Source organism: Mixta mediterraneensis (assembly GCF_030283135.1).
Classification (GTDB): Bacteria; Pseudomonadota; Gammaproteobacteria; order Enterobacterales; family Enterobacteriaceae; genus Pantoea; species Pantoea mediterraneensis.
On the sequence record NZ_JASUAZ010000012.1, the window covers coordinates 55,102 to 98,635 of the forward strand.

45 protein-coding genes and 1 pseudogene (1 of these 46 cut by a window edge) are annotated in these 43,534 nt (G+C 53.1%); 9 read left to right on the forward strand and 37 right to left on the reverse strand.

The features are described 5' to 3' along the window. Both lolD and lolC read right to left on the reverse strand, forming a co-directional pair. A protein-coding gene (gene lolD, locus QRY16_RS09995) for a lipoprotein-releasing ABC transporter ATP-binding protein LolD (protein ID WP_289776469.1) crosses the window boundary here: on the reverse strand, window positions 1–427 show its 5' portion. The gene continues 278 nt to the left of window position 1, outside the view; the window shows 427 of its 705 coding nt (coding positions 1–427); the start codon lies at window positions 425–427; the stop codon falls past the left edge of the window. Next, a complete protein-coding gene (lolC, locus tag QRY16_RS10000; protein WP_289776470.1) occupies window positions 420–1,619 on the reverse strand; it encodes a lipoprotein-releasing ABC transporter permease subunit LolC in 1,200 nt (399 codons plus the stop codon). Before lolC ends, lolD begins: the two co-directional genes overlap by 8 nt. A 248-nt stretch (window positions 1,620–1,867) precedes the next feature. On the opposite strand from lolC, the gene QRY16_RS10005 reads away from it, so the two are divergent. Next, window positions 1,868–2,077 (forward strand): hypothetical protein, encoded by a 210-nt coding sequence (locus QRY16_RS10005; protein ID WP_193405437.1) that lies wholly within the window; start codon window positions 1,868–1,870, stop codon window positions 2,075–2,077. 109 nt (window positions 2,078–2,186) lie between these two features. Continuing rightward, a complete protein-coding gene (mfd, locus tag QRY16_RS10010; RefSeq protein ID WP_289776471.1) occupies window positions 2,187–5,630 on the forward strand; it encodes a transcription-repair coupling factor in 3,444 nt (1,147 codons plus the stop codon). A gap of 88 nt (window positions 5,631–5,718) precedes the next feature. On the opposite strand, the gene QRY16_RS10015 is transcribed toward mfd, so the two are convergent. The 22 genes and pseudogenes from QRY16_RS10015 to yceD form a co-directional block, all read right to left on the reverse strand. Then, on the reverse strand, window positions 5,719–6,261 hold the full coding sequence (locus QRY16_RS10015) for a glycine zipper 2TM domain-containing protein (protein ID WP_289776472.1): 543 nt from the start codon (window positions 6,259–6,261) through the stop codon (window positions 5,719–5,721). Window positions 6,262–6,555: 294 nt separating this feature from the next. After that, a complete protein-coding gene (locus tag QRY16_RS10020; protein WP_289776473.1) occupies window positions 6,556–7,860 on the reverse strand; it encodes an NAD(P)/FAD-dependent oxidoreductase in 1,305 nt (434 codons plus the stop codon). Between the two features lie 211 nt (window positions 7,861–8,071). Beyond that, window positions 8,072–8,612, reverse strand: a pseudogene (gene ycfP, locus QRY16_RS10025) (alpha/beta hydrolase YcfP). Between the two features lie 40 nt (window positions 8,613–8,652). Beyond that, window positions 8,653–9,696 (reverse strand): beta-N-acetylhexosaminidase, encoded by a 1,044-nt coding sequence (gene nagZ, locus QRY16_RS10030; RefSeq protein WP_289776474.1) that lies wholly within the window; start codon window positions 9,694–9,696, stop codon window positions 8,653–8,655. Window positions 9,697–9,736: 40 nt separating this feature from the next. Continuing rightward, window positions 9,737–10,528: a thiamine kinase gene (gene thiK, locus QRY16_RS10035; protein WP_289776475.1), complete on the reverse strand. Its 792-nt coding sequence runs from the start codon at window positions 10,526–10,528 to the stop codon at window positions 9,737–9,739. 7 nt (window positions 10,529–10,535) lie between these two features. Next, entirely contained in the window at window positions 10,536–11,135 is a 600-nt protein-coding gene (lpoB, locus tag QRY16_RS10040; RefSeq protein ID WP_289776476.1) for a penicillin-binding protein activator LpoB, read from the reverse strand. Between the two features lie 10 nt (window positions 11,136–11,145). Further along, a complete protein-coding gene (locus QRY16_RS10045; protein ID WP_193405442.1) occupies window positions 11,146–11,514 on the reverse strand; it encodes a YcfL family putative periplasmic lipoprotein in 369 nt (122 codons plus the stop codon). Between the two features lie 21 nt (window positions 11,515–11,535). Continuing rightward, a complete protein-coding gene (gene hinT / locus QRY16_RS10050) occupies window positions 11,536–11,886 on the reverse strand; it encodes a purine nucleoside phosphoramidase (RefSeq protein WP_289776477.1) in 351 nt (116 codons plus the stop codon). A gap of 288 nt (window positions 11,887–12,174) precedes the next feature. Then, window positions 12,175–13,608 (reverse strand): PTS glucose transporter subunit IIBC, encoded by a 1,434-nt coding sequence (ptsG, locus tag QRY16_RS10055; RefSeq protein ID WP_289776478.1) that lies wholly within the window; start codon window positions 13,606–13,608, stop codon window positions 12,175–12,177. Between the two features lie 284 nt (window positions 13,609–13,892). Further along, a complete protein-coding gene (locus tag QRY16_RS10060; RefSeq protein ID WP_289776479.1) occupies window positions 13,893–14,684 on the reverse strand; it encodes a metal-dependent hydrolase in 792 nt (263 codons plus the stop codon). A gap of 17 nt (window positions 14,685–14,701) precedes the next feature. Beyond that, window positions 14,702–15,691: a DNA polymerase III subunit delta' gene (gene holB / locus QRY16_RS10065; protein ID WP_289776480.1), complete on the reverse strand. Its 990-nt coding sequence runs from the start codon at window positions 15,689–15,691 to the stop codon at window positions 14,702–14,704. After that, window positions 15,688–16,323: a dTMP kinase gene (gene tmk, locus QRY16_RS10070; protein WP_289776481.1), complete on the reverse strand. Its 636-nt coding sequence runs from the start codon at window positions 16,321–16,323 to the stop codon at window positions 15,688–15,690. Before tmk ends, holB begins: the two co-directional genes overlap by 4 nt. After that, window positions 16,313–17,332 (reverse strand): endolytic transglycosylase MltG, encoded by a 1,020-nt coding sequence (mltG, locus tag QRY16_RS10075; protein WP_289776482.1) that lies wholly within the window; start codon window positions 17,330–17,332, stop codon window positions 16,313–16,315. The genes tmk and mltG overlap by 11 nt, the downstream gene beginning before the upstream one ends. After that, a complete protein-coding gene (gene pabC / locus QRY16_RS10080; protein ID WP_289776483.1) occupies window positions 17,329–18,141 on the reverse strand; it encodes an aminodeoxychorismate lyase in 813 nt (270 codons plus the stop codon). The genes mltG and pabC overlap by 4 nt, the downstream gene beginning before the upstream one ends. 116 nt (window positions 18,142–18,257) lie before the next feature. Beyond that, window positions 18,258–19,499, reverse strand: coding sequence for a beta-ketoacyl-ACP synthase II (gene fabF, locus QRY16_RS10085; protein WP_193405450.1), 1,242 nt, complete (start codon window positions 19,497–19,499; stop codon window positions 18,258–18,260). An 84-nt stretch (window positions 19,500–19,583) separates the two neighbouring features. Then, window positions 19,584–19,820, reverse strand: a complete 237-nt coding sequence (gene acpP / locus QRY16_RS10090; RefSeq protein ID WP_193405451.1) for an acyl carrier protein — start codon at window positions 19,818–19,820, stop codon at window positions 19,584–19,586. A 153-nt stretch (window positions 19,821–19,973) separates the two neighbouring features. Continuing rightward, entirely contained in the window at window positions 19,974–20,708 is a 735-nt protein-coding gene (gene fabG, locus QRY16_RS10095; RefSeq protein WP_289776484.1) for a 3-oxoacyl-ACP reductase FabG, read from the reverse strand. A 10-nt stretch (window positions 20,709–20,718) separates the two neighbouring features. Continuing rightward, entirely contained in the window at window positions 20,719–21,651 is a 933-nt protein-coding gene (gene fabD, locus QRY16_RS10100; protein ID WP_289776485.1) for an ACP S-malonyltransferase, read from the reverse strand. A 17-nt stretch (window positions 21,652–21,668) separates the two neighbouring features. Beyond that, window positions 21,669–22,622 (reverse strand): beta-ketoacyl-ACP synthase III, encoded by a 954-nt coding sequence (locus tag QRY16_RS10105; protein ID WP_193405454.1) that lies wholly within the window; start codon window positions 22,620–22,622, stop codon window positions 21,669–21,671. Then, window positions 22,623–23,663 (reverse strand): phosphate acyltransferase PlsX, encoded by a 1,041-nt coding sequence (gene plsX / locus QRY16_RS10110; RefSeq protein ID WP_193405455.1) that lies wholly within the window; start codon window positions 23,661–23,663, stop codon window positions 22,623–22,625. It lies immediately after the preceding gene. A gap of 25 nt (window positions 23,664–23,688) precedes the next feature. Continuing rightward, window positions 23,689–23,859, reverse strand: a complete 171-nt coding sequence (gene rpmF / locus QRY16_RS10115) for a 50S ribosomal protein L32 (protein ID WP_034939285.1) — start codon at window positions 23,857–23,859, stop codon at window positions 23,689–23,691. A 14-nt stretch (window positions 23,860–23,873) separates the two neighbouring features. Beyond that, window positions 23,874–24,395 carry a 23S rRNA accumulation protein YceD gene (gene yceD / locus QRY16_RS10120; RefSeq protein ID WP_289776486.1) on the reverse strand — a complete coding sequence of 174 codons (522 nt, stop codon included), beginning with the start codon at window positions 24,393–24,395 and terminating at the stop codon, window positions 23,874–23,876. Between the two features lie 140 nt (window positions 24,396–24,535). Between yceD and QRY16_RS10125 the strand changes: the two genes are divergently transcribed. Further along, window positions 24,536–25,123: a Maf family protein gene (locus QRY16_RS10125; RefSeq protein ID WP_289776487.1), complete on the forward strand. Its 588-nt coding sequence runs from the start codon at window positions 24,536–24,538 to the stop codon at window positions 25,121–25,123. 11 nt (window positions 25,124–25,134) lie between these two features. On the opposite strand, the gene rluC is transcribed toward QRY16_RS10125, so the two are convergent. Further along, a complete protein-coding gene (gene rluC / locus QRY16_RS10130; RefSeq protein WP_289776488.1) occupies window positions 25,135–26,091 on the reverse strand; it encodes a 23S rRNA pseudouridine(955/2504/2580) synthase RluC in 957 nt (318 codons plus the stop codon). Window positions 26,092–26,391: 300 nt separating this feature from the next. Between rluC and QRY16_RS10135 the strand changes: the two genes are divergently transcribed. Further along, on the forward strand, window positions 26,392–26,598 hold the full coding sequence (locus tag QRY16_RS10135) for a hypothetical protein (RefSeq protein WP_289776489.1): 207 nt from the start codon (window positions 26,392–26,394) through the stop codon (window positions 26,596–26,598). Window positions 26,599–26,663: 65 nt separating this feature from the next. Continuing rightward, the gene (rne, locus tag QRY16_RS10140; RefSeq protein ID WP_289776490.1) at window positions 26,664–30,020 is read left to right on the forward strand and encodes a ribonuclease E; all 3,357 of its coding nucleotides are present in this window, start codon (window positions 26,664–26,666) and stop codon (window positions 30,018–30,020) included. Between the two features lie 150 nt (window positions 30,021–30,170). Here rne and flgL read toward each other — a convergent pair whose 3' ends face one another. Beyond that, a complete protein-coding gene (flgL, locus tag QRY16_RS10145; protein ID WP_289776491.1) occupies window positions 30,171–31,136 on the reverse strand; it encodes a flagellar hook-associated protein FlgL in 966 nt (321 codons plus the stop codon). 14 nt (window positions 31,137–31,150) lie between these two features. After that, window positions 31,151–32,797 carry a flagellar hook-associated protein FlgK gene (gene flgK, locus QRY16_RS10150; protein WP_289776492.1) on the reverse strand — a complete coding sequence of 549 codons (1,647 nt, stop codon included), beginning with the start codon at window positions 32,795–32,797 and terminating at the stop codon, window positions 31,151–31,153. On the opposite strand from flgK, the gene QRY16_RS10155 reads away from it, so the two are divergent. Further along, window positions 32,787–32,909: a hypothetical protein gene (locus QRY16_RS10155; RefSeq protein WP_289776493.1), complete on the forward strand. Its 123-nt coding sequence runs from the start codon at window positions 32,787–32,789 to the stop codon at window positions 32,907–32,909. The genes flgK and QRY16_RS10155 overlap by 11 nt on opposite strands. 15 nt (window positions 32,910–32,924) lie before the next feature. On the opposite strand, the gene flgJ is transcribed toward QRY16_RS10155, so the two are convergent. The 9 genes from flgJ to flgB all read right to left on the reverse strand — a co-directional run bounded on the left by flgJ (window position 32,925) and on the right by flgB (window position 40,125). Then, window positions 32,925–33,869 (reverse strand): flagellar assembly peptidoglycan hydrolase FlgJ, encoded by a 945-nt coding sequence (flgJ, locus tag QRY16_RS10160; protein WP_193405463.1) that lies wholly within the window; start codon window positions 33,867–33,869, stop codon window positions 32,925–32,927. Continuing rightward, complete coding sequence (locus QRY16_RS10165; protein ID WP_289776494.1) at window positions 33,869–34,978, reverse strand: flagellar basal body P-ring protein FlgI; 1,110 nt, start codon at window positions 34,976–34,978, stop codon at window positions 33,869–33,871. Before QRY16_RS10165 ends, flgJ begins: the two co-directional genes overlap by 1 nt. 9 nt (window positions 34,979–34,987) lie before the next feature. Further along, window positions 34,988–35,698 carry a flagellar basal body L-ring protein FlgH gene (locus QRY16_RS10170; protein ID WP_289776495.1) on the reverse strand — a complete coding sequence of 237 codons (711 nt, stop codon included), beginning with the start codon at window positions 35,696–35,698 and terminating at the stop codon, window positions 34,988–34,990. Between the two features lie 63 nt (window positions 35,699–35,761). Then, window positions 35,762–36,544, reverse strand: a complete 783-nt coding sequence (gene flgG / locus QRY16_RS10175; RefSeq protein ID WP_193405466.1) for a flagellar basal-body rod protein FlgG — start codon at window positions 36,542–36,544, stop codon at window positions 35,762–35,764. A 17-nt stretch (window positions 36,545–36,561) separates the two neighbouring features. After that, window positions 36,562–37,320, reverse strand: a complete 759-nt coding sequence (locus QRY16_RS10180) for a flagellar basal body rod protein FlgF (protein ID WP_289776496.1) — start codon at window positions 37,318–37,320, stop codon at window positions 36,562–36,564. 20 nt (window positions 37,321–37,340) lie between these two features. Next, window positions 37,341–38,597 (reverse strand): flagellar hook protein FlgE, encoded by a 1,257-nt coding sequence (flgE, locus tag QRY16_RS10185; RefSeq protein WP_289776497.1) that lies wholly within the window; start codon window positions 38,595–38,597, stop codon window positions 37,341–37,343. A 26-nt stretch (window positions 38,598–38,623) separates the two neighbouring features. Then, window positions 38,624–39,295 carry a flagellar hook assembly protein FlgD gene (gene flgD / locus QRY16_RS10190; RefSeq protein WP_289776498.1) on the reverse strand — a complete coding sequence of 224 codons (672 nt, stop codon included), beginning with the start codon at window positions 39,293–39,295 and terminating at the stop codon, window positions 38,624–38,626. A 12-nt stretch (window positions 39,296–39,307) separates the two neighbouring features. After that, window positions 39,308–39,712: a flagellar basal body rod protein FlgC gene (gene flgC, locus QRY16_RS10195; protein ID WP_193405470.1), complete on the reverse strand. Its 405-nt coding sequence runs from the start codon at window positions 39,710–39,712 to the stop codon at window positions 39,308–39,310. A gap of 2 nt (window positions 39,713–39,714) precedes the next feature. Then, window positions 39,715–40,125: a flagellar basal body rod protein FlgB gene (gene flgB / locus QRY16_RS10200; protein WP_193405471.1), complete on the reverse strand. Its 411-nt coding sequence runs from the start codon at window positions 40,123–40,125 to the stop codon at window positions 39,715–39,717. Between the two features lie 154 nt (window positions 40,126–40,279). Between flgB and flgA the strand changes: the two genes are divergently transcribed. From flgA to QRY16_RS10215, 3 genes are all read left to right on the forward strand, one after another. Then, complete coding sequence (flgA, locus tag QRY16_RS10205; RefSeq protein ID WP_289776499.1) at window positions 40,280–40,939, forward strand: flagellar basal body P-ring formation chaperone FlgA; 660 nt, start codon at window positions 40,280–40,282, stop codon at window positions 40,937–40,939. Window positions 40,940–41,041: 102 nt separating this feature from the next. After that, on the forward strand, window positions 41,042–41,344 hold the full coding sequence (gene flgM / locus QRY16_RS10210) for a flagellar biosynthesis anti-sigma factor FlgM (protein WP_289776500.1): 303 nt from the start codon (window positions 41,042–41,044) through the stop codon (window positions 41,342–41,344). A gap of 5 nt (window positions 41,345–41,349) precedes the next feature. Beyond that, a complete protein-coding gene (locus QRY16_RS10215) occupies window positions 41,350–41,781 on the forward strand; it encodes a flagella synthesis protein FlgN (RefSeq protein WP_289776501.1) in 432 nt (143 codons plus the stop codon). 63 nt (window positions 41,782–41,844) lie between these two features. Here QRY16_RS10215 and murJ read toward each other — a convergent pair whose 3' ends face one another. After that, window positions 41,845–43,383: a murein biosynthesis integral membrane protein MurJ gene (gene murJ, locus QRY16_RS10220; RefSeq protein WP_289776502.1), complete on the reverse strand. Its 1,539-nt coding sequence runs from the start codon at window positions 43,381–43,383 to the stop codon at window positions 41,845–41,847. Between the last annotated feature and the right edge of the window lie 151 nt (window positions 43,384–43,534).

Consider the following 43,534-nt stretch of genomic DNA (forward strand, 5'->3'; position numbering starts at 1 on the left):
GATGCGTAGCCCGATGTTCAAGCCCGACGGCTTGCAGTATCTCACGCGCCCGATCCTGCGCTTCCGCTTTGCCGCTTTTACCAATTAGCAGCGGCATGGCGACGTTTTCCAGCGCGCTAAAGTCCGGCAATAAATGGTGGAACTGATAAATAAAGCCCAGCTCGCGATTGCGCAATTCGGCCTTCGCCGATGAGGACATGGCGTTTAGTGATTTCCCATCAAAGACCACATCGCCTGAAGTAGGCGCATCCAGTCCGCCCAGCAGATGCAGCAAAGTACTTTTACCGGAACCGGAACTGCCGACAATCGCCATCAATTCGCCCGGTTGCAGGCTAAAAGCCACATTGCGCAGCACCTCCGTCTGCACGCTGCCTTCCTGATAGCGCTTACACAAATCGCGACACTGCAACAAAGGAGAGTTACTCATAACGTAAAGCCTCGGCGGGTTGAACGGCGGCAGCGCGCCACGAAGGATAAAGCGTAGAAAGCAGTGCGACGACCATTGCGCTGAAGGCAATAGCCACCACTTGCCACAGATTAATATCAACCGGCAATGCTGCACCATCAAGGAACAGGCCAATCACCGGCATCAGGTTATTCAGCTGGCTGGCGAGCAACACGCCAAGCAGCGTTCCCAACAGCGTCCCGATTATCCCGGCACTGGCTCCCTGCACCATGAAGACTGCGACAATTTGACGCCGGGTTAAGCCCTGCGTTTGCAGTATCGCCACTTCGCCCTGCTTCTCCATGATCAGCAACCCCAGCGAAGTGATGATATTAAACGCGGCGACGGCGATGATCAGGCTCAGCAGCAAGCCCATCATATTTTTTTCCATGCGCACCGCCTGGAACAGGTCCCCTTTGCGCTCGCGCCAGTCTTTCCATACCATGCCGTCCGGCAACGTTTGCTGGCTAAGGCTGTCAACGTCCAGAGGCTTATCCAGCCAGAGTCGCCAGCCGGTGACATTTCCCGCCGGGTAGCGCATCACACGCGACGCGTCCTGTTGATTGACCAAAATTTGGTAGCCATCGACTTCGCTGTTTGCGGCATACGTCCCGGCAACGGTAAACAAACGCTGGCTCGGCACCCGCCCCATCGGTGTAAACTGGCTCACCGACGGCACCATCAAACGCAGCCGGTCGCCACGCTTCACGCCCAGCTGGTTTGCCAGCTGTTCACCGAGAATGACGTTGTACTGGCCCGATTGCAGTACGCGTTGCTGGGTATTAACCAGATACGGGGTCAGGGGATCGTTTTCATCTGGCATAATACCCAACATTACACCAACAGAAACGCTGTGCGCGCTCTGCAACACCACATCTGCAGTGGTCAGCGACGCAACGCGGTTAATGCCTTGTAGTTTGAGGCTGGAAGCGGGCTGTTGCTGTGGATTGATACTGCCCTTTTCGCTGGTGACCAGCGCCTGAGGCATCAGCCCAAGGATGTTGCCTTCCAGCTCGCGTTCAAAGCCGTTCATCACGGATAGCACCGTGACCAGCGCCAACACCCCTAACGTGATGCCAATGGTTGACAGCCAGGAAACAAAGCGACCGAAGCGATCCGATGCTTGCCCGCGCATGTAGCGCAGACCGATAAATAGCGCGACAGGTTGATACATGGAATCCAATGTGCAGTTGCCTGAAAATAAGTAGTGGGATGATAAAGGAGCCGCCTGCTTTATGAAACCTCTAACTCGCTGAGTGTGCAGCAAAGTTACGTCAGAATGCGTCAATGACAGCACCCATTCACAGAAATGCGATAAAAAGAGGCGGTTAATCGTACGATTATCCGTCAACCACGGCGCTAAACTACACTTAATCAGACGACAAGAGGTTAAATATTGCACAGACGTAAGAGGTAGCGACCATGTTCAAATTTCCCAAAGGCAGTATTGTCAAACACAAATCAGGGGAGATCAGAGGCGAAGTCGTTAACGTCTTTGAACAGGGAGAAGCACCCACCGGCTACTACGTGAAGTGGGACGACGGCAATCACAGTTATCACCTTGAGCGTGACCTGTGCTGGGCCAACGTTGACCGCCCGCGTATGCACTACACACAGCAAGCTATAAAATAACGCCCGTCCAGTGGCGAAGCGGCAGTAAAATTCTGCCGCAGAGGTGATCCCCAGGGCGTAATATGAAATGATTACGCCCTGGCAAAAAATGGAGAAACCTCGAGATCCCATGTCCGAACAGACTCGCTATACCCTGCCCGTAAAATCCGGCGATACCCGCCAGCTCGGTCAGCTGATCGGTGCCGCGCACGCCGTCGAATGTGCCAGCATCGCCGAGCGCCATACCGGTCCGGTGTTAATGATTACGCCTGACACACAAACCGCCTTACGCTTGCTGGACGAAATCCGACAGTTTACCGATCTACCGGTTAGCCATCTCGCCGACTGGGAAACGCTGCCTTACGACAGCTTCTCGCCACATCAGGACATTATCTCCGCCCGCCTTTCAACGTTATATCAATTGCCCACGATGCAGCGCGGTATGCTGATTTTGCCGGTCAATACGCTGATGCAGCGTGTATGTCCGCACAGCTTCCTGCATGGTCATGCATTGGTAATGAAGCAGGGGCAAAAACTGTCGCGCGATCGCCTGCGCGATCAGCTGGAGCAGGCTGGCTATCGTCATGTCGATCAGGTGATGGAGCACGGTGAATACGCCACGCGTGGCGCATTACTTGATCTGTTTCCAATGGGCAGTGAACAACCTTATCGCATCGACTTTTTCGATGATGAAATTGACAGCCTGCGTCTTTTTGACGTTGACAGCCAACGAACGCTGGAAGCCGTGCCAGAAATCAATCTGCTGCCCGCTCACGAATTTCCCAGCGACAAAGCCGCCATTGAACTTTTTCGCAGCCGCTGGCGCGAGCTGTTTGAAGTGCGGCGTGAAGCGGAGCACATCTATCAACAGGTCAGCAAAGGCACCTTGCCCGCCGGTATTGAATACTGGCAACCGCTGTTTTTTGACCAGCCGCTGCCAGCCTTATTTAGCTATTTACCCGGCAATACGCTGCTGGTGAATTATGGCGATCTGGAAGGCAGCGCTACACGGTTTTGGCAAGATGCCAATGCACGCTATGAAAACCGACGTGTCGATCCCATGCGGCCCTTAATTGAACCGGTTACGCTGTGGCTACGCCCGGATGCACTGATGGGTGAGCTGAAAAGCTGGCCGCGCGTGCAAATGTCCCACGATACGCTGCCTGAAAAAGCGGCGAATACCAACCTCGGCTATCAGCCATTGCCTGATCTGACTGTACAGGCACAGGCCAAAGCGCCGCTTGACCACCTGCGTCAGTTCCTTGAACAATTCGACGGTGCGGTGACCTTCTCGGTAGAAAGTGAAGGACGTCGTGAAAGCCTGCAAGAGCTGCTGGCGCGTATTAAGTTGCGTCCACAACCGGCGCACAGGCTTTATGAAGCCCGTGCTGCGCGTTTTACGCTGATGATTGGTGCCAGCGAGCGCGGCTTTATTGATACCCAGGGCAACCGCGCCCTGATTTGCGAAAGTGATCTGCTTGGTGAACGCGTCAGTCGCCGTCGTCAGGATACCCGCCGGACTATTAATCCCGACATCCTGATTCGTAACCTGGCGGAGTTGCACCCCGGTCAGCCTGTGGTGCATCTGGAGCACGGTGTCGGTCGTTATATCGGCCTGACGACGCTTGCGGCGGGGGGTATCCAGGCTGAATATCTGATGCTCTCCTACGCTAATGACGCCAAATTATATGTGCCGGTATCATCGTTACATCTGATCAGCCGCTATGCTGGCGGCGCGGATGAAAATGCGCCGTTGCATAAGCTGGGCAGCGATGCCTGGTCACGTGCGCGGCAGAAAGCGGCAGAAAAAGTGCGCGATGTGGCAGCGGAGTTGCTGGATATTTATGCCCAGCGCGCCGCCAAAACCGGCTTCGCCTTTAAGCACGATCGCGAACAATATCAACTGTTCTGCGAAGGCTTCCCGTTCGATACCACGCCCGATCAGGCGCAAGCCATTAATGCGGTATTGAGCGATATGTGTCAGCCGCTGGCGATGGATCGTCTGGTTTGTGGCGACGTTGGCTTTGGCAAAACCGAAGTGGCGATGCGTGCCGCTTTTTTAGCGGTTGAGAACAACAAACAGGTCGCGGTACTGGTGCCAACTACCCTGCTGGCACAGCAGCATTATGATAACTTCCGCGATCGCTTTGCTAACTGGCCGGTACGCATTGAGATGCTGTCGCGCTTCCGTACCGCTAAAGAGCAAACGCAGGTGTTGGAACAGGCCAGCGAAGGCAAAATCGATATTCTGATCGGTACGCATAAGTTGCTGATGAGCGATTTAAAGTGGCGCGATCTGGGACTGCTGATTGTGGATGAAGAACACCGATTTGGCGTTCGTCATAAAGAGCGGATTAAGGCAATGCGGGCCGATGTTGATATTCTGACGCTTACCGCCACGCCGATCCCACGCACGCTGAATATGGCGATGAGCGGTATGCGCGATCTGTCGATCATCGCTACCCCACCCGCGCGTCGTCTGGCGGTCAAAACGTTTGTGCGCGAGTTTGATAATCTGGTGATCCGTGAAGCCATTCTGCGTGAAGTGCTACGTGGTGGCCAGGTTTATTACCTGTACAATGACGTCGAGAATATCGAGAAAGCCGCACAGCGCCTGGCAGAACTGGTGCCGGAAGCCCGCATCGCCATTGGTCATGGCCAAATGCGCGAGCGCGATCTGGAACGGGTGATGAATGATTTCCACCATCAACGCTTTAATGTGCTGGTGTGTACCACCATTATTGAAACCGGTATCGATATCCCGACCGCAAACACCATTATCATCGAACGCGCTGACCATTTTGGTCTGGCGCAGCTGCATCAGTTACGGGGTCGCGTGGGTCGTTCACATCATCAGGCGTATGCCTGGTTGCTGACGCCGCATCCCAAAGCGATGACCAGCGATGCGCAAAAGCGTCTTGAAGCAATTGCGTCGCTGGAAGATTTAGGCGCTGGCTTTGCACTGGCAACGCACGATCTTGAAATTCGTGGTGCCGGCGAGTTGCTGGGGGAAGAACAGAGCGGACAGATGGAAACCCTGGGTTTCTCGCTGTATATGGAGCTGTTAGAGAACGCGGTGGATGCGTTAAAAGCCGGTCGCGAGCCATCGCTTGAGGACCTGACCAACAATCAAACCGAAGTAGAGTTGCGTATGCCTGCCCTGCTGCCGGAAGATTTTATTCCCGATGTGAATACACGCTTATCGCTATACAAGCGGATCGCCAGCGCCGGTAACGAAACTGAATTGCAGGAATTAAAAGTCGAGATGATTGATCGCTTTGGCCTGTTGCCGGATCCAGCACGCAACCTGCTGGATATTGCTGCATTACGGTTGCAAGCACAGGCCCTGGGGGTGCGTAAAATCGAAGCCAGCGATAAAGGCGTCTTCTTTGATTTTGCGCCGCAGAACAGCGTTGATCCGGCCTGGCTGATTGGCCTGCTACAGAAAGATCCCAAACAGTGGAAGCTGGATGGTCCAGCGCGCCTGCGCTTTACCCGTGAACTGACGGAGCGTAAGGTTCGCATGGAATGGGTGCAGGGATTTGTCGCACAACTGGCAGAAAATCGGGTGTAAAAAAACAGATAAAAAAGCGCATCTTCCCTGATGCGCTTTCTGGTTTTTGTCTGCTGTGTGGCCGCTAACGCGGCAAAGCTTTGCCCGGTTAAGCCTGATCGCTGTTAAGGATAAGCTGACCATTGCGGTCGAGTGGAATACGCGTGCCAGGATCATTTTCCGTGCGGATTTTGCCCTGTTGGTTGCCTATTTTATAGGTCACATCGTATCCCAACATTTTTTCTTGTTTGTCGTAAACGGTTTTGCAGCGCTGCTCCGTCGTCGTGTATGTATCACGGTTTTGCATCCCGGCCTGGACCTGATTACCTGCGTAACCCCCAGCAACCGCGCCTGCCACAGTCGCAACATCTTTGCCGCGCCCGCCGCCAAACTGATGACCCAGCACGCCACCCGCCACGGCGCCTAATACTGAACCCGCGATACGGTTGTCATCCTGCACGGCACGGCGATGGGTCAGCGTGACGTTGCGGCATTCCTGACGCGGCTGTTTGATACTTTCTTTAATCGGGGTAGCTGACAGTACCTGTGCGTATTGCGGCCCGCGGTCAAACACGTTCATGCCCGCCACGGCGGCAACGCCCAGCGCCGCTGCCACACCAACACCGATACCCGCTAACATTGACTTATTCACAGGACGTTCCTCCTGAAAGTGTTACCGCGCATTCCTGCCGCTGTTACATCCTCAACAGTTGGGGCCTAACCCGGCGTGCGCGACCCGCCGTGTTTGTTGAAAGAAGTTTTACAGATGGACCGAAATTGCAACATCAGATAAATGGAGGAAATCTGAACGACAGCCGTCAGGGCCAGCTTTTAGGAGAGTTCTGAGCGACACGGGAAGGCGCTGACTTCCCTTCTCAGTACGACTCTTTTTTCGCTGAAAATCAACAAGACAGAAGGATAAAAGGCGGAAACCCGCCTTATCAGATTAATGCAGTTTGAGGCGTGGGCGGATGACGCGGTTGATGCTGCCCACCAGCATCATCAGACCGGTTTTAAAATATCCATGGAGCGCAATCTGATGCATACGATACAGAGAGATGTAAACGAAACGCGCAATGCGCCCTTCTACCATCATCGAGCCACGCATCAGATTACCCATCAGACTGCCAACCGTACTGAAGCGCGACAGTGACACCAGCGAACCATGATCTTTATACACATACGCTTTCAATGGCTTGCCACTGCGCTGCGCCAGAATATTTTCCATCGCGCGTGAGGCCATCTGGTGCGCCGACTGTGCCCGAGGCGGCACAAAACCGCCAGAAGGCAGGGCGCAGGAGGCGCAATCACCGATGGCGTAAATATCATCATCCAGCGTGGTTTGCAGCGTCTCTTTGACCACCAGCTGATTAATGCGGTTAGTGTCAAGTCCGCCAATTCCTTTCATAAAGTCAGGCGCTTTGATACCTGCGGCCCACACCATTAAATCGGCTTCAATATACTCGCCGCCTTTGGTATGCAGACCTTTTTTATCCGCGCTGGTTACCATCGTTTGCGTAAGTACGCGCACGCCCAGTTTGGTCAGTTCCTGTTGCGCCGCCGACGAAATACGCGGTGGCAAGGCCGGCAGAATACGTTCACCCGCTTCAACTAACGTAACGTTCAGCGCTTCACTGCCCAGACCTTTATAACCGTAACTATGCAGCTGTTTTACCGCATTATGCAGCTCCGCAGAAAGCTCAACGCCGGTCGCCCCCCCGCCAACGATCGCGATATTCACCTTTTCAGTCTGCCCTTCACTGGCGGAGAACTTCAGGAAAAGATTAAGCATTTCGTTGTGGAAACGACGCGCCTGATGCGGATTATCAAGGAAGATACAGTGATCTTTAACGCCCGATGTGCCGAAATCATTGGAGGTGCTGCCCAGCGCCATTACCAGCGTGTCGTAGGCAAGCTCGCGCTGTGGCACCAGCACTTCGCCATGCGCATCCAGCACTTCCGCCAGTGAAATAACTTTCTTCTCGCGATTAATGTCAGTCAAGGATCCAAGCTGGAACTGAAAACCATGGTTGCGCGCATGAGCCAGATAACTCAGCGCATCAATACCTTCATCCATTGAGCCGGTTGCGACTTCATGTAGCAGCGGTTTCCACAAATGGCTGTGGTTGCGGTCAACCAAAATAATCTCAGCTCTCTTTTTACGGCCCAGTTTATGGCCTAACTGTGTCGCCATTTCCAGGCCACCGGCACCGCCTCCGACAATAACGATTTTCTGAATAGATGTAGTCAACAAGAACCCCCTCAAATTGTGAACCAACAGTTAATCAATAGTTAAATTAAACCTTAATAAACATAGGGTTGGCGAAGTTAAAATCGCGATCTGAGGGCAGAATAGCATGGTGTGAAGTGTTGGGCATAAGAAAATTGATTGACATCAAATTTCTTAGCGCAAACTCAGAATATCACCCATGAAAACAGGCACCTTTTAGATGCTTGTAGAATTAACATGCTGTTTTGAAAGATTTTATTGCTGAAGATATGGCGCAATATTCCTGAATTTATGCCCTTCCTTATCGTCCCATATGATTTCATAAAAAGGGTGAAGTCGCTGGGCACTCCGCTGACTGTCGAGAACGTCATCCTGACGCGACAAAATGGCCAAACAGTAATGGCGGTTTCTCTCGCGAAAGTCACTCACACATTTAGTCGCGATGTCTTTATACTCTTCAGGCCGGTCTGTTTTCCTGTCATATTTTCAAATGGAAACAGGTTGGGATTAAAAATCACCTGGCGAATACCGCATAAAAACCCAATGCGTTCCGGCCAGTAACCTCCAGGGCCCACGCCGCAAATCAGTGAGCTACGGTCATCACATAGCGCCAGCATTTTGTCGGTTTCTTTCAGCAGAAATTGCACATCATGTCTGGGATGGCGGGTACTGTAGCTAATCAGCCTAACGTCAGGGTCGATGAATTGCAGTTGCAGCACTTTTTCATGGTTGCCCGGACTCGTAGAATCAAAACCGTGTAGATAGATAATCATGATTTTCCTCAACGATGACTACGCCGGGCAGCCCGTTCAGTTATGACCGCGACGCTTTATGAGCCAGCCAGCGCGCCTGTAACGCACTTAGCTGTTGAGCGTTACTTTTCCAACGCGAACTCGCCTGCAAACTTTGGCGGCTGAAGGTTCCCTGATGGTACAGCTGCGAAACACGTTCAGCCCCGATGACAGTCAGACTATCCAGCACGCTAATTGCCTCCTGACGCTGATTACACACCAGGATCATATCGCAACCGGCATCGAGCGACTGCTGCGCGCGTTCGGCATAGCTTCCCATCACGGCAGCCCCTTCCATCGATAAATCGTCCGAGAAAATGACCCCCGTAAAACCCAGCTCTTTGCGCAATACGGTTTTCAGCCAATAGGGTGAACCACTGGCGGGTAACGCGTCGATTTCAGTATAGATAACGTGGGCAGGCATAATGGCATCCAGCGCCTGAGCGGCAATCAGGGTGCGGAAAATCGCCATATCGTGCTGGCGCAGCGTCGCTTCATCGCGCGGATCGCGCGGTGTCTCTTTATGCGAGTCAGCGCTCACCGCGCCATGCCCTGGAAAATGCTTACCGGTGGTTTTCATGCCTGCTTCATGCATTCCGTCGATAAAGCGGCGCGCAACGGCCAGCGCAATGTCCGGATCGGCATGGAAAGATCGATCACCAATTGCCGCGCTGATATGGCCAATATCCAGTACCGGCGCGAAGCTAATATCAATATCCATGGCGATCATCTCGGCTGCCATTTGCCAGCCTGCCTGCTGTGCCAGTTCACCTGCTGTATGCCTGTCATGCAGCGCAGCGAAGGACTGCATCGCGGGCAAGCTGGTGAAGCCATCACGGAAACGCTGCACGCGGCCGCCTTCCTGATCAACCGCGACCACCAGACGCGTATGTGAGGCCGCACGGATTTGCCGCACCAGCTCCGCAAGTTGCGCCGGATCGTGATAATTGCGGGCAAACAATATCACCCCTCCAACTAAAGGGTGTTTGAGTATTTCGCGCTCTTCCGCATCTAACTCGTAACCTTCAACGTCCAGCATCAGCGGGCCGGGTAAATGTGTTGTCATGACCAAAATCCTGTGACTTTATGCAGCCTGCATAAAGTAATTAAACCTGTTCCCAGCTCTGTTGAGCCAACTGTTGCAAGGCTTTTTCGCCGCTCTGCTCGGCGCGTAACTGATACCAACTGGCCATTAATAAACGTAGCCACGGCTGCCAGCGTTGTACCTGGCGCTGCAATGACGAAAACGATAATTGTGCGGCCTGCGCGTAATGCGCTAACCAGCGCTGCTGATGGGCCGGATCGGCGACGCAGACTGTCGCCAGCTCCAGCGCCACATCGCCATCCGCTGCATATTCCCAGTCGATAAGGTGCAAGCCATCCTCTGACATGACGATATTACCTGCGTGAACATCCATATGTAACGGTGCTAACCGCAGCGGCAGCGGTTCACCAATCCGTGATAAACGCTGAAGTTCTCGTAGCCACTTCAGGTTCCGGTGGCGGCAACGCTGCCAGTATTGCCATAACAGCGGCAACAGCGTGAGCCGATAGCCGGTTAGCGGCTGCCGATGCAGAAAGCACAGCAAACTGATGATGCGTGGCAGTTGCTGGGTAAACGCCTCAGCAGACAGCACCTTGCCTGGTTGCCACGGCAACAAGAGCCCCTGTCGATACCCAGCCAAAGGCGCGGGTGTTAATCGCGCCGCGTGCAGTTTCTTCAAAATGCGGTATTCACGCTGACGATCAACAAACGGGATGGCGGGATGCGGCGCAGGACGCGCAATAAATCTGCCCCGCTCACTCTCAATAGCCTGACTTTGTCCGGTCAAACCGGCAAGCGGCGTCAGGCTGGCAAGCGCGCTTTCGCCGAGGCTGCGCGCAATCATCCGCTGCATCGCTAAGTTAATTCTGTGCCGTCCCGGTGCCTGACCAGACAATTTCGCCAGTCTGCACCAGCATCAATTGCATTTGCAGCGTGGGGGTTTTCACGTCGCCCTGAGCGTTGCTGTACAGCACATATTGTGCGTTCAGATAACGCGCCAGGCCAATCGCTTTACTGCGCGAATTGAGGCTGTCATCGGCCGGTAAACCCAGAGTCTGTTTCGCTTGCGTAATTTGATCGGCGGAAACCAGCGTATATTTCCCATTGTTTTTCAATGCGTTTTGCAGCGCATCGGTGGCTTTTTCACTTTGCAGCGCGCCGTTGGTACTGTTTTTGATGCGGTCTACCAGCAGCACGTTACCTGCATCGGTGTTGGCGTTAGTGGCCTGTAGCATCTGTGCCACCAGCGGCTGCACGCCGGCATCCCAGTTAATGGTTTTCAGCTTCGGCGGCTGCGGAATCGGCTCCGGCTGAGGAACGGGTTCCGGTTGTGGAACGGGTTTGGTGGGTTCAACCGGCTGTGTGGGTTCAACCGGTGCGGGCGGTTGCTGTTTCAGCACACAACCCGAAAGAATGAGTGCCATCAACAGCACTCCAGTACGATTTACACTGCGAATCACGTAACAGTCCTCAGAGATAAAGATAGAGACGAACCTTACTGGCGGTCAGGTTACCGAGTTGGGACGTGACAGCAACGCTGCCCAGCGGCGGAACCGCAACAGTTTGTGGCGGTTCACGCGGCGTGATTTCCAGTCCTTTATCGTCATACCAATAATAACGATAGTGTACAACCACCGGCGTTTCGCGTTGGTTGTAGAGCATGCTACTGGCCCGTTTCTGCCCATCCTCTTCATCCAGCGCAGGCTCATCGGTGATAATACCTGCCGACAGCACCGATGATTCCATTACCAGCGATTGCGAAGTGTTGATCATCGGCTTGTCGCTGCGACAGCCCGCCAGGCTGAGCAACAACAGCAGACCGATTAGCCATTGGCGCATGACATGTTCCTGTTCCAGCGATCAGTTAGACAGCATCGGACCAAGCGGTGCGCCACCCAGCAGATGCATATGTATATGATAAACCTCCTGTCCGCCGTGCTGATTGCAGTTAACAATCAGACGATAACCGTTTTTATCAATTCCTTCTGCCCGGGCGATTTTGGCCGCAGCGGTAAACATGCGCCCCAACGCTTGTTCATGCGCTTCAATGACATCATTAGCCGTGGGGATAAACACATTAGGAACGATAAGAATATGGGTAGGTGCTTTAGGAGAAATATCGCGGAACGCAGTAACCAGGTCATCCTGATAAACCACATCTGCGGGGATTTCGCGACGGATAATTTTACTGAAAATCGTTTCTTCAGCCATGATGCAATTCCTTTAGCCTGAGTCTCAATCAATCAGTATGCGGGACAAATTTGTTTTCTTTCAACCTCAGGACCACTTTTCTTAGATTAATTGCCTGCCTTTAGAGCAGATTTTCGGTCCAGCTTCCAGCTTGTGTTAACGACCGTCATTTTATTGCATGGCACCTCATAAAAAATGAAGCGGCGTTTTATAAATAAAAAGCGACAGCGGCCGCCCCAGCCATCTACGTTTTCGGCTGGGGCCATACAACCCACGATAAACCCCGCTCCGATGGGGCTGTTAGGGTTCTTAGCTATTGCGGAGATAGTCATCCATATCGGTTTTCAGATTATCGGATTTAGTGCCGAAGATAGCCTGCACACCAGAACCTGCAATCACTACGCCGCGCGCGCCGAGGCTTTTTAATTCCGTCTGGTTCACTTTCGCCACGTCCGTCACGCTAACACGTAAACGGGTAATACACGCATCAAGATTGGTGATGTTCTCTTTACCACCAAATGCCGTGACCAGTTTACCCGCCATTTCGCTGTCCGTAGCGAAAGATTGCTCATTCGCTGTCTCTTCGCGGCCAGGCGTTTTTAGATTCAGCTTAACGATCAATACGCGAAACACGGTGTAGTAAATCAAACCGTAGATAACCCCAATAACCGGGAACAACCAGATTTTGCTGCTGTTGCCGCTCAGTACGATAAAGTCGATCAGACCGTGGGAAAAGCTTGTGCCGTCACGCATACCCAGCAGAATACAAACCGGAAATGCCAGTCCCGCCAGAATAGCGTGAATGCCATACAGAATCGGCGCCACGAACATGAATGAGAACTCGATCGGCTCGGTGATGCCGGTCAGGAACGAGGTCAGCGCGGCGGAGATCATGATGCCACCCACTTTGGCACGATTTTCCGGTTTGGCTGAATGCCAAATCGCAATGGCTGCCGCTGGCAAACCATACATTTTGAACAGGAAGCCGCCAGACAGCTTACCTGCCGTTGGGTCACCCGCCATATAACGCGGGATGTCGCCATGGAATACCTGACCCGCCGCGTTGGTAAATTCACCAATTTGCATCTGGAAAGGCACGTTCCAGATATGGTGCAAACCAAATGGCACCAGTGAACGTTCAACTACGCCGTAAATACCAAAAGCCACTACCGGGTTCTGGTATGCCGCCCATTGCGAGAAGGTCTGAATTGCAGCGCCTACCGGCGGCCAGATAAAGGAAAGCACTACGCCCAGCACGATGGCCGTTAAACCGGAGATTATCGGTACAAAACGTTTACCGGCGAAGAAACCCAGATATTCTGGCAGTTTAATACGGTAAAAACGGTTGAACATATATGCGGCGATTGAACCAGCGATGATGCCGCCTAATACGCCAGTATCTGCAAGATGTTTGGCTGCTATTTCTGTCGCAGGTAAATGCAGGACTAGCGGAGCGACCACCGCCAGGGTTTTTACCATAATACCGTAGGCGACCACAGCTGCTAACGCCGCAACGCCGTCATTATTGGTGAAGCCAAGCGCAACGCCGATAGCAAAAATCAGCGGCATATTGGCGAACACCGATCCACCCGCTTCTGCCATCACATGCGAAACAACGACCGGTAACCAGCTGAAATTCGCCGAACCGACACCTAATAAAATACCGGCAATCGGCAGTACCGATACCGGAAGCATGAGCGATTTACCGACCTTTTGAAGGTTGGCAAAAGCATTTTTGAACATAGCGTAAAGCTCCTGAGTATAAGTGCATGTCGCGCGGTGCGCGTGGTAAAGAGGAGGATTCTTTACCCGTCGGCGGTATCCGCCTTGTTATTTATTACGAAACGTAAAATAAACCAGCAATGCGTACTTTGATAGTTCTCACGCTTCCGGAAGGGGGAGCGGTGACTTAGGGCACTTCTGACTGATTTGCGCGGGATTATAAGCGAAAAAAAGCTGGCCTTGTCATCATATTCAAGGCCAGCATGGCTACTCTGCGATTAACGGCAGAATTTGAAATAAACTATTCAGAAACCTAAGCGATTCAGTGGAATATGAAACAGGTCGGAAAAGTTTTTCGTGGTGGTTTCCGCCAGCGTTTCAATATCCACACCTTTCAATACCGCAAGATAATCCGCTACGTCACGGGTATAAGCAGGCTGATTCTCTTTGCCACGAAACGGCACCGGGGCAAGGTACGGCGAATCTGTCTCGACCAGCATGCGATCAAGGGGCACATAGCGCGCCGCTTCGCGTAGCTGTTCAGCGTTACGAAAGGTCACGATACCGGAAAAGGAGATATAGAATCCCATATCCAGTAACTTTGCCGCCGTGGCTTGATCTTCAGTAAAGCAGTGTAATACACCGCCACAGCGCTCAACATGCTCTTCACGCAGAATCGCTAAGGTGTCATCCCGGGCATCACGCGTATGAACGATAACAGGTTTGTTCAGCGTAATACCGGTGCGGATGTGTTCGCGAAATGAAAGCTGCTGCTGTGCTTTAGTTTCTTGCTGGTAATAATAATCTAACCCGGTTTCGCCTAATGCCACCACACGCGGATCGGCAGCCAGACGACGAAACTCGTCAACGTCGTAAGCCTCTTCCTGATTCAGTGGGTGTACGCCACAGGAAAGTGCAATGTTTTCACGATCGCCAACCAGCTCTTTGAGTGTATAAAAGCCAGGTAATGTCGTGGCGATGGCCAGCATAAACTTCACGTCCCGCGCCGCGGCTTTAGCGATCACCTCATCCAGGTCGCGATGATTTTTTTCATAATCCAGGCCATCAAGATGGCAGTGGGAATCCACAATAAACATATTTTTTCTCTTTCGGTTTAGCCGACCAACGCAGGCTTAAGTTTATCAGCCCAGCTCAGTAAACGATCGGTTAACAATAATTCACGGTTAACCGCGGCTACATGTAACAGCTGCTCCCGACATTGCATCCAGTCGTGGGCGCTGGCATTTAGCGCACTGGCAGAAAAATGTTGCGCTAACAGTGCAACCCCATCCTGGTGGTCAACATTGCTTAACCATTGCGTTGCGCCTTGCTGCCATTTCATTGCGTCTAACAATAATGACAGCAACCATCCAATGCGTGCGGCCGCATCGTCGGCATTCAGTATTGGCAGTAATTGCAACATATCCTGTTGCAGCGCGCCGGGTAGCGTCTCGAATAATTTTTGACGTGCCTGCAAACTGGCTGGCTCAAGTAAAGTCAACGCGGCTGCAGGCGCCCCCGCGCTCAGACGTAGCACGGCTAATAATAAATCGTCGCCTTGCGCTGTCTGCTTTTTCAACCATTGTAAACTTTGACGTTCATCTGGCGGCGTCAAATGTAAGGTCATACAGCGGCTGCGTAAGGTGGCCAGTAAGCGCGAAGGTTCACGACTTGTCAGAAAGAACCAGCTATTTGCAGGCGGCTCTTCCAGTGTTTTCAGTAAGGCGTTGGCTGCGGCTTCGCTTAATTGCGCGGCATCAGGCAGCCAGACAACTTTGGCGCCTCCCTGCTGACCAAAATGATAAATTTTTTCGGTTACCTGCCGCACGGCATCGATGCCCAGCGTGCTTTTACCTTTTTCCGCTTCCAGCCGATACCAGTCGGGATGCGTATTGGCCTGCATCAGCTGGCATCCATGACAATGACCACAGCTTTTTAAACCGTCCCGCTGCTGGCACATCAGCCAGCGGCTGAGCCCCCAGACCAGCGCGTCGTCTCCCAGCCCACTCATTGCCTGAATTAACAGTGCATGATGACCGCGCCCGTCCTGGTGCTGGGTAATGATCTGACGATAGGGCTGACTGAGCCAGGGATACCAGTTCATACTGACTTTTCCGCCAGCCAGGCGGACAACACGGCTTTTAGTGACATTGTCACATCAGCGAGTGGTTGTGTGGCGTCCACTGTAAGAATATTCGCGTCTTCAGCCGCTAACGTCAGGTAGCGTTCGCGAGTGCGTTCAAAGAATCGCAGCGATTCTTGTTCGATGCGATCCAGCTCTCCACGGGCGCGGGCTCGTTGCAAACCGATTTCCGGCGTAACGTCTAAATATAAGGTGAGATCGGGGCGAAAATCTCCCAGTACGGCATCACGCAAGGTACGCAACAGTTGCGTATTCAGACCGCGGCCACCGCCTTGATAAGCCTGTGAAGAGAGGTCGTGACGATCGCCAATTACCCAGGCACCACGCGCTAATGCAGGCTTTATTATGGTTTCAACCAGCTGCACGCGGGCTGCATAGAGCATCAGGAGTTCTGCTTTATCCGTGACCTGTTCACCTTCAATACCTTGCTTAACCAACACACGCAGCTGCTCCGCCAGTGGGGTCCCGCCCGGCTCGCGTGTAAAGACAATATCTGTGATGCCCCTTTCACGCAGCGTTTCGACAATGGCGTTGCGTGCGGTGGTCTTGCCTGCGCCTTCAAGCCCTTCGATGACGATAAATTTACTTTTCATTTTTTTCCTTCAGCGCTAACCGGTAAGCCTGAACGGCGCGATTATGACTCGCGAGATTGGTGGTGAAAGTGTGTCCACCTTTGCCATCTGCAACAAAGTACAGATAATTGGTTTTTTCGGGATGCGCCGCAGCCACTAATGACGCTTTGCCTGGCATCGCAATCGGACCCGGCGGCAAACCGCTAATGATATAGGTATTGTAATCGGTCGGCGTTTCGAGATCTTTACGTGTCAGCGTACCCGTATAATTATCACCCATACCATAAATGACTGTGGGGTCGGTTTGCAGTCGCATGCCAGTGCGTAAGCGATTAATGAATACCGATGCTACGCGGGCGCGTTCTTCGCTGACGCCGGTCTCTTTTTCAATCATTGAGGCCATAGTGACTAAAGCCTGTTCGTTCTTATAAGGCAGATTATCTGCCCGCTCTTTCCAGACTGCATCAACCGTTGTGCTCATCCGCTGATGGGCTCGTTCAAGCAACGTTATATCGGCCGTGTTTGCGGTATATAAATACGTATCCGGGAAGAAACTGCCTTCCAGCTGGTTCGGTTCAAGCTTGAGGCTGGCGGCGACAGTGGCGAATTGATCGTCTTTTAACGTGTGCCTGATATAAGGCGCCTTGCGTAACTCACTCAGCCACTCTTTGAGCCGCTGGGCTTCAACGAATCGTAAAGGGAATTGCGCTTCTTTACCGCTTGCCAGCAATTGCAGCAAGCTGCGCACAGTCATGCCCTGCTCCAGACGATAAGTGCCTGCTTTGAAGGACGCCAGCTCCGGCTCAACTTTAAGCAACGGGCCAAACCAGATGCTGCGAGGAATAAGATGCTGACTTTCAAGTTGTGCTTCCAGCGCGACGCGTCCAGTTCCCGCAGGAAGCGTGTAGATGGTTTCCTGATTTATGATTAAAGGGGCCGACGCGAGTTCTTTTATCTGCCAGTAACTGAAGGCAGCGGCGAGGCCCAAAATCGCCACTGTTCCGACGAAAAATTTTTTACTTCGGCTCATTTTGCTTCCAATTTTTTACAGCTCATCTGCAACTGATTAAACAATTTCCGCCCGGTAAAGTTCACCGCATCGATCTGTCGAACCGGTAAAACCGGCATCAGTGCGTTACATATAACCACTTCATCGGCAGCGAATATTTCTGCGGGTTCGCTTTGCACTACCTGACAGGCCAAACCTGCTGCCTCCAGCTGCATCATCAGGTAGCGACGCATAATTCCATTAACGCCTGACATTGATAAATCTGGCGTCAATATGGTGTCACCTTTGCGCCAGAACAGATTGGCTGCACAGCATTCTACCACCTGGCCTTGCGTGTCGAGTACCAGCGCCTCATCTGCATCAGTCTGATCAAGATGGGCGCGGATCATGACCTGCTCAAGTCGGTTCAGGTGTTTAAGTCCGGCAAACTGTGCGTTTTGCGCTAAACGAATCGGGCTGGTAGCAAGCGTTACACCCTGCTGTTGTAAGCGAAGATAGTGCTGGGGCCATGGCGATAGCGAGATAATCCGTGTGGATTCGCCGCAACCGGTACGGCTATAGCCTCGTCCACCAGTGCCAGCGGTAATCACCACTTTTAATACCGCTTGTTGCTGATTTTGTGCAGCTCTGCGCATCTCTTTTTCGAGCAGTGACCAGTCAACCTCAGGAAGCCATAGCTGCTCACACGTGTCCTTTAAGCGCTGCAAATGTTGTTCGATTAACAGAATTTTCCCGTTTTGTACGGCTGCCGTGGTAAAACAGCCATCACCAAACTGCACAGCGCGATCGTTGGCAGGAAGCTGTTTTTGTTCAATACCGTTAATCCACATTTATCGACCTGCTGTATTGCTGCTCTGAATTAATCCCTGGATGTGATGATTAATGCCAGAACGTGTTTAATATAAAAAAGGCCCGCATTGCGGGCCTTTTAAGCAAATCACATCGGTTATACTTTACGGAAAATCAGCGAACCGTTAGTGCCACCAAAACCGAAGGAGTTACACAACGTGTATTCCAGGCCACTCACCTGTCGTGCGGTATGCGGGATGAAATCGAGATCACAGCCTTCATCCGGACTATCAAGGTTGATGGTCGGGGGGACAGCCTGGTCGCGTAATGCCAGAATCGAATAAATCGACTCAACGGCGCCTGCGGCTCCCAGCAAATGACCCGTCATTGACTTGGTTGAGCTAACCATCACCGTTTTGGCTGCATCGCCAAACACTGATTTCACGGCCTGCGCTTCTGCTTTGTCACCCGCTGGCGTAGACGTGCCATGGGCGTTAACGTAGCCGATTTGCGCTGGGGAAAGCTGCGCATCACGCAGTGCATTCACCATAGCTGCTGCTGCACCGGCGCCATCTTCTGGCGGTGAAGTCATGTGATAAGCATCACTGCTCATACCAAAACCAACCACTTCCGCATAAATTTTTGCGCCACGCTTCTTCGCGTGCTCATACTCTTCCAGAACAACGATGCCAGCACCGTCGCCCAGCACGAACCCGTCACGATCTTTATCCCATGGGCGGCTAGCCGCTTGTGGATTTTCGTTATGGGTAGAGAGCGCACGCGCCGCGCCAAATCCACCAACACCCAAAGGAGTACTGGCCTTTTCAGCACCGCCAGCCAGCATAACGTCAGCATCGTTATACGCGATAATACGCGCAGCATGACCGATATTATGCACGCCAGAAGTACATGCCGTCGCGATAGAGATGCTAGGACCTTTCAGGCCATACATGATGGTTAAATGTCCTGCCACCATGTTTACAATGGTTGAAGGCACAAAGAACGGGCTGATTTTACGCGGGCCGCCGTTGACCAGTGAAGTGTGGTTATCTTCAATTAACCCCAGGCCACCGATACCGGAACCAATTGCCGCCCCAACACGACCTGCATTTTCATCGGTTATGACTAAACCGCTGTCATGCATGGCCTGAATGCCAGCAACAACGCCATATTGGATGAACTCATCCATCTTGCGCTGATCTTTGCGCGCGATGAAATCATCACAATTAAAATTTCTCACTAAGCCTGCAAAGCGTGTTGCGTAGGCACTAGTATCAAAATGATCGATCAGGTTAATGCCGCTCTGACCGGCAAGGAGAGCACTCCAGGTAGACTCTACGGTATTGCCGACAGGAGACAACATGCCAAGACCGGTCACAACTACACGACGCTTAGACACGTTCGTCCTCCAGGGAGGGGAAATAAGAACTATGTGGGACAAACATAAAACTCAGGCGGTCGAGTGACCGCCTGACGGTATTCATTAGCCTTTATGGCTATTGATATAATCGATCGCTGCCTGAACGGTAGTGATTTTCTCAGCTTCTTCGTCTGGAATTTCAGTATCAAACTCTTCTTCCAGAGCCATTACCAGCTCAACGGTATCAAGAGAATCAGCACCCAGGTCTTCTACGAAAGATGCAGAGTGGGTCACTTCTTCCTCTTTCACACCCAGCTGCTCACCAATGATTTTCTTAACGCGTTGTTCGATATCGCTCATACTATTTAATTTCCTATCAAAACTCGCTTTCGCGATGGTTTTCGTAGTGTATAAAATGTTGAAAAAGATGCAACAAAATCCCGGCTGGTCAAACCACGATTTTACGCTATTTTGCGGTTTTTACCGCAAATAATGCAAATGATTTCGTGATTATCACACCATGTACATACCGCCGTTGACGTGCAGCGTCTCACCCGTGATGTACGCAGCTTCGTCAGAGGCTAAAAATGCAACAGCATTGGCGATTTCTTGCGCTTCGCCTAAGCGACCCGCGGGTACTTCCGCCAAAATGCCAGAACGTTGATCTTCATTCAGCGCCCGCGTCATGTCCGTTTCAATAAAGCCCGGTGCCACGACGTTGACTGTAATGCCACGTGACGCGATTTCGCGCGCCAGTGATTTGCTAAAGCCAATCAAACCCGCTTTGGCTGCCGCGTAGTTTGCCTGGCCCGCGTTACCCATGGTTCCAACAACAGAACCGATGGTGATGATACGCCCCACGCGTTTTTTCATCATGGCACGCAAAACCGCCTTAGAAAGACGGAAGACGGAAGAGAGGTTAGTATCAAGAATATCCTGCCACTCATCGTCTTTCATGCGCATCAGCAGATTATCACGCGTAATGCCTGCATTATTGACTAAAATGTCCACTTCGCCAAATTCAGCGCGAATTTTCTCTAAAACGCTATCGATCGATGCGGCGTCTGTCACGTTCAGCATCAAACCTTTACCGTTGTTACCCAGGTAAGCGCTAATAGCATCGGCGCCGCTTTGGCTGGTTGCGGTTCCCACAACTTTGGCACCCCGTGCCGCCAGTGTTTCCGCAATTGCACGACCAATGCCGCGACTCGCGCCGGTGACCAGCACAACTTTACCTTCAAAACTCATATTATCCCTCTTATTCCTGTTCCAGAGCCGCTTTTAACGAAGCAGGATCGTTAACAGCGGCTGCGGTCAGGCTATCAACAATACGTTTAGTCAAACCGGTCAGTACTTTACCTGGACCCATTTCCAGCAATTGCGTAACGCCTTGAGCCGCCATTGCCTCAACGCTTTCCGTCCAGCGTACCGGGCTATAAAGCTGGCGCACTAATGCATGGCGGATCGCAGCGGTATCCGATTCAGCTTTAACATCAACGTTGTTAATGACCGGTACAGCAGGTGCACTGAACGTCACTTTTTCCAGCGCAACGGCCAGCTTGTCAGCGGCAGGCTTCATCAACGCGCAATGAGAAGGCACACTGACCGGTAACGGCAACGCACGCTTCGCGCCTGCAGCTTTACAAGCCGCGCCAGCACGATCGACAGCGTCTTTATTACCCGCAATAACCACCTGTCCCGGCGAGTTAAAGTTGACCGGCGAGACCACCTGACCTTGCGCACTGTCTTCGCATGCTTTACGAATAGACGCATCATCCAGCCCAATGATGGCTTGCATCGCCCCGGTTCCTTCCGGCACCGCTTCCTGCATCAGTTTGCCGCGCAGCTCAACCAGTTTGATAGCATCAGCAAACGTCAACACGCCGGCACAAACCAGCGCAGAATATTCGCCCAGGCTGTGGCCTGCCATCAGAACGGGTTGTTCACCGCCCTGCTGCTGCCATACGCGATAGATTGCTACGGATGATGCCAACAACGCTGGCTGGGTTTGCCAGGTTTTATTCAGTGCTTCAGCCGGACCCTGGCTGACCAGCTGCCACAGGTCGTAACCCAGCGCGTCAGACGCCTCGCGGAAAGTCTCTTCTACCTGCGGATAAGCCGCGGCCAGCTCGGTCAACATGCCCACGGCCTGCGAACCCTGGCCTGGGAAAACAAAAGCAAATTGCGTCATTTCCAAATTCCTTTCAATCAAAAGCGAACCAGCGCTGAACCCCAGGTGAAACCACCGCCAAAAGCCTCCAGCAGAATCAATTGTCCGCGTTTGATACGGCCATCGCGTACGGCTTCATCTAATGCGCCAGGCACAGAAGCCGCTGAGGTATTACCGTGGCGATCCAGGGTTACAACCACTTTATCCATGGTCATGCCCAGTTTTTTTGCCGTTGCGCTAATAATGCGAAGATTTGCCTGATGGGGCACCAGCCAGTCGAGCATTTCGCGATCGAGATTATTGGCCTGCAGCGTTTCGTCAACGATATGCGCCAGCTCAGTCACGGCGACTTTAAAGACTTCGTTGCCCGCCATGGTAAGGTAAGCGGGCTGATCCTGCTGCGCCCGATCCTGATAAGGTAGCGTCAGCAACTGGGCATAACGCCCATCTGCGTGCAGATGCGTCGAAATGATGCCTTGTTCTTCGCTCTGACCAAGCACCACCGCGCCCGCACCATCGCCAAACAGGATAATAGTGCCACGATCGTTAGGATCCAGCGTACGTGCAAGAACGTCGGCACCAATGACCAGCGCATGCTTAACCGCACCATTTTTAATGTACTGATCGGCAACGCTTAAAGCGTAAGTGAAACCCGCACAAGCCGCCGCAAGGTCAAAGGCTGCACAATCTTTAATGTCCAGCATTTGCTGAATCATACAGGCTGAACTGGGGAAAGCATGACTGGATGAGGTAGTAGCAACAATAATCAGTCCCACGTCACTGGCGTCGATACCGGCCATTTCAAGCGCGCGCTGCGCGGCTTGTGAACCCATGGTTGCGACGGTTTCATCCGGCGCGGCAATGCGGCGTTCACGGATACCGGTACGGGTAACAATCCACTCGTCCGAAGTCTCTACCATTTTTTCCAGATCGGCATTTGTGCGGACCTGGCTGGGCAAATAACTGCCCGTACCGATAATTTTGGTAAACATCTAGGCTTTGTCACTCCTGGCTAATACAGCGTCAAGGCGCGCGGCAATTCGTTCAGGAACTTGCCGCCGCACCGCCTGCTCTGCCTGTTCTATCGCCACAGCGAACGCGCATTGATTGGCTGCGCCATGGCTTTTGATCACTGTTCCGCGCAATCCTAACAGACAAGCGCCATTGTACTGGTCGGGGTTGAGATGGCCAAAGCGCCTCGCCAGACGTTTTTGTACCCAACGTCCCAGCAATTTCAACCACCATGACCGTTTTTTACCTTCCCCTGATGATTTCAGCAGCGAAAGGAACATTCTTACCACGCCTTCCATCGTCTTCAACGTCACGTTGCCAACGAAACCATCACACACCAGCACATCCGTTTTGCCGGTAAGCAGATCGTTACCTTCAAGGTAACCAATATAGTTGATGTATGGAGATTCTCTCAGGGTTGCGGCTGCTTCGCGAATACTTTCAAGCCCCTTGGTCTCTTCCTGACCAATATTGAGAAGCGCCACGCGCGGTTTTACAATGCCAAGCACCTCTTCCGCCATGACTGCGCCCATCACCGCAAACTGCACCAGCATTACGCTGTCCGAATTAATATTGGCACCTAAGTCTAATATCACCGTTTTGCCCTGCTGCTGGTGGGGCAGCACAGACATTAACGCGGGTCGCTCAATACCATCCAGCGGCTTCAACAGCATTTTTGATAACCCCATCAAAGCACCGGTATTACCGGCACTGATGCAGGCTTGTGCCCGTCCCTCTTTTACCAGCTCCAGCGCAACACGCATCGAACTGCCGCGACTGTTACGGATGGCTTGAGCGGGTCGTGCATCACTTGCAATAACCGATTCGGCAGGGATAACCTGCAAACGCCCCAGTAAAGAGGAATCCGCTTTGGCAAGCAATGGCGTGAAGGTGTCGGGATTTCCGACCAGAAGAAGATGTAGTTGCGAATGAGAGGCCAGTGCCTGCAATGCTGCAGGCACTGTCACGCAAGGACCGAAGTCCCCGCCCATGGCATCAATCGCCAGGGTCAAACGTGTCAAGGTATCGCCTTGCTAAGCGCAAGTCTTATTTAACGATAACCTTGCGACCGCGGTAGTAACCATCCGCAGTGATATGGTGACGCAGATGAGTTTCGCCGGAAACTTTATCTACTGACAGAGTGGTGGTGGTCAGCGCATCGTGCGAACGACGCATGCCACGCTTAGAACGGGTGGGTTTATTCTGTTGTACGGCCATGGACCTTACTCCTATTACTTACGCTTTAAACTGGCTAATACGGCAAATGGGTTTGGTTTTTCCGCCTCTGCAGGCAATTTACCAAAGACCATGTCCGCCTCGGACACTTCACAGTGTTCAGAATCATGCACCGGAACGACAGGCAGCGCGAGGATCACTTCATCCTCAATAACCGCCAACAGGTCAATTTCACCGTATTCGTTGACATCGACCGGTTCGTACGCTTCCGGCAACGCTTCGGCCTGCTCTTCAGAAAAGACAGGACTAAAGCAATAGCTTACGTGGACATGGTGCGGAAACACCTGATTGCAGCGCTGGCAGCGTAACGTCACTTGAACATCAGCCGTACCTGTCAGCACAGCCAGACGTTGGCTGTCAACCGCAAACGACATGGAGCAATCTACATCACTGTCCACACTAACGACCGACTCGGCCACGCGCTCCACCTGTTCAGGCGTGTACACGCCTTGATAATCAAGGCGTTTTTGAGCGGTGCGGACAGGGTCCAGCGTTAGGGGTAATTTTACCTTTTGCATAGGGCGCGCATATTAACTTTGTAATGTCATAGAGTCAAAGAAAAAGGCCGTTTAACAGCATCTTTCAACCACTATTCGCATCCAGTGCGGCGCACAGTTTAAAATGACTGTCACCAATTCGCTATCAATATTGAAAAAAAATGACGGCATCGATTCTTTTAGCTTCAACCTCGCCATATCGTCGGGCGTTATTAACGAAATTCGGCCTGCCTTTTATTACTGATTCACCGCAGGTTGATGAGACCGCTTTCCCGGATGAAACGGCAGAAAGGCTGGTTACGCGCCTTGCCGTTGCTAAAGCGCAGGCACAAGCTGAAAAATATCCAGAGCACTGGATTATCGGATCCGATCAGGTTTGTGTATTAGGGGGGAAAATTACCGGCAAGCCGCATATGATTGAAAATGCCCAGGCGCAATTACGTGCCGCCAGCGGCAACAGCGTTACTTTTTATACCGGGTTAGCGCTTTATCATCACAGCAGCCGCTATTTAAGGCAATGTTGTGAGCCGTTTACCGTGCATTTTCGTCATTTAAGCGATGATGAAATTGCAAACTATATAGAGAAAGAACAGCCATTTGAGTGTGCAGGCAGTTTTAAAAGTGAAGGGCTGGGAATTTGCTTATTTGACAGATTAGAGGGCCGCGATCCCAATACACTGATTGGGTTACCGTTGATTGCGCTTAACGGTATGTTGCGAGAAGTCGGCCTCAACCCGTTAGCAGGTTGAGGCGCAGCGCGTCAGCTTTTTTGCTGGCGCAACTTCTGTAAGCAACGTTTCAGTCCCTCGTCTAACGGCGCTTCCATTCGCATCATCTCTCCGGTGCCAGGATGGGTAAACGTCAATGCCGCAGCGTGCAAAAACAGACGTTTTAAACCGGTCGGTGCAAGCTGGTCATCAAAGTTTCGTTCACCGTAACGGTCGTCAAAAGCGATGGGATGTCCGGCATGCAGCGTATGGACGCGAATCTGGTGCGTTCGTCCGGTGACCGGGCTTGCTTTCACCAGGGTGGCAAATGCAAAACGCTCTTCTACCTTAAACCGTGTTTCCGATGGCTTTCCCTCTGCGCTGACACGCACGACACGCTCGCCGCTCTGCAAAATATTCTTCAGCAGCGGAGCCTGTACGACTTTAAGATGTGAAGGCCAGTTGCCGCGCACCAGCGCCAAATAATCCTTTTGCATCCCCTTTTCACGCAATTGCTCATGTAAAGAGCGCAACGCCGAGCGTTTCTTGGCGACCAGTAAAATACCGGAGGTATCACGATCAAGACGGTGAACCAGTTCAAGGAAACGGGCCTCCGGGCGCAAGGCGCGTAAGCCTTCAATGACACCAAAATTCAGGCCACTGCCACCATGCACGGCCGTGCCTGAAGGTTTATTCAACACCAAAAGATAATCATCTTCATACAAAATGGCATCGGCTAAAGACGCCACTTTCGCCAGCTTAGGCGAAACGGCCTCATCATCTCGTTCCGCCACCCGTACCGGCGGAATACGAACTTCATCGCCCTCTTCCAGTTTATATTCCGGTTTGATGCGTTTTTTATTTACCCGCACCTCGCCTTTACGCACGATGCGATAAATCATGCTTTTTGGCACACCCTTCAGTTGCGTGCGTAAAAAGTTATCGATTCGTTGACCGACATTTTCAGCCGTGATGGCGACAAGCTGTACGCCAGGATTCTCTGTTTTCATGGCGGCGATTCTAAATAGTGTCCTTAGATAGCGCCACACCTTTTTCTGTGCTTAACTCTTTGCGTATTGCTGACTTAAGCGACACGGACGCTGACTTTTTCTACGATACGTCCTGTCACCCACTCTATTAGCGCGGTAAATGTAAAGAAACTTTCCCAGGCGATTAAAGTCGCCTTGCTATATGAAGGTTAGCAATGGAATAATGCTTAAGTTTCTTACCTGAACCGTTTCAGGACAGGAAAAAGCGAAATTAGTTATTTTACCGGATTGAGCAAACACGCAGCAATGGCGTAAGACGTAATGCAAAATCAGGTACTTAGCGGGCTGCGGGTTGCGGCCTGGACAGCAGTTTGGGATGCACGGGTTTTCAAATTCTCTCTGGCATTTCCACTATCTGGTGCTGTTTTTCCTTATGAAAAACAGGCCACCGACGTTATTTGCGCCCCTCGCGCGGTCGATAACCGTGAGGTTGACGACATTGCACTAAGTCACGGGGCCATCGGTTGATACTCGTCCAGGGTAACTATGCCCGCAGCTTTAATCACTCATGAAAGAATAACGAGTAAGTCACGATGAAAAGAATGTTAATTAACGCAACTCAGCAGGAGGAGTTGCGCGTTGCCCTGGTTGACGGACAACGTCTGTACGATCTGGATATTGAAAGTCCAGGCCACGAACAGAAAAAAGCCAACATCTACAAAGGTAAAATCACCCGCATTGAACCCAGTCTCGAAGCTGCGTTTGTCGATTACGGCGCAGAACGTCACGGTTTCCTCCCTCTGAAAGAAATTTCCCGCGAAAACTTTCCAGCCAATTACAACGCGCATGGCCGTCCAAACATCAAGGACGTATTACGTGAAGGCCAGGAAGTCATTGTTCAGATCGATAAAGAAGAGCGTGGCAATAAAGGCGCAGCGCTGACCACCTTTATCTCTCTGGCAGGTAGCTATCTGGTGCTGATGCCGAATAATCCTCGCGCGGGTGGCATTTCACGTCGTATCGAAGGTGATGACCGTACCGAGCTAAAAGAAGCGTTATCCGCTCTGGAATTACCGGAAGGGATGGGGTTGATCGTTCGTACGGCGGGCGTAGGCAAATCCGCCGAATCACTGCAGTGGGATCTCAGCTTCCGCCTCAAACACTGGGAAGCGATCAAGAAAGCCGCTGAAAGTCGTCCTGCTCCGTTTCTGATTCATCAGGAAAGCAATGTGATTGTGCGCGCTTTCCGTGATTATCTCCGCCAGGACATTGGCGAGATCCTCATCGACAACCCTAAAGTTCTGGAACTGGCGCGACAGCACATCGCTGCTCTCGGTCGCCCCGACTTCAGCAGCAAAATCAAACTGTACACCGGTGAGATTCCGCTGTTCAGCCATTATCAAATCGAGTCGCAGATTGAGTCCGCCTTCCAGCGCGAAGTCCGCCTGCCATCAGGGGGCTCAATTGTCATTGACAGCACCGAAGCGTTGACTGCGATTGATATTAACTCCGCCCGTGCCACTCGCGGTGGCGACATCGAAGAAACGGCGTTTAATACCAACCTGGAAGCGGCGGATGAAATTGCGCGTCAGTTACGTCTGCGTGACCTCGGTGGGCTGATAGTTATCGACTTTATTGATATGACACCGGTTCGCCATCAGCGCGCGGTAGAAAATCGTCTGCGTGAGGCGGTTCGCCAGGATCGCGCACGTATTCAGATTAGCCATATTTCGCGCTTCGGCCTGCTGGAAATGTCCCGTCAGCGTCTGAGTCCGTCGCTTGGCGAATCCAGTCATCACGTGTGCCCACGCTGTAGCGGCACCGGCACCATCCGTGATAACGAGTCGCTGTCATTGTCTATTCTGCGTCTGATTGAAGAAGAAGCCCTGAAAGACAACACTAAAGAAGTCCGCGCGATTGTGCCGGTTCAGGTCGCCTCTTACCTGCTGAACGAAAAACGTGAAGCCGTCAATGCGATCGAGAAACGCCAGGGCGGTGTCCGCGCGGTAATCGTGCCAGATGACCGCATGGAGACGCCGCACTATTCGGTGTTACGCGTGCGTAACGGTGAAGAAACGCAAACCCTCAGCTATCACCTGCCAAAACTGCATGAAGCAGAAATGGCGATGCCGTCTGAAGAAGAGCATGCGGAACGTCGTCGTCCTGAGCAGCCTGCGCTGGCCGCTTTTGTAATGCCTGATGCCCCACCGGCGCCTGTCGAAGTTGCCCCTGAAGCACCAAAAGCTGAAGCGAAACCGGCGGCAAAACCTGCCCCGAAAACCACAGCGAACGCAGCAGCCAGCACCGGTTTCCTGGGTCGTCTGTTTGGTGGACTGAAGAAGCTGTTTGCAGGTGAAGAAGCACCGACCGCTGCCCCTGTCGCTGTCCAGACCGAGCCGAAAAAGCCTCAGGAAGAAGAAAGTGAGAACCAGCGTGGCGAGCGTCGTAACAATCGTCGCAACAATAATCGCCGCGAGCGGACGCCGCGTAACGGTGATAATGCGCAAGCCCGTGATAACCGTGGACCACGCGAAAATCGCGAACCGCGTGAAAATCGTGAGCCGCGTGATACCACTGGTGAAAATCGCCGCAACAAGCGTCAACCGACACAGAACGAGACACGCGATGATCGTAACACTGTACTGAGCGATGAAGCTCGCCAGCAGCGTGACGAGCAGCAGCAACAGCGTCGTGAGCAACGTGCTGAGCGCCAGCGTCGTCGTCAGGAAGAGAAGCGAGCCCAGCAGGAGGCGAGCAAAGCGGCTGAGACCGTACCCGCTAACGTGGTTGAAACGCCGGAAGTGCAGGAAGATGAGCGCGTACAGGTTATGCCGCGTCGTAAGCAGCGCCAACTGTCACAGAAAGTACGTGTAGACGATGCGAACCAGCCGCCGCAGGAACAGATCGACGTGACTGCTAAGCCAGAAGAAGCGCGTCAGGCGCAGCCGGTTATTGAAATGCCACAGGCTGTTGCGACGCCGGTTGAAGAGCAGCAGGACGAGAATGAAGGTCGTGACAGCGCCAATATGCCACGCCGCTCACGTCGCTCGCCACGTCATCTGCGCGTCAGTGGACAACGTCGCCGTCGCTATCGTGATGAGCGTTATCCAACACAGTCTGCTATGCCGTTAACATCTGCTGCAGCTTCACCAGAAATGGCGTCAGGTAAAGTTTGGGTGCGCTATCCGGTTAGCCAGGCAAATGAAGAGCTGGCAACGCAGGACGCATTAAATGAAGCGCCGGATTACAGCCGTCAGGAAACCGCGGCAGCTGTCGCCCTGCCTACTGCTGCTGTTGAAACCCCTGTTGCGCAGGAAACATCCGTGCATCAGGCTGAACCTGTAGCTGAAACGCCGGTCACTATCGTAAATACCGATGACACAACGGCGATTGAAGCTCCTGTGAACGAAGAGCCATCAGTGATTCCAGCCGCAGCAGAAGCCAAAGCAGAGGCCATCGCTGAGCAGGCTGAACCCGCTGCGCCGGTCACTGATGAACCCGCCGTTCAACAGGATCAAGCTATGGGTCAGCCAACAGCCGACGTGTCTGAGCCTGCTATTGAGAAACCTGTTGAGATCGCTGCACCGGTTAACGAGCAGCCAACTGAAGTTGCAGCGCAGTCTGCAATTGAAGTGAGCCCGGAAACGGAAGCACAGGTCGAAGAAGTGCTGAACGCGCCAGTTGCAGCGGAAACGGCGGTTATGCCAGTCAGCGAACCACATGCTCCCGTTGCCGCGCGTGACATCGCACCGCAAGCCGTGCCAGACGATGGCACTCGCTGGAAGCATTTTGCCTCCGCGCCGATGACCAAAGCACCGGCACCAGCCTGGCAGCCAGAGCCGGTTCGTCATAGCGACTGGACACGTTCTCCGTACCAGTTTGACGGTAAAGGCTCTGCTGGCGGTCACAGCGCAACGCATCAGGCAACGGCACCTGCGACTAAGCCATAAGCCTCTGCGCTGCTACTGTCTCACCCCGGTCTTGTACCGGGGTTTTTTATTTCTGCTAAAAGCAGACAAAAAAATTCCACCTGCTCTTGTGAAGAAGGTGGAAGAAACTGAGCACACCCGGTTTAAGTCTGCTCAAATTTGCGGGTCAGTTTAAGCATTCAGCTTGAATAGCGATAACTGGGACATATCCGTAAAGGTTTTATATGCTGCCTGCAGCGCGGTTTGCTGCATGGTATAGCTGGAAATGGTTTCAGCGTAATCAACATCCACCATACTACTCATTTGGGTACTGTAAATCAGGTCCCGATCGTCGCCCTGGGCATCCAACGTATCAAGTTCAGACAGCTGCGAGCCAATGCTGGAGCGCACGCTTAATACATTGTTCAGAGAATTACTCAGGCCACGGTTGGTTTTATCCATTGCATCCTGGAAGGCCTGTTTAGTCGTCTCATCGGCATCTTCCTGTGGGGTTTTCAGCGCAGCAATTGCACTGTCCAGCATGGCGAACAGGTTAGTTTCACTGGCGCTGCCATCTGGTTCTGCCGTGGCGTTGCCGGTAATTGCCATAAAAATGCCATCGCCCGTATGGCCAACTGTCATGGTACGGCTGCTGTCAACTTTTTGCGTGATCGCGTCAGTACCGCCCGCATAAGACACGCCCGTGATCGCATCATCAACAAACGGTGCGCTGTCTGTTTTATAACCGGCAAAGATATAGCGTCCATTACCATCCTGGCTGTTCGCCTGATTAAGTAATTGTGCACGGATGCCCTCTAACTGAGTGGCTATCGAACCCCGGTCATCGTCACTCAGCGTACCGGTTGAGCCGTTAACAATCAGCGTTTGGGCATCCTGGATACTGCTGGTTACGCCACTCAGGGCGTTTTCTTCCAGCGACAACCCCTGACTGGCGAAAACGCGTGCCTGAGCATACTGACTGCTTTGCGCCTGAGCCTGCGAGAGCACCACCGCACGTGAAGCCGCAATCGGATCATCAGACGGGTTAGTGACCCGGCGACCACTGGCAAGCTGCGCGCCAACTTTCAGCCAGGAAGATTGCGAATCGGTAATCCCGCGAACCTGCTGGTTAAAGATCATATTTGTACTAATACGCATACTGTCCTCCGTCCTTAGCGGATGCTCATCAAGGCATCAAAAATGGCGCTGGCGGTTTGCAGTACTTGCGCATTCGCCATGTAATATTGCTGATATTTAGTCAGGTTGGCGTACTCTTCATCAAGGTTAACGCCGGAAACGGATTGCTGGCGATCGGTCAGCTGATTTACCACGCTTTCCTGCGTGGTGCTGGCCGTTTCCAGAGAGCTGGTTTTGTTGCCTACGGTGCTGACAATGCTGGCATACGCCTGCGATAGCGTCGCGTTACCGTTCACCAGATTCGCATCCTGCAGATCCAGCAGCTTTTGCGCGTTGCGGTTGTCGCTTTCGCCGCCGGTCGCAGCGGCAGCGGCAATCTGTGATTCATCGGTAATAGCCACCGACATGCCACCAATCACATTCTGCACGGGCTTCACCAGAAAACTGTCTTTGGCCGCAGGCGTGCCGTCAACGGTCAATTGCAGGCCATCAAAACTCAGCGTGGTATTACCTTCGTCGTCGGTATCCTGGGTGATACTGACCTTCACATTGTCGGAGGTGCGTGTCGCGGTCCAGTTGCTGCCGTCATAGCTTACGGTGTAATTCGCCGCTTTCAGTGCGCTACTGTCGGTCCACGTTGCCGTCACGGTCGCGCCTGGCTGGCTATTTTTACTGTTGCTGAGTACCGACGGGCTGCCAATGTTGAAGAAATCGACCCCCTGATCGCCGTTGCTGTCGTAGCCTTCTTTGTGCACTGCGTTAAAACTGGTGGTAAAAGCTGCGGCGAGCTGACCCAGCTGGTTCTGCACCAGGTCCAAATCCTGCGAGCGGAAAGCCAGCACTCCTCCTAACGAGCCAGTGGTGAGCAGCTTTTCCGGGATCTCAACATTCCCGGCCATGTTATCGACATAGCCCACGGTAGTACGCGTTGGATCGCTACTGGAGCTCATCGCCACCAGCGTATTTGTTTTGCTGCCATTGACCAGCGTCAGGCCATTAGCCATCGACACCACATAGCCGCCATCCTGCTGTGAAACGGTTACGCCGACAACATCGTTCAGGTCATTAACCAACTGATCGCGCTGATCGAGCAGGTTATTCGGTGCATCGCCGTTGCTGGTTGTCAGTTTGGCGATTTGTTTATTCAGATCGGCAATCTGCGAAGTGTAGGTATTAATTTGATCAACGCTGGACGCTACGTCAGTGTTGACGCTGTTTTGCATATTGGTCAGATATTGCGAATAAGACTGGAACTGGTTCACCAGGCCCTGTGCATCGCTCAGCATGGACTGGCGTGCCGAAGGATCGTCCGCGTTACTGACTACGTTTTGCAGGTTAGTAAAAAAACTCTGAATAGAATCGGAAAGGCTGGTGGTCGATGTGGACAGAAGATCGTCAATATTCGAAATTTGGCTGTATTGGCTATTTACCGCACTATAAGACGCGCTGGAACCACGCAGCTGCGCGGTGATAAAAGCATCGTACTCGCGCTGTACGCCGGTAACATTCACCCCATTTCCGTAATAGCTGCTGCCCTGTAACGTACTGTTGGCCTGCGCCAGAATAGTGGTCTGCCGTGAATAACCCGCGACGGTGTAATTAGTAATGTTATTACTGGTGGTACTTAATGCAGCCTGTGCGGCACTCAATCCGCTCATGGCAGAGTTAATTATGCTGGACATTTCGGTTCCTTACATTTCCCGTCCGTTAACCGGGCTGGCAGTCATCAATATGGGTGCCAGCATGCGGAAACGCTCCCTGGCTTATGATGATATTATCGGCGTGCTTAAGTGAAACTTGAGGCAAAAATCAGAACAAATCATTTAAATTCTGGCTATACGCCTTCACCACTTTTTCGCCCATGCTTTTGAATTGCTGGATCATTCCTACTAATTTTTGTGCATATTTCGGATCGGTAGCATAACCAGCAGCCTGTAGCGCCTGCGCACCCTGTTCTGCACTTTGCGCGTTGGCAACAGCGGCATAACGTGGGTTATTAGCGATCAGTTTGACGTAATCGGTTAACGCTTCGAAATAGGAGCTATAGACGCGGAAACTGGCGCGCACTTTCTTCGCCTCTCCCCCTTCATATTCCGTGGTCATAATATCGGTGGTTTCGCCTTTCCAGTCGCCGCTGGCTTTGATACCAAATACGTTGTAACTCGGTTTGCCATCACGGGTGAGAATTTGACGCTGGCCCCAGCCCGACTCCAGCGCTGCCTGCGCCAGAATAAGGTGATGAGGAATACCGCTTTGCTGGCTGGCAGCCTGCGCGGGTTGTGCCAGCTGGGCGATAAACTCACTGCTGTCGCTGGGCAAATGAGCGGGCGACACCGGCAGGCGCGGCATCGCCTTACGCACGATTTGCTCCAGCTGCTGCGCTGGCGCAACGGTACTCAGAATAAAGCTGTTGTCCAGCTTCATCGGCACGGTTCCGGCGCGTTCGTCCGGTGCTTTGGCGGGTTGCATTTGTTTGACAATGGTCTCCGCCAGTCCAAGCCCGCGTTTACCTATCTCCTGCCCCAGTTGCTGATCGTAAAGCGAGGTATAAAGCCGGGTCTGGTCATTACTTAACAGGCCATCCTGCGGCAACGCTTCACGCATGCTTTTTAGCATCATCTGTACGAACATGCCTTCAACCTGACGAGCAACCTGCAGGGCTTTGCCTTTGGGATCACTGCTCGCCTGGCGCTTCAGTTCGTTTAATGAGCGGCTGTCATAAGCCGCGTTCATCAGCATTGGGGTATCAGCCATTAGATAATTTCCAGTTTGGCACGCAGACAACCGGCGCTCTGCATCGATTGCAAAATCGACATCAGCTCGATAGGCGAGGCACCCAGTGCATTCAGTGCGCGCACCACGCTGTTCAGACTGGCGCTGGCGCTGACGCGTTGCAACGCGCCGCCGCTCTGACGCAGATCGATCTGCGTTTGCGGCGTAACCACCGTTTGACCACCCGCAAAAGGTGTGTCCGGCTGGCTGACGTTTTGCTGCTGATTCACCGTTACCGACAGATTGCCCTGTGCTACCGCACAGGTATCCAGCGTCACTTCGCGGTTCATGACCACAGAACCGGTACGTGAGTTGATAATGACTTTGGCGTCTTCGATGGGGATTGCCACATCAATATTCTGAATCTCAGCCAGCAGACGCACCTGCGCGCCGTTGTTTGGCGATACGCGTATCTGCACGGTACGTGCATCCAGCGGTTGCGCTGCGCCATAACCACCGCGCGCGTTGATCGCATCAGCAATGCGCTGTGCCATGGAAAAATCTTCACTATTCAGCTGCAGGTTGATGGTGTTCTGAGAACCAAAATTGCTCTGCAGTTCTCGTTCCACCGTGGCTCCGCCGGTAATGCGTCCGCCGTTCAGCTGATTAACCTGAACGCTGCTGCCGCCCGCCGCTGCACCCGCGCCGCCAACCAGAATGTTGCCCTGCGCCAGTGCATAAACCTGGTTATCAACGCCTTTCATGGGCGTCATCAGCAGCGTGCCGCCGCGCAAACTCTTGGCATTCCCCAGCGATGACACCACCACATCCAGCGTCTGCCCCTGACGCGCAAAAGCAGGCAACTTTGCCGTTACCATCACCGCCGCAACGTTTTTCAACTGCATATTGGTGCCGGTTGGTACGGTAATGCCCAGCTGCGAAAGCATGTTATTCACCGTTTGCGTAGTGAATGGGGTTTGCGTGGTCTGGTCACCTGTGCCATCAAGGCCCACCACCAAACCGTAACCCAGCAGCTGATTGTCACGAACGCCCTGTACTGTGGTCAGATCGCGGATACGATCGGCCTGAGCCAGCAGGCTTACACCCAGCAACAGGCACAGACCGAAACGCAGAAGCGTTAACTTTTTCATCGTAACCTCTTACATCGGCGAGATATTTAAGAAGAAGCGTTGCAGCCAACCCATAGTCTGCGCTTCATTGATATAACCGTTACCGACGTACTCAATACGTGCATCGGCGACCGCCGTTGACAACACTGCGTTACTGGCGCTGATCGTGCGTGGGTTCACTACGCCCGAGAAGCGAATAAACTCGGTGCCCTGATTAATGGCGATCTGTTTTTCACCCACCACATGGAGGTTGCCGTTTGATAACACCTGATCCACAGTGACGGTAATCGTGCCGGTAAAGGTGTTATTCGCTGATGCGCCACCTTTCCCTGCGAAATCATTTTTACCTTCCATCCCAAGGTTCGCTTTTTCTCCACTGGCCCCCACCAGACCCGTCAGTGCGGTTGGCACGGTGCTTAAGCCAAAGCTGTTGCTGCCGTCACGACTGGCATTGGCAGAGGAACTTTTACTGGCGCTAACATTTTCCCGCAACGTAATGGTTAAGGTATCGCCAATATTACGCGGGCGACGATCCTCAAACAGCGGCTGGTAGCCATAGTTGAGTGGTGCAACACCCTGGAAAATGGAGCCGTTGACCACTGGCGGCGCCGACGGCAGCGGCTGGGCTGTGGTCGCTCCTTCTACCAGCGGTGTGCGCGGCACTAACGCACAACCGTTAACAGTCAGCAGCAGCGTGGCTACTAACCAATGTCCAGGCTTGAGAATCTGTTGCTTCGCCACGGAATTACGACCTTATCTCTGTCTGTTCTTCAGGCCAGCCGACGCTGGCCCTTACCACCAGCTTTACAGCTGGGTTAATTTCTGCAGCATCTGATCAGACGTACTGATCGCTTTGCTATTGATCTCATACGCGCGCTGCGTCTGGATCATCGTGACGAGTTCTTCCGCCACATTGACGTTCGACGTTTCCACATAGCCTTGATACAGAAGTCCCGCGCCATTCTGACCCGGCGTGCTGTCGGTAGGCGCACCTGACGCCTGCGTTTCCTGGTACAGGTTCTCACCTACGCTGTCGAGACCAGCATCGTTCATAAAGGTGCTCAGCGTTAACTGCCCCACCTGTGTCGCCTGGGTTTGCCCCTGCTGCGTTACGCTTACCACGCCATCGCGTGCAACAGTGATGCTTGTCGCGTTAGCAGGAATAGTGATGCCAGGCTGCACCGGGAAACCGGAGTTCGTCACTAACTGACCATTCTGATCCACCTGAAACGAACCATCGCGGGTATACGCCGAGGTGCCGTCTGGCATCTGAATCTGGAAATAACCCTGACCGTTGATGGCGATGTCTTTTGAGTTATCGGTCTGCGACAGATTGCCCTGGGTATGCAGGCGTTCAGTGGTCACCGGGCGCACACCCGTACCAATCTGTAACCCGGACGGCAGTGTGGTCTGCTCAGACGACTGCGTGCCCGGTTGGCGCATGGTTTGGTACATCAGATCTTCAAATACAGCACGTGAGCGCTTAAAACCGTTGGTACTGACGTTTGCCAGGTTGTTGGCAATCACGTCCATGTTCATTTGCTGCGCATCAAGACCGGTTTTGGCGATCCATAAAGAACGAATCATGTTGTTATCCTCGCGCCTTAGCTGCTCATGTTCAGCAGCTGATTGGCTTTTTGCTCGTTTTCATCAACGTTTGCGATCACTTTCATCTGCATCTCAAAACGTCGGGCGTTGGCGATCATGTCGACCATGGTTTCCACCGGTTTAACGTTGCTGCCTTCGAGCACACCCGGCATTACCTGCATGGTGGCGTCGGCCTGCAATGCCGCGCCGCGTGTTGCCTGCGTCGCTTGCGTTGGGCGGAACATGCCGTCGTCACCACGCTGCATCTCTTGCCCGCTGGCTTTCACCAGCTTCAGACGGCCAAGCTGCACCGTGGCGTTTGGCGCATCACCCGCATTTAACGCGGTGATGGAACCGTCAGCAGCAATAGTCATTTCCGCGCCCTGTGGAATGGCGATCGGACCGCCATCGCCCATCACGGGATTGCCCTGAATCGTTAACGTTCCGTTCGGGCTGATTTGCATATTGCCGTTGCGGGTATACGCTTCGCTGCCATCAGCGGTACGCACCGCCAGCCAGCCATCTTGCTGAACCGCCACGTCCAGCGGACGCTCGGTATAATCCATTGCGCCCTGGCTCATATCCGCCCCTGGCGTCGAAGCCGTAACCAGAGTGCGGGTTGGCAACGACCAGCCGCTGACTGGCACGGCGCGCAACGCGTTAAGCTGGGCACGAAATCCCGGCGTTGAGGCGTTGGCGAGGTTGCTGGCAGTAACGGCTTGCTGATTCAGCGTTTGGCTGGCAGCCCCCATTGCGGTATATATTGCGTGATCCATAAAGCAATCCCGTTAGCGCATTAACGTAAGTTAACCAGCGTGTTAAGAATCTGGTCCTGAGTTTTGATGGTCTGGGCGTTCGCCTGGTAGTTACGCTGCGCCACGATCATATTTACCAGTTCCTGACTCATATCAACGTTGGAGGCTTCCAGCGCACCTGCCGTCAGGGAACCGTAAGTGCCGGTATTAGCCAGACCAATCGCCGCCTGCCCTGAGGAGTTAGTTGCAGACCAGACGTTATCGCCTGCTGACTGCAGCCCTTCCGGGTTAGAGAAGCTCGCCAGTACGATTTGACCCAGCAACTGGGTTTGCTGGTTGGAGTAAGTCCCCGTAATCGTGCCATCATCGTTAATCGCGTAACTGGTCAGATCGCCAGGGGCATAACCATCCTGGGTAGGATTACCAAAGGTGGTGGAGCCCGTATTTTGCTGCGCGCTGCCCAGCATATTCAGCGTGATCGCTTGATTAGCTGCAGCACCGTTAGCGCCCGCCAGGTTTATGGTCAACCCAACGGTGCCATCTGTCGTGCTGGTGTCATCGCTGCCGTCTGCCTTCAGTCGGGTGATACCGGTCAGTTGGCCGTTGGTATCAAATTTCATTCTGAAATCACCAGCGGCCTCGCCAGTGGAGGAATCTATCGCATGGACGGTCCAGCTATTGGCGGTGGCGTCTTTGACGTAGTACATGTCGAGGGTATGGTCGTTGCCCTGAGAGTCGTACACCGTCATGGTGCTTTTTGCGTTGTAGCTATCGACATCACTGGCGGAGAAAACAGGCACATCTGGCGTGGAATCGGTCGAGTTCAGGTTCGCCACCTGGCTTGCTGTGGTCGTGGCACGCGCGGCCATCTGCGTCGTGGGGATAGTGATCGCCACGGGATTAGCACCGGTTTGAATCGTCGGTGGTACACCGCTGGCTGGATACCCCGTCACGGTCAGCCCCTGGGTATTGACCAGGTTACGATTTTCATCGAGCGTAAACTGACCATTACGTGAGTAATACACCGCACCGCTGGTATCCGTCATACGGAAGAAACCGTTACCGCTCAGCGCCACGTCCAGACCACGACTGGTCGTAGTTGTGGTGCCATCATTGAAGTTCTGGATCACCGCGGCCACTTTAGTACCGAGGCCCACATTGGAGCCGGCGAACATATCGGCAAACGCAATGGTGCTGGACTTAAAGCCCGCCGTTGCGGCGTTAGCAATGTTGTTACCGATGACATCGAGGTTACTTGAGGCAGCGCCAAGACCGCTTACCGCTTGGGAAAATGACATGTTTGCTTCTCCTGCTTACAGGTTGATCAGAGAATCTGACGTACTTCGTCAAGGGTGACGGAGCCCATGGTGCCGAGATCCAGTTTTGTGGTGTCGTCCGTCGTAATTACCCCATTGACGTAGGCGTAGTTAAGCGGCTGTGTCACCAGTTGGGTGCTGCCATTGCTGGCGGCAATCGAAACCGTATATTTGCCATCTGGTGCCGTTGAACCGTCGGCCAATGTGCCATCCCACGAGAAGGTGTGAACGCCCGCGCTGAGCGCCCCGAGGTCAACGGTGCTGACCGTATTACCACTGGCATCTTTGATCGTGGCGCTGGCCGCGGTTGAGGCGGTGGTCAGTGACACACCAAACGGTGTCGTTGTGCCGCTGCCGACCAGCACCTGCGAGCCATCAACCATCACGCCATGACCAATTAAGGTTGAGGTTTGCAGCGACTGGTTGGCATTAATCTGACCGGATATTGAACCCAGCGTGGTGTTAAGTTTCTCAATACCGCTCAGGGTGTTGATCTGTGCCAGCTGCGTGGTGAGCTGACTGTTATCCATCGGATTGGTGGGATCCTGATTTTGTAACTGCGTCACCAGCATGGTCAAAAACTGATTTTGTAAGTCTTGCGCGCTGTTGCCGCTGCTGCTGCTGGATGAGCTAAGGACGCTGGGGTCCAGTGACTCGTTAACGCCTACTGAGATAGCCATTTTTATTCTCCGTTATTGACCGATCGTCAGGGTTTTCATCATCATTGATTTCACGGTGTTCAGCACTTCAACGTTGGCCTGATAACTGCGTGACGCTGACATGGTGTTGACGGTCTCAGAAACCACGTCTACGTTAGGCATCTTCACGTAGCCTTTCTCATCGGCCATTGGATTGCCTGGGTCATAAACCAGTTTTGCCGGTGACGGATCGTTAATCACCTGCGCCACTTTTACCCCGCCCGTTGCAGCACCTGGTGCGGCATCCGTTTGAAATACTACCTGTTTTGCCACGTATGGCTGGCCGTCAGGGCCGGTCACGCTATCGGCATTGGCCAGGTTACTGGCGCTAACGTTTAATCGCTGTGATTGCGCGGTCATGGCTGATCCGGCAATGTCAAAAATGTTCAGCAAGGCCATAATTATTGCCCTTGTAACACGCTCATCATGCTTTTGATCTGGCTGCTGATAAGGGTGAGATCGGTTTGATATTTCAGGCTATTATCCGCGAACTGAGTACGCTCGCGGTCCATATCGACGGTATTGCCGTCGGCAGCAGGCTGATCGGGAATGCGATACAGCAAATCCATTGATGACGCAGCGTGAGTCTGTGCTTCAATGTGTCGCGCCGAGGTAACGTTGAGTGACAGGCCTGTCGTAGCCCGCCCATTCTTCATCGCCTTGTTCAGCTCGCTGGCGAAGTCAATATCACGGGCCTGGTAACCCGGCGTATCGGCGTTAGCAATGTTTGACGCCAGGATCTCCTGACGCTGGGCACGCAGGTTGAGGGCTTCAGTACCGAATTGCAGTGCCGCATCCAGTTTGTCGAGCATGCTTCCTCCGCGAATGAGAATTCCGAGCTGGCAGCTTAATAGGAAAAAAGCAAGGGCGATCGTCTGAATAACGCCCCAAATCGTCGCTATTTTTGCTCTTGACGTTTTTTTTCTCCGCGTAAACTCGTTGCCATTATCAGTAAGGAGCAGCACCATGCGTGGATACCCCATTCTGTTGGCCAGCCTGCTGGTCATGATCGCGCTGCCTTCCAGCGCCGCCGATCTCAGTGCACAACTGAATCAATTTTTTAAAGCACGCGATCCGCAACATGCCGCGGGCATTAACGTGCTGGTGCGCACACCGAAAACGCAATGGCCTGAATGCGATGCGCCGCGATTCTCCCTGCCGGGCAATAGCCGCTTATGGGGCAACATGAGCGTGGCCGCTAATTGCGATCAAAATCGCCGTTATATTCAGGTACAGGTACAGGTAAGTGGTCAGTATCTGGTGGCGAAACGCCAGCTGGTACGCGGCACCAGCGTAAAGCAAGATGACTTCAGGATGCAGAGTGGACGGCTGGATACGCTACCGGCCCGCACGCTGTTCAATAGCGATTCGGTGGCGGATGCGGTCGTTCTGCGTGATATTCAACCCGGCCAGCCGGTGAGTTTGTCGATGCTGCGCCAGCCGTGGCGCGTGAAAGCCGGACAAAATGTGACGGTCATTGCCAGCGGCGAAGGCTTTGATGCCAGCAGCGAAGGCAAGGCGTTAAACAATGCTACCCGCGCACAATGGGTGCGTGTGCGCATGGCCAATGGTCAGATTGTTAGCGGCCGGGTGAGCGATGATGGGAATGTTCTGATAACACTATAAAGCGTTAAAGAAGCCTGTTGTTCTGCCGATAGAAGAATCAACAAAGCGATTACGCTATTCTGATTCAGGTGGCAGACCCCCTGATCGTACAGGAGCTTGAATATGAGCATCGACAGAACACAACCGCTGAAGCCCGTTAGCACCGTCCAGACGCGTGACACTAACGAGCAGAACAGCACGAAAGTGCGTCAGCATGAGACCACTACGGCAACCACGCCAGGTTCCGCGCAGGTCAGCCTGAGCAGCGCCCAGTCACAGCTGATGCAGCCAGGCAGCCAGGACATCAATGTCCAGCGCGTAGAACAACTGAAAACCGCCATCCGTAATGGCGAACTGAAAATGGATACCGGCAAGATAGCGGATGCGTTAATTGCCGACACCAGGGCATATTTAGAGGGTAACTAATCCCCATGAACACGTTGCTGACCACATTAGATAAGATGCAGGAAGTCCTGTCTTCGCTAGCCAGTTTGCTCAACGAAGAACAGCACCAGCTATCGGCTGGCCAAATCAACAGCAATCTGTTGCAGCGCATAACGGAAGATAAGAGTGCGCTGCTCTCGACGCTGAATTATCTGGATGAAATGCGTCGCGCCGCAGAAACTCACCTGCAGATTCAGGCACCTTATGATGGTCAGAGTGACATGTCACATCGCTGGCAGCATATTCAGCAATACACCCGCCGCTTGCAGGATAGTAACGTCCACAACGGCCTGCTGTTACAGCATCAAATTCGTTTTACCCAGGATGCGCTTGAGGTGTTGAAGCCGCATCAGACCCAGGCATTTTACGGTCCGGATGGCCGGGGTAAAGGCCAGTCAACGCTGAGTCGTAAAATTTAATTCAGACGTTTTTACTTCGCTTTGCCTGTAAAAAATCCCGCTCATCACGCGGGATTTTTCTGCTTAAACGGCGGTTCGCCGGGCATAATCACGCAGGCGGAAGCCGAGTAAACCAAGCATCAGAAAATATACGCCTCCCCCCACCGCACACACGGCCGCCAGCCGAAGCAAACGCCACAGCATCGTGCCTTGCTCCCACATCGGCATTACCAGCAACATGCCATACAGCGCCGCCGCCATGACCATAACGGCTAAAACCAGCCGTAAAAGAAAGGTTCCCCAGCCGGGTTGTGGTCGGAATATATCCTTTTTACGCAGCTGCCAGTAAAGCAGCGCAGCGTTTAAACAGGCCGCCAGGCCAATGGACAATGACAGGCCTGCGTGCTTCAGCGGCCCAATAAATGTCAGGTTCATGAGCTGGGTCATGATTAAGGTAAAGATAGCGATTCTCACCGGCGTTTTAATGTCCTGACGCGAATAGAAACCCGGCGCCAGCACTTTCACTACGATCAGTCCCATCAAACCTACCGAATAGGCGATCAGTGCGCGTTGCGTCATTAACGCATCAAAGGCGGTAAATTTGCCGTACTGAAACAGTGCAATGGTTAGCGGGCCAGACAACATACCTAACGCCACCGCGCAGGGTAGCGCCAGCAGAAAGCACAGACGTAATCCCCAGTCCATCAAACGTGAATATTCATCATGGTTGCCGCTGGAAAAACTCTTTGCCAGTGATGGCAGCAAAATGGTGCCCAGCGCCACGCCCAGCACGCCGGAAGGAAACTCCATCAGACGGTCAGCGTAATACATCCACGATACTGAACCAGAAACCAGAAATGAGGCGAAGATGGTATTGATGATCAGCGACACCTGACTGACCGAAACGCCTAAAATCGCCGGTCCCATCTGACGCATGACGCGCCAGACCCCTGCATCTTTTAAATTGATGCGTGGCAGCACCAGCATGCCAATTTTTTTCAGGTGCGGAAGCTGATACCCCAGTTGTAATACGCCTCCCACCACCACCGCCCACGCCAGCGCCATGACCGGTGGATGAAAGTGCGGCGCGGCAAATAGCGCAAAACCGATCATGCTGATATTGAGCAGCGTTGGGGCAAAGGCCGGCACAGAAAAGCGGTTCCAGGTATTGAGCACCGCGCCTGTCAGCGAGGCGAGCGAGATGAGCAGGATATAAGGAAAGGTCACGCGCAGCAGCGAGCTGGTCAGGGCAAATTTATCCGCGGTGTCGGCGAAACCTGGCGCGGTCACTAAGATCACCCACGGTGCCACAATCATGCCTGCCACGGTCACGACGGCTAAAACCAGCGTCAGCAGACCAGAAACATAGGCGAAAAAAAGCCGGGTTGCCTCATCCCCCTGTTTGCTTTTGTATTCAGCCAGGATCGGCACGAAGGCCTGAGAAAATGCGCCTTCGGCAAAAATACGGCGCAAGAGGTTAGGTAATTTAAACGCAACGAAAAAGGCATCGGTTGCCATTCCGGCACCAAATACGCGCGCCACAATGGCATCACGAGCAAAACCCAACACGCGGGAAAACAGCGTCATGGAACTGACCGCTGCCAGCGATTTCAACAAATTCATAATTAGCGGCGCATCCTGAAAAGAATCGGCAAAATGAGTGAGTTAGCGCAGGCATCCGTTGATGCCCGGCGATAGTCTACTGGCCTGGCGAGAAATCACCAACTCTGAGTGTTACAAGGGATTATTTACGTTCAGATTCGCGTCATCACTT

Bases quoted from the DNA above. Each gene is read 5' to 3' on its own strand.
- lolC (WP_289776470.1), bottom strand. From the start codon at position 1,619: ATGTATCAACCTGTCGCGCTATTTATCGGTCTGCGCTACATGCGCGGG.
- QRY16_RS10005 (WP_193405437.1), top strand. From the start codon at position 1,868: ATGTTCAAATTTCCCAAAGGCAGTATTGTCAAACACAAATCAGGGGAG.
- mfd (WP_289776471.1), top strand. From the start codon at position 2,187: ATGTCCGAACAGACTCGCTATACCCTGCCCGTAAAATCCGGCGATACC.
- nagZ (WP_289776474.1), bottom strand. From the start codon at position 9,696: ATGACAACACATTTACCCGGCCCGCTGATGCTGGACGTTGAAGGTTAC.
- thiK (WP_289776475.1), bottom strand. From the start codon at position 10,528: ATGCAGCGGATGATTGCGCGCAGCCTCGGCGAAAGCGCGCTTGCCAGC.
- QRY16_RS10045 (WP_193405442.1), bottom strand. From the start codon at position 11,514: ATGCGCCAATGGCTAATCGGTCTGCTGTTGTTGCTCAGCCTGGCGGGC.
- hinT (WP_289776477.1), bottom strand. From the start codon at position 11,886: ATGGCTGAAGAAACGATTTTCAGTAAAATTATCCGTCGCGAAATCCCC.
- ptsG (WP_289776478.1), bottom strand. From the start codon at position 13,608: ATGTTCAAAAATGCTTTTGCCAACCTTCAAAAGGTCGGTAAATCGCTC.
- QRY16_RS10060 (WP_289776479.1), bottom strand. From the start codon at position 14,684: ATGTTTATTGTGGATTCCCACTGCCATCTTGATGGCCTGGATTATGAA.
- holB (WP_289776480.1), bottom strand. From the start codon at position 15,691: ATGAACTGGTATCCCTGGCTCAGTCAGCCCTATCGTCAGATCATTACC.
- tmk (WP_289776481.1), bottom strand. From the start codon at position 16,323: ATGAAAAGTAAATTTATCGTCATCGAAGGGCTTGAAGGCGCAGGCAAG.
- mltG (WP_289776482.1), bottom strand. From the start codon at position 17,332: ATGAGCCGAAGTAAAAAATTTTTCGTCGGAACAGTGGCGATTTTGGGC.
- pabC (WP_289776483.1), bottom strand. From the start codon at position 18,141: ATGTGGATTAACGGTATTGAACAAAAACAGCTTCCTGCCAACGATCGC.
- acpP (WP_193405451.1), bottom strand. From the start codon at position 19,820: ATGAGCGATATCGAACAACGCGTTAAGAAAATCATTGGTGAGCAGCTG.
- fabG (WP_289776484.1), bottom strand. From the start codon at position 20,708: ATGAGTTTTGAAGGTAAAGTTGTGCTGGTCACCGGCGCGAGTCGCGGC.
- fabD (WP_289776485.1), bottom strand. From the start codon at position 21,651: ATGACGCAATTTGCTTTTGTTTTCCCAGGCCAGGGTTCGCAGGCCGTG.
- QRY16_RS10105 (WP_193405454.1), bottom strand. From the start codon at position 22,622: ATGTTTACCAAAATTATCGGTACGGGCAGTTATTTGCCCAGCCAGGTC.
- rpmF (WP_034939285.1), bottom strand. From the start codon at position 23,859: ATGGCCGTACAACAGAATAAACCCACCCGTTCTAAGCGTGGCATGCGT.
- yceD (WP_289776486.1), bottom strand. From the start codon at position 24,395: ATGCAAAAGGTAAAATTACCCCTAACGCTGGACCCTGTCCGCACCGCT.
- QRY16_RS10125 (WP_289776487.1), top strand. From the start codon at position 24,536: ATGACGGCATCGATTCTTTTAGCTTCAACCTCGCCATATCGTCGGGCG.
- rluC (WP_289776488.1), bottom strand. From the start codon at position 26,091: ATGAAAACAGAGAATCCTGGCGTACAGCTTGTCGCCATCACGGCTGAA.
- QRY16_RS10135 (WP_289776489.1), top strand. From the start codon at position 26,392: ATGCAAAATCAGGTACTTAGCGGGCTGCGGGTTGCGGCCTGGACAGCA.
- rne (WP_289776490.1), top strand. From the start codon at position 26,664: ATGAAAAGAATGTTAATTAACGCAACTCAGCAGGAGGAGTTGCGCGTT.
- flgL (WP_289776491.1), bottom strand. From the start codon at position 31,136: ATGCGTATTAGTACAAATATGATCTTTAACCAGCAGGTTCGCGGGATT.
- QRY16_RS10155 (WP_289776493.1), top strand. From the start codon at position 32,787: ATGCTGGACATTTCGGTTCCTTACATTTCCCGTCCGTTAACCGGGCTG.
- flgK (WP_289776492.1), bottom strand. From the start codon at position 32,797: ATGTCCAGCATAATTAACTCTGCCATGAGCGGATTGAGTGCCGCACAG.
- flgJ (WP_193405463.1), bottom strand. From the start codon at position 33,869: ATGGCTGATACCCCAATGCTGATGAACGCGGCTTATGACAGCCGCTCA.
- QRY16_RS10165 (WP_289776494.1), bottom strand. From the start codon at position 34,978: ATGAAAAAGTTAACGCTTCTGCGTTTCGGTCTGTGCCTGTTGCTGGGT.
- flgG (WP_193405466.1), bottom strand. From the start codon at position 36,544: ATGATTCGTTCTTTATGGATCGCCAAAACCGGTCTTGATGCGCAGCAA.
- QRY16_RS10180 (WP_289776496.1), bottom strand. From the start codon at position 37,320: ATGGATCACGCAATATATACCGCAATGGGGGCTGCCAGCCAAACGCTG.
- flgE (WP_289776497.1), bottom strand. From the start codon at position 38,597: ATGTCATTTTCCCAAGCGGTAAGCGGTCTTGGCGCTGCCTCAAGTAAC.
- flgD (WP_289776498.1), bottom strand. From the start codon at position 39,295: ATGGCTATCTCAGTAGGCGTTAACGAGTCACTGGACCCCAGCGTCCTT.
- flgC (WP_193405470.1), bottom strand. From the start codon at position 39,712: ATGGCCTTGCTGAACATTTTTGACATTGCCGGATCAGCCATGACCGCG.
- flgB (WP_193405471.1), bottom strand. From the start codon at position 40,125: ATGCTCGACAAACTGGATGCGGCACTGCAATTCGGTACTGAAGCCCTC.
- flgA (WP_289776499.1), top strand. From the start codon at position 40,280: ATGCGTGGATACCCCATTCTGTTGGCCAGCCTGCTGGTCATGATCGCG.
- flgM (WP_289776500.1), top strand. From the start codon at position 41,042: ATGAGCATCGACAGAACACAACCGCTGAAGCCCGTTAGCACCGTCCAG.
- QRY16_RS10215 (WP_289776501.1), top strand. From the start codon at position 41,350: ATGAACACGTTGCTGACCACATTAGATAAGATGCAGGAAGTCCTGTCT.
- murJ (WP_289776502.1), bottom strand. From the start codon at position 43,383: ATGAATTTGTTGAAATCGCTGGCAGCGGTCAGTTCCATGACGCTGTTT.